The organism is Streptomyces sp. NPDC005551, from assembly GCF_042871785.1.
Classification (GTDB): domain Bacteria; phylum Actinomycetota; class Actinomycetes; order Streptomycetales; family Streptomycetaceae; genus Streptomyces.
Genome location: NZ_JBIAJE010000009.1, coordinates 1 through 57,446, shown reverse-complemented (window position 1 = coordinate 57,446; position 57,446 = coordinate 1). Strand labels below are relative to the sequence as shown.

Sequence of the window (57,446 nt, the reverse complement as noted above, 5' to 3'; positions counted from 1 at the left end):
GCAGCCCCCGAACCGCCACCAGCTGCGCTTCTCCGACGGCACGGCCGAGGCCTGGGCGGAACGCTGTGCGGTTCTCAAGGACCGGGAACACGCACGGATCGGAGCGGCGATCCACTCCGTACGGGCGGTGCCCGCCGCGCAGTTGACGACCGTGGCCCGCTGGGCGGGGGAGCGGCGGGCCCCGCTGCACGTGCACCTGTCCGAGCAGACGGCGGAGAACGACGCCTGCCGGGAAGTCCACGGCTGCACGCCCACCCGGCTGCTCGCCGACCACGGAGTCCTCGGCCCCCGCACGACCGGCGTCCACAGCACGCACCTCACGGACGAGGACATCGCCCTGCTCGGCGGCTCGGGAACCGGCACCTGCATGTGCCCGACGACCGAGCGGGACCTCGCCGACGGCATCGGCCCCGCCGTCGCCCTCCAGCAGGCCGGCTCGCCCCTGTCGCTCGGCTCCGACAGCCACGCCGTGATCGACCTGCTCGAAGAGGCCCGCGCCCTGGAGCTGAACGAACGGCTGCGCACCCGCACCCGCGGCCACTGGACGGCCGCCGCGCTGCTGCGGGCCGCCTCCGCGGACGGTCACGCGGCCCTCGGCTGGGACGAGGCGGGCACCCTGGAGGCCGGCGCGCTCGCCGACTTCACGACGATCGCGCTCGACTCGGTCAGAACCGCGGGACCGCTGCCGCGGCTCGGCGCCGAGACCGCCGTATTCGCGGGGACGGCGGCCGACGTACGCCACACGGTCGTGGCCGGCCGGCAGGTCGTGCGGGACGGGGCGCACACCCTCGTACCCGACGTGCCCGCGGCGCTCGCCACGGCCGTCGACGCCCTGCGCGCCTGACCCCCGCCACTTCCGCCGGCCGCCCGGCCACCGCAGCCGACACCGCGGCCACCGCCGCCGACCCGGCCGACAAGGCCCACGAGGACACCATGAGCAGCACGACCGTCATCACCGACATCGCCCGTCTGGTCACCAACGATCCCTCCCTCGGCGACGGATCCCCGCTCGGTCTGATCCAGGACGCGGCCGTCGTCATCGAAGGCGACCGCATCGCGTGGATCGGTGAGTCAAGACAAGCACCCGCCACTGACAATCGGGTCGGGGCCGGGGGCCGGGCGGTGATCCCGGGCTTCGTGGACTCCCACTCGCACCTCGTCTTCGCGGGCGACCGCACCGAGGAGTTCAACGCCCGCATGTCCGGCCGGGCGTACAGCGCGGGCGGCATCCGCACGACGGTCGCGGCGACCCGGGCCGCGAGCGACGAGGACCTGGAGCGCAACCTCACCCGGCACCTGCACGAGGCGCTCCGCCAGGGCACCACCACCTTCGAGACCAAGTCCGGCTACGGCCTCACCGTCGAGGACGAGTCCCGTGCCCTGCGCCTCGCCGCCCGCCACACCGACGAGGTCACCTACCTCGGCGCGCACATCGTCCCGCCGGACCACGCCGACGACCCCGCCGGGTACGTGGCCCTCGTCACCGGAGAGATGCTCGACGCCTGCGCGCCGCACGCCCGCTGGATCGACGTCTTCTGCGAGAAGGGCGCCTTCGACGGCGACCAGGCCCGCGCGATCCTCACCGCGGGCCGGGCGAAGGGCCTGCATCCCCGCATCCACGCCAACCAGCTGACGTACGGCCCCGGAGTCCAGCTCGCCGTGGAGCTCGACGCGGCGTCCGCGGACCACTGCACGCACCTCACGGACGACGACGTCGACGCCCTGGCCAACAGCGCGACCGTGGCCACGCTGCTGCCCGGCGCCGAGTTCTCCACCCGCGCGCAGTGGCCGGACGCCCGCCGTCTGCTGGACGCGGGAGCGACGGTCGCCCTGTCCACGGACTGCAATCCGGGCTCGTCCTTCACGTCCTCGGTGCCGTTCTGCATCGCCCTCGCCGTACGGGACATGGGGATGACCCCGGACGAGGCCCTCTGGTCGGCCACGGCGGGCGGCGCCAGGGCCCTGCGACGGGACGACGTCGGCCGCCTCGCGCCGGGCGCGTACGCCGACCTGGCGGTGCTCGACGCGCCGAGCCATGTCCACCTCGCCTACCGTCCGGGGGTCCCGCTGGTGTCGCAGGTGTGGCGGCGCGGAGTCCGCACGGTCTGACCCGGGGCCCGCCCCGGCGTGATTCTTGTCACGGCGGGCGGCGGGCGGCGGGCGGCGGGCGGCGGGCGGCGGGCGGCGGGCGGCGGACGGCGGGACGGCGGGACGGCAGACGACGTTCGGGAGAGGGCAGACGACGTCCGGGGGACGACACACGGCCGCGCCCGGCTCCCGTCGGCAGGGAGCCGGGCGCGGCCGACGACGTCGGGCACTCACTCCTCGACCGTCAGGCCCTTCCGCAGCCGGACCAGGGTCCGCGACAGCAGCCGGGAGACGTGCATCTGGGAGATACCGAGTTCCTCGCCGATCTCCGACTGGGTCAGGCCGGCGACGAAGCGCAGGGACAGGATCTTCCGGTCCCGGGAGGACAGTTCGGCGATCAGCGGCTTCAGGGACTCCACGTACTCGATGCCCTCGAGCCCGTGGTCCTCGTAGCCGAGGCGGTCCGCGAGCGCACCCTCGGAGTCGTCCTCCTCGGGCTGCGCGTCCAGCGAGCTGGCGGTGTAGGCGTTCGAGGCGGCCATGCCCTCGACGACCTCGTCCTTGGTGATGCCGAGGCGCTCGGCCAGCTCGCCCACCGTCGGGGCGCGATCGAGCTGCTGGGCGAGTTCGTCGCCCGCCTTGGCCAGGTCGAGGCGGAGTTCCTGGAGCCGGCGCGGAACGCGCACGGACCAGCTGGTGTCACGGAAGAACCGCTTGATCTCCCCGACGATGGTTGGCATCGCGAAAGTCGGGAACTCGACGCCACGACTCAGTTCGAAGCGGTCGATCGCCTTGATCAGGCCGATGGTGCCGACCTGGATGATGTCCTCCATCGGCTCACTGCGGGAGCGGAACCGTGAGGCGGCGAACTTGACCAGGGCGAGATTGAGTTCGACCAGGGTGTTGCGCACGTACGAGTACTCGTACGTGCCTTCCTCGAGGGACTCCAGCCGCTCGAAGAGGGTCTTGGACAGGGCCCGTGCGTCAACCGGCCCCACCTCTGCGTACGGAGGGATCTCCGGAAGGCCGGCGAGCCCGTCGGCCTCCGGCGGGGAGGCGGCGGAAGGCGAGCCCTCGGGACTGTCCGGGGGGAGTGTCGACGTCGCCGTCTGGGTATGCGAGGCGTCGAGCCGGGGTGACATGATGTCCTCCATCGTTCTCGGCATATGGCCGCCGATGCCTGTACGTGCACTGCGGTGTGCGGCGCCTCCAAAGCCGGCCGTGTCGATTGGGTGTCCCTCATAGCCCTACCCGGTTTCGGGACACCACCGCAAGTGCCTTTCCTTGCGAAATGTCCATTTTGGCGGGGTTGTTCGGGTGCCAAGGTGCGCGGGGAGGGCGTAGGGTTCGTGAGCATCGGTCAACAGCAACGACGGTCGGGAGAGAGACGGCATGGACCGCGGGACGGTCGGCAGCGCACAGTCGGGCCGGCTTCTTGTCGAAGTGCGGGAAGAGGGCACGAGCGCTGTCGTGACCCCGGCTGGCGAATTGGATCACCACACCGCCGATCTGTTGCGCGAGCCACTCGAGGAGTGCCTCGCCAAGGGCTTCGCCCGGCTGGTGGTGGACTGCTCACGCCTGGAGTTCTGCGACTCCACCGGGCTCAACGTGCTGCTCGGCGCTCGGCTGAAGGCCGAGGAGGCGGGCGGCGGGGTCCATCTGGCGGGCATGCTGCCGGTGGTGGCCAGGGTGTTCGAGATCACCGGGGCGGAGGCCGTCTTCACCGTCCACGAGACGCTGGACGCGGCACTGGCCGAGTAGGCGGGCCGTGCCCTCGCCCACCCCATGCCTCAGGGAGCCCCGTGTGACCGGCGCGTTGTCCGGGTCACACGTTCCTTGTCGAAATAAATGGGTGTTCCAACGGTTCACTCGGGCAGGAGACATCCTGAACGAGTCGGCACCGCACAGCTCGGCAGCTCAACCGGCGCCCGCGCCGTAGATCCAAATGTACTGAGTCTCGAATCATGAACTGGTGAATCGGTGAGGTGAAGCGCTGATGAGCACCACCCGGCCTTACCCGCCGGGCGACCGCGGCCCGGAGTCGGGCACAGGCGGCGCTTCCGGGGCGTCCGAACCGGGCGCGGCCGTGCCCTCCGCAGGCGGTGGGGCCCGCAGGCTGGATTTCGAGGGCGAGAGCGGCGTCGTGCCGCTCGCCCGCGATTTCGCACGTCAGGCGCTGTACGCCTGGGGCTGGCTGCCGGCCGACGGTGCCGAGTGGCGGGCCGCTGCCGAAGACGTCCTGCTGGTCGTCTCCGAGCTGGTGACCAACGCCTGCCTGCACGCCGAGGGGCCGGACCAGCTCCTGATCGCCTGTGACAACAAGGTGCTGCGCATCGAGGTCTCCGACCGTGGCGCGGGCCAGCCCGCCCCGCGTACGCCGCACCGCGCGGGACGTCCCGGCGGGCACGGCATGTTCATCGTGCAGCGGCTGTGTCTGGACTGGGGGGTCGTCCGGCACCCCGGCGTCGAGGGCAAGACCGTGTGGGCGGAGCTGGGCGCACCGGCGTAGGTCTCCGCTCGTCGCGAAGCCGCCCGCGAGAGCGGGTCCGCCGACCGACCCGTACGCGTCCGCCGTTCCCACCTCGCGTTACCCGCGGTTCGCGGTTCCCCTCCCGTACCGTTTCTCGCGCCTCGGATCTCCCTGGATCCGGGGCGCACTGTGTCTTCCCTCCGCAAGGTCCCGGGCGTACTTTGAGCGCCCAATCTGATGTGCCGTCAGTAAATCCGGCGACGAGGGGACTCGAGGTGTCCTACCGGACGTACCAGAAACGGACCGCCGCGCTCGCGTTCACCGCGGCCCTGGCCGGCTCGGCGGTGCTGATGGCCGCCCCCGCCGCCCAGGCCGACGTGGTGGACGTCAATTACCAGTGCAAGACGCCGATCGGTGACAAGAGCGCCGTCTCGCCCATCGACATCAAGAGCGTCAGGAGCGGCAGCGGCTACAAGCTGACGATGTCCTTCCGGAAGGGCGTCTCCTCCAGCCCCGTGGAGCTGGGCAAGGGCGCCATGAACCCCAGTGCCGTCATCAGGCTGGGCGGCGCCGACAGCGGCACGGTGGCGATGAAGGGCCCCGCCAACCCGGCCGCGATCCCCGCCAACACCCCCATCCGGATCACCGACCTGTCGGGCACGTACACCCCGAGGAAGACCGGCAAGGTCACCTTCACCGCGGGCGTGCTCACCATCGAGGCACTCGGTACGACCACGACGTGCACTCCGGGGAACAACCCCAGGCCCTCGCTGACCCTCGACGTCACGGCGGCGGGCGGCGGCGGGTCACCCACCGGCCAGAAGCAGACCGGCTCCGGCTCCGCCTCCGGGTCCGACGGCTCCGGGTCCGCCTCCGGGGCCGAGCTCCCGCAGACCGGCCCCGAGGACTCCGCCGTCGCCCTCGGCACGCTCGGCGGCACCGTCCTGCTCGCGGGCGCGGCCGGCACGCTGTGGCTGAGCCGCAGGCACCGGACGGCGGTGCGCCGCTGAGGCGGCGCCGGTGTCCTCGGCGCCGCCTTCGCCGTACGACGGCGCCGGCGGTACGGGCGGGACGGCGAGGCGTCCGCAGCAGGGCGCACACAGGCCGAGTCGACGGGAGCGGTCAGGTGAAGGTGCGGATGTGGACGCTGCTGACCGCCCTCGTGCTCGTCCTGACGCCCCTGCCCGGCCCGGTCGCGGCGGACCCGTCCGAACCGGTCGCGGTGGCGGCGGACCTGTCCGAACCGGTCGCGGTGGCGGCGGACCTGTCCGGCCCGGTCGCGGTCGCGGCGGACCGGCCGGTGGTCCGGCTGTCCAAGTCCCAGGCGGGGACGGGCGGTTCGATCACCGTCACCGGCAGCGGCTGGGGCGCGAGGCGGCTGCTGACGATTCTGATCTGCGGTCGCTCGGTGCCGTCCCGCGGCGTCGTCGGCGGCACCGACTCCTGTGCCAACGCGGACGGACGGGCCGTCACCACCGATGCCCGGGGCCGTTTCACACGGAAACTGCCCGTCGCCGAACCGCCCAGGCCCTGCCCGTGCGTGGTGCACGTCGCGACGGTCGCGGGCAGGAAGGCGGCGGCGGACGCCCTGTTCATGGTCGCGGGGCACTCGGTGGAGCCGCTGCCGAGAGAGGAGACCGGCGGGCGCCTCTCCGTGCTGACGGACACCCGGCTCGAAGGTTCCGGCACCCTGCTGACCTGGTTCGGCTCGCCGCCCGCGCGCCGGTTCGTGTTCACGGTCGGCAACACCGGCACGTCCGCGGTGCAGGACCCCGTCTTCCAAGTCGGCACCGCGCACGGCGTGTTCGCGCCGCGGTGGGAGGAGCAGCAGTGGCGCGGCACGATCGCGCCGGGCCGGAAGGCGCGCATCTCCCTGCCGGTGGAGCTCGCGGCCGGGGCGCACGGTGACTACACGGTCTCCCTGAAGTACGGCGGAAAGGTGCTGGCCGAGCAGCCCTGGGGCGTCGGCCGCCCCTGGGGCGTGACCCTGTTCTGGGTCCTGGTGTGCGTCGTCGTGCCGGGCGCCGTGTTCCGGGCGGGCATGGCCGTCGTGGACCGGGTCCGGCCGCGCGAGTCCTTGAGGCACGCCGGTCGGCCCGGCGGGCTGCGGCTGCCCCGGCCGGCCCCGCGCGCCCCGCGGTCGGCCCATGCCCGGCCGCGGTCCACGAAGGCTCCTTCGAAGCACACGAGCACCCCGGTCCTGCCGTGGTTCACACCGGACAGCGATCCGGGGACCTCCGCGGCCGGCCGGCTCTCCGCACCGCACAAGAACGGTCCGACGACTCCGACGAGGAGAGGGAACACGTGAGCCAGAGACGGAGAGCCGGCGTGGCCGGGGCCGCGCTGATGCTGGGCGGCGCGGGCATGCTGCTGGGCGTGGCCGCGGCCCCGGCCCAGGCCGCCGAGGTGACGTACGCGACCGAATGCGTTCCGCCCGCGATCTCGGGACTGCCCCCGGTCCAGGGCACCACGAGGGCGGAGATCACGGCACCGGCCGAGGCGAAGGTCGGCGACGAGGTGACGATCACCTGGAAGTTCGTCCAGGCCGCGTCGAAGAACCCGGACGTCCTCGACCTGGACAAGGACACGGTCAAGCCGACCGGCACGCTCAGGGCGGCGGGGGCGCAGACGGCGGCCGTCGCGATGGAGGGGCCGCGCAGCAACCCGCCGATCCCGAAGAACAGTGACATGAAGCTGCCGGACATGACCGGCAGACTGAAGCTGACCGCCGCGGGCGAGGTGACGCTGACGCCGGACGCGTATGCCATCAACGTCAGCAAGCCGCTGTCCACCGACACGAAGTGCTCGCCGAAGGAGACGGTGAAGTCCGCGGCCACCATCAAGGTGACGGCGGGCGGAGCGACTTCGGGCGGTACGACGGACGGCGGGCCCACGGCGACACCGCCCACGCCGACACCTCCCACGACGCCGTCGGCCACCGCGAGCGACCCCGGCGGCACCGGCGGCAGCGGCACGGGCGGTTCCACCGGAGGCGGCGGGCAGAGCGACTTCCCCGGCAAGGAGGTGTCCGTCTCCTACGCCTGCAAGACGCCCATCGGTGACAAGGACGCCACGTCGCCCGTGCAGATCGACGCGAAGAGGAACGGCGGGAGCTTCGGCCTCACCGTCCGGTTCGGGAAATCCGTGATGGACAGTCCGGCCGACATCCCCGCGGACTCGGTGACGCCGTCGATGGAGGTCGTCCTGGGCGGCGCGGACAAGGGCACCGTCCACGTCGAGGGCCCGGCCAACTCCGCGCCGATCAAGTCGGGCGCCCCGATCGAGATCCCCGACCTCACCGGTACGTACAAGCCGGGCGCGAGCGGGAAGTCGACGCTCTCGCCGGGCGTGCTGACCGTGCGGGCCCTCGGCACGACGACGACGTGCACGCCGGCCACGACGGCCGTCTCGCTGACCCTCGACACCACGGAGCAGGCGGGCGGCGCCTCGGGCGGCGACTCCTCCGGGTCCGGCGGCACGGCGTCCGGCGGTGCGGCGGCGGGCGGCACGGCGTCCGGCGGCCTCGCGGAGACGGGCGCCGGGAGCCACAGCGCCCTGAAGGCCCTGGGTCTGGTCGCGGGGACGGTGACCCTGCTCGGCGGGGCGTTCCTCACCTTCATGCCCCGCCACCGGACGCGCTGACCCGTCCCGGCACCGGACGCGCTGACCCGCCCCGCCACCTGTGACGAGGGGACCCGCACACGGCGAAGGGCCGCCGCACCTCAACGGTGCGGCGGCCCTTCGCCGTTCACGTCACAGCACGGACCGGGAGCCCGTCAGCGGACGTCGCCCATAAGCTGCTTGACCTTCTTGCGGTACATCCACACCGCGAATCCGGCGACCACGGCGAGCGTGGCCTCCAGGGTGACGATGCCCGTCTTGTTCAGGTCGACCCCGGCGATGGAGAGCAGGCTGGTCGTGGCGTCTCCCGCGGTGACGGCCAGGAACCAGACACCCATCATCTGCGAGGCGTACTTCGCGGGCGCCATCTTCGTCGTCAGGGAGAGGCCGACGGGGGAGACCGTCAGCTCACCGACGGTCTGCACGAAGTAGATCGCGACCAGCCACATCGCGGCCGCCTTGTGGCCGCCCTCGGCGATCGTCAGCGGGGCCAGGAAGAGGAAGAAGGACGCGCCGACCAGGATCAGGCCCGAGGCGAACTTCACCGCGGTGCTCGGCTCCTTGCCGCGCCGGTTCAGCGCCAGCCACAGCCAGGCGAACACCGGCGCCAGAGCCATGATCATGACGGGGTTGACCGACTGGTACCAGGAGACCGGGAACTCCCAGCCGAGGACGCTGTTCTCCGCCGACTTGTCCGCGAACAGCGACAGGGTCGAACCGCCCTGGTCGTAGATCATCCAGAAGACCGCCGCGGCGACGAAGAACCAGATGTACGCGGACATCTTCGACTGCTCGGCGCGGTCGAGTTCCTTGTCGCGCTTGATGCGGGCGATGACCATGACCGGGATCAGCAGACCGGCGAGCGTGATCGGGACCAGCAGCCAGTTCAGCGTGTAGTGACCGGTGAAGCCGACGACGGCGTAGAAGACCACGGCGACGCCCGCCCACAGTGCGGACTTGCGCAGCGTGGCCGCCTTCTCCTCGGCGGACAGCCGCGTCGGGACGACGTCGGAACGCTTGCTCAGGTGCCGGCCGCCGAGCAGGAACTGGGCCAGTCCCAGCGCCATGCCGAGCGCGGCGAGCGCGAAGCCCAGGTGCCAGTTGACGTTCTCACCGACAGTGCCGATGATCAGCGGCGCGGCGAAGGCACCGAGGTTGATGCCGACGTAGAAGAGGGTGAAGCCACCGTCACGGCGCGGGTCGTCCGGGCCGTCGTAGAGGTGGCCGACCATCGTGGAGATGTTGGCCTTCAGCAGACCGGAGCCGATCGCGACCAGCCCGAGCCCGGCGTAGAAGGTGCCGGAGGTCGGCAGGGCCAGGGTGAGGTGGCCGAGCATGATGATCGCGCCGGCCAGGGCGACGGTCTTGCGGGGGCCGAGCACGCGGTCGGCGAACCAGCCGCCCGGCAGGGCGAGCAGGTACACGAGGGACAGGTAGACCGAGTAGATCGCGGTCGCGGTCGCCGCGCTGAGGTGCAGGCCGCCCGGAGCGACGAGGTACAGCGGGAGCAGTGCCCTCATGCCGTAGTAGGAGAAACGCTCCCACATCTCGGTCATGAAGAGGGTGGCCAGTCCGCGGGGGTGGCCGAAGAAGGACTTCTCGGAACCGGGGGTGCCCGGAGTGACCGAGTCCTTCGTCAGGCTGGACGCCATGGTCGTTCCTTGCTGGTCGGGGCGTGCCGCACGGGGGGTCCCCCGGCCCGGCGGAGCCGGGGACCAGGGGGCGGGTGCGCGCCCGGTGGGGGGCGGCCGGCACCGGCGGGACTCGACCGTCCGCCCCTACGCCCAGGGGAGTCCGCTCCGGGTCACGAAGCGGTGGACGACGACCACCGGGATCCACGCCCCGACGCGCTTCGGTGCGCTCGGGGCCCGGCCACAGGTCATTCCTTTCAAGGCTGGCGAACACCAGCCCGCACACAAAAGAGACCTTCAGCATCCATCTCGCGCCAAAGGTCCCCGTGTGGTGCTACAGGCGTCTGGTCACCATACGACATGTGAATGCGGCATATGGAAGGACTTGAGACATGGATCACAGGTGAGAATGCAACCGCCGACGTCTATTCGAAGGTCTACGCAACAATCTCATCCCACAGCCGCAGGTGACGTAGGTCACGGCACTCCGTGGGCCCGCCTCGGGACGCCTGCCGCGACACGGCCGGAGGGCGCCGGGAAGCACGGCTGCCGATCACGCCCCGGCTCTCCTCCGGGGCGGACTACCATCAGGCCATGACCCGTGTACTGCTCGCCGAGGACGACGCGTCCATCTCGGAGCCGCTGGCCCGCGCCCTGCGCCGGGAGGGTTACGAGGTGGAGGTGCGCGAGGACGGCCCCACCGCGCTCGACGCCGGCATCCAGGGCGGCATCGATCTGGTCGTGCTGGACCTCGGACTGCCCGGCATGGACGGTCTGGAGGTGGCCAGGCGGCTGCGTGCCGAAGGCCACGCCATCCCGATCCTCATCCTGACCGCGCGTGCCGACGAGGTGGACACCGTCGTCGGCCTGGACGCGGGCGCCGACGACTACGTCACCAAGCCGTTCCGGCTGGCCGAACTGCTCGCCCGGGTCCGGGCCCTGCTGCGGCGCGGCTCCGCGGAGCCCCAGCAGCCGCCCGCCACCCACGGCGTGCGGATCGACGTCGAGTCGCACCGCGCCTGGATGGGCGACGAGGAACTGCAGCTCACCGCCAAGGAGTTCGACCTGCTGCGGGTCCTCGTCCGGGACGCGGGCCGGGTGGTCACCCGTGACCAGCTGATGCGCGAGGTGTGGGACACCACCTGGTGGTCCTCCACCAAGACCCTCGACATGCACATCTCCTGGCTGCGCAAGAAGCTCGGGGACGACGCGGCGAACCCCCGCTACATCGCGACGGTCCGGGGCGTGGGCTTCCGCTTCGAGAAGAGCTGACACCTCCCCTCGTCCGGACGCCGGAACCCAGCCCCCCGCTCCTTCCAGGTGACAGGTCATGCGCCGACGACTCATCCAGTCCACGCTCGCCGTCGTGCTCGTGGTGATCGCCGTCTTCGGCGTGTCCCTCGTCCTCGTCGAGACCCGGACGATCAGCAACAGCGCCCAGGAACGCGTCGACTCCGAGGCCCTGCGGCTCGCCAGCATCGTGGACAGCCGGATCCTCGGGGAGGAGCGGATCAGCGGTGCCATCCTCAGGGACCAGGTCGCCGAGGGCCGCTACGCCGTGATCCGCGTCCCCGGGCGGTCACCGATCGAGATCGGCACCGCGCCCACCGGCGACGTCATCCGCGGCGAGGCGACCGGCGAGCAGGGCGAGACGGTCACGGTCGAGGAACCGCGCTCCTCGGTGACCCGCGAGGTCGGCCGGACGCTCCTGATCATCGCGGCGGTCGCGCTGCTCGCCGTGATCGCCGCCGTCCTGCTCGCCGTGCGGCAGGCCAACCGGCTCGCCTCCCCGCTCACCGACCTCGCGGAGACCGCGGAACGGCTCGGTTCCGGCGACCCCCGCCCCCGCCACAAGCGCTACGGCGTCCCGGAGCTGGACCGGGTCGCCGACGTGCTGGACTCCTCCGCCGAGCGGATCGCCCGCATGCTCACCGCCGAGCGCAGGCTGGCCGCGGACGCCTCCCACCAGCTCCGCACTCCCCTGACGGCGCTGTCCATGCGGCTGGAGGAGATCACCCTCACCGACGACCCGGACACCGTGAAGGAAGAGGCGACGATCGCGCTGACCCAGGTCGAGCGGCTCACGGACGTCGTGGAACGGCTGCTCACCAACTCCCGCGACCCGCGCACCGGCTCCGCGGTCTCCTTCGACCTGGACGAGGTCATCCTCCAGCAGCTCGCCGAGTGGCGGCCCGCCTACCGCAGCGCGGGCCGCGCCATCGTCAGCTCCGGAAAACGGCACCTGCGGGCGGTGGGCACCCCGGGCGCGGTCGCCCAGGTCCTCGCCGCCCTCATCGAGAACTCCCTCATGCACGGCGGCGGCACCGTCGCCCTGCGCACCCGCGTCACCGGCAACCAGGCAGTCGTGGAGATCACGGACGAGGGGCCGGGTGTCCCCGCGGACCTCGGCGCCCGCATCTTCGAGCGCACGATCAGTGGCCGCAACTCCACGGGCATCGGCCTGGCGGTCGCCCGCGACCTGGCGGAGGCCGACGGCGGCCGGCTGGAGATGCTCCAGACCAACCCCCCGGTCTTCGGCCTCTTCCTGTCGCGTACGCCGCTGAGGCGTCCCGCGGACGGCGAGGAGGAGCCCACCGTCCGGTGACGGACGGCGGCCCGCGGCACAGGCCGGATCAGGGCACGCGCTGGGTGGGCCGCCCGGCCTGTTCCGGCCGGGGGCCGAGGAACGGCTCCGCGTCCGCCGCGGGCCCGCTGTCCGGCAGCGAGCGGAACACCATGGTGCGGTACGACCAGAAGCGGAACATCGTCGCGATGCCGATGCCGAGGACCTTGAAGACGTTGCGCTGCACCGGGCTGTCCCAGCCGAAGCCGTAGATCGCCGCGTAGAGCACGCCGTTCTCGATGACCAGGCCCACCATGCTGAAGGCCAGGAAGAGCGACAGCTCCTTCGTCCTGGCGCTCTTGTCGCGGTCGCGGTACGTGAAGTAACGGAACCCCACGTAGTTGCAGCCGATGGCGACGACCGTGGCGATCACGTTCGCCCGCACGGCCTGCAGGTCCGTGGTGTGCCACAGCAGGTTGGACACGGCGAAGTTGACCACGGTGCCCAGGGCGCCCACGGCCCCGAACTTCGCGACCTCGCGGAGGAGCCGGTCGAACCGCTCGCGCACCGCACTGCGGGGCGCGCGCACGTCCGTGGAACCACTGCCCATCGTGTCGCCATCCCCCGTCGGTCGGATGCGTAGGTCGGTTGCGTCAACCAAGCCATGCTAACCAGCGGCCCCCCGCGACGCCCGCGTACGGGCGGACACGCCTGTGAAGACGGGCGTCGAGGGCCGCCGGAGCGCGATCGGGAGGGACGGAATCCGGCCGCCCCCGCGTGGCCGATACTCTTGGAGGGTGACGTTCCCGGTAGTCGGCATGGTCGGCGGGGGGCAGCTCGCTCGTATGACACACGAGGCGGGCATCCCGCTCGGCATCAGGTTCAAGCTCCTCAGTGACACCCCGCAGGATTCAGCGGCGCAGGTGGTCGGCGATGTCGTCGTAGGCGACTATCGCGACCTCGACACGCTGCGTGACTTCGCGCGGGGCTGCGACGTGATCACCTTCGATCACGAACATGTACCCACAGAGCATCTGCGGGCCCTGGAGGCGGACGGCATCCCCGTCCGGCCGGGCCCCGACGCGCTCGTGCACGCCCAGGACAAGGGCGTGATGCGCGCGAAGCTCGACGAGATCGGTGTGCCGTGCCCCCGGCACCGGATCGTGCGCGACGTCGACGACGTCGCCGCGTTCGCGGCCGAGGGCGACGGATTCCCCGTGATCCTCAAGACCGTCCGCGGCGGCTACGACGGCAAGGGGGTCTGGTTCGTCCGCTCCGCGGAGGAGGCCGGCGCCCCCTTCCAGGCCGGCGTGCCGGTCCTCGCCGAGGAGAAGGTCGACTTCGTCCGCGAGCTCGCCGCCAACGTGGTCCGCTCACCGCACGGGCAGGCGGTCGCCTACCCCGTCGTCGAGTCCCAGCAGGTCGACGGCGTCTGCGACACGGTGATCGCGCCCGCGCCCGGCATCCCGGAGCCGCTGGCCCTGGAGGCCGAGGAACTGGCCCTGCGCATCGCCCAGCAGCTCGGCGTCGTCGGACACCTCGCAGTGGAACTCTTCGAGACCCGCGACGGCCGCATCCTCGTCAACGAGCTGGCGATGCGCCCGCACAACTCGGGCCACTGGACCCAGGACGGCGCGATCACCTCCCAGTTCGCCAACCACGTCCGCGCGGTCCTCGACCTGCCGCTCGGCGACCCGCGCCCCCGCGCCCCGTGGACCGTCATGGTGAACGTCCTCGGCGGCGACTACCCCGACATGTACTCCGCGTACCTGCACTGCATGGCCCGCGACCCCAAGCTCAAGATCCACATGTACGGCAAGGACGTGAAGCCCGGACGCAAGGTCGGCCACGTCAACACCTACGGCGACGACCTGGACGACGTCCTCGATCGCGCCCGGCACGCAGCCGGATATCTGAGAGGCACGATCACCGAATGAGCACGTCCGCGCAGTCGCCCGTCGTCGGCATCGTCATGGGGTCCGACTCCGACTGGCCCGTCATGGAGGCCGCCGCCCAGGCCCTCGACGAGTTCGAGATCCCCTACGAGGTGGACGTCGTCTCCGCGCACCGGATGCCGCGCGAGATGATCGCGTACGGGGAGCACGCCGCCGAGCGCGGCCTCAAGGCGGTCATCGCGGGCGCGGGCGGCGCCGCCCACCTGCCCGGCATGCTCGCCTCCGTCACCCCGCTGCCCGTCATCGGCGTGCCCGTGCCGCTCAAGTACCTCGACGGCATGGACTCGCTGCTGTCCATCGTGCAGATGCCGGCCGGCGTGCCCGTCGCGACCGTCTCCGTGGGCGGCGCGCGCAACGCCGGCCTGCTGGCCGCCCGCATGCTCGCCGCGCACGACGAGGAACTCCTCGTCCGGATGCGGGAGTTCCAGCAGGAGCTCAACGACCAGGCCACCGAGAAGGGCAAGCGGCTGCGCACCAAGGTCGAGGGCGCGGGCAGCGGCTTCGGCTTCGGGAAGTGACGCCCGTGTCCGCCCCGGACCTCGCGCGCGAACTGCTCGCCGACTTCCCCGTGGTCGACGGGCACAACGACCTCCCCTGGGCGCTGCGCGAACAGGTCCGCTACGACCTCGGCGCCCGTGACCTCGCCGCCGACCAGAGCGCCCACCTGCACACCGACCTGGCGCGGCTGCGCGCGGGCGGCGTCGGCGCGCAGTACTGGTCGGTGTACGTGCGCTCGGACCTGCCGGGCGCGCTGACGGCGACGCTCGAACAGATCGACTGCGTACGGCAGCTGATCGCCCGTCACCCGCGGGACCTGCGCGCCGCGCTGACCGCCGCGGACATGGAGGCGGCGCGCGCGGAGGGCCGTATCGCCTCGCTGATGGGCGCCGAGGGCGGGCACTCGATCGACAACTCCCTCGCCGCGCTGCGGGGGTTGTACGCGCTGGGCGTCCGCTACATGACGCTCACGCACAACGACAACATCGCGTGGGCGGACTCGGCGACGGACGAGCCGGCCGTGGGCGGCCTGTCGGCCTTCGGCCGCGAGGTCGTCCGGGAGATGAACCGCGAGGGCATGCTCGTGGACCTCTCGCACGTGGCGGCCACGACGATGCGGGACGCGCTCGACACCAGCGCCGCGCCCGTGATCTTCTCCCACTCCTCCGCGCGGGCGGTGTGCGACCACCCGCGCAACATCCCGGACGACGTCCTGGAGCGGCTGCCCGCCAACGGGGGAGTGGCGATGGTGACGTTCGTGCCCAAGTTCGTCCTCCAGGCGGCCGTCGACTGGACGGCCGCGGCGGACGACAACATGCGTGCGCACGGCTTCCACCACCTCGACACCACCCCCGAGGCGATGAAGGTCCACCGCGCCTTCGAGGAGACGGCCCCGCGGCCCGTCGCGACCGTCTCCACCGTCGCCGACCACCTGGACCACATGCGCGAGGTCGCCGGCGTCGACCACCTCGGCATCGGTGGCGACTACGACGGCACGGCGTTCACCCCGCAGGGCCTCGACGACGTCTCCGGTTACCCGAACCTCGTCGCGGAACTGCTGGACCGCGGCTGGTCCCGCGCCGACCTCGCCAAGCTGACCTGGCAGAACGCGGTCCGCGTGCTGGGCGCGGCCGAGGACGTGGCCCGCGACCTCCAGGCGAGCCGCGGGCCGTCGAACGCCACCCTGGAGCAGCTGGACGGCTGAGCGCCGCGACGGGCGGGGCACGGCGGGGGACGTACCCCGCCGTGCCCCGCCCGCCGTACCCCGCCCGTCACGTCCCGCCGTACCCCCGAACGCCCCGTCCACCAGGAAGCCCACCGGCCCCCGTGCGACGGTGTCCGTACTGCGATCACGCTGACGTACGGAGCCGGCCATGGCAGACCTCCAGGACGACCTGCACTTCACCGCCGAGGTGGGCGGACTCGACCGGACCGCCGCACGCCCCGGGACCGGAACCGGACCGGAGCTCCGCACGGAGGAGGCCGCCGCCTCCTGTGAAACGCTGGAACGCGCCCACGCCCTGCTCACCGAACACCCCGTCGCCGACGGCTACACCGGCTTGCCCTGGGCGCTGCGCCACCTGCACTGGTACGACCTGGAGCTGGGGGAGAGCGCCCTCGACACCGACGTGCCGCGGCTGCGCGCGGGACACGTGGGCGCGCTGTTCTGGTCGCTGCACCTGCCGGAGGGGCTCGCCGGGGACCGGGCCGTCGGGGCGACCCTGGACCAGCTGGACCTGGTGAAGACGGTCGTCCAGGGCCACCCGGAGGGCCTGCGGCTCGCGTACAGCGCGGGCCAGATCACCGACGCCCGCCTCTGCGGCCGCATCGCCGTGCTGCTCGGCCCCGCCGGAGCCCCCGCCATCGGCGACTCCCTGGGCATTCTGCGTGCGCTGCGCGCGCTGGGGCTGCGCTTCCTCACCCTCTCCGGCACGTCATGGGCCGGCGAGACGGGCCTGACCCGGTTCGGCGAGGAGGTGGTCCGCGAGATGAACCGGCTCGGCGTGCTCCCCGACCTCTCCGGCGCCTCCGACGCCACCGTCCGCCGCACCCTCGCCGTCTCCAAGGCCCCGCTGGTCTTCGTGCGGTCGGCGGCCCGCGCGCTGCGCCCCCACCCGGCGAACCTGCCCGACGACGTGCTCGCCGAGCTGGGCGCCGCCCACGGGCTGTGCCTGGTGCCGCTGACGGCCGAGCAGACGGGCCCCTCCGTCGGGGACGTCGCCGACCACCTCGACCACGTGCGCGCGGTCGCGGGTCCCGAGTGCGTCGGCCTCTCCGGGACCTACGACTCGGGAGCCGCGCACCCGCGGGATCTCGCCGACACCTCGTGCTATCCGCGGCTGATCGCGGAACTGCTGGACCGGGGCTGGCCCGAGTCCGACGTGGCCCTGCTCACCTGGGGCAATGTCCAGCGCGTACTGCGCAACGCGGACTTCACGGCCCGCGCCGCACAGGCGCGGCGCGAGCCGTCCACCGTGAAGATCTCCGACCTGGACAGCTGAGCGCCGCCCGCGCGGGTCCGGTCACGTGGGGCCGATCCGGCAGAGGCAGAACGGATGCCCCGCCGGATCGGCGTACACCCGGAAGTCGCGCTCGCCCCCGCCGTCGTCCACGTCGAGGGGACGGGCGCCCAGCGCGAGGACCCTCTCCTCGGCCGCCTCCAGCGCCTCCTGCGTGCTGCCCGCGTCGAAGTCCAGGTGCAGCTGCTGCGAGTTGCCGTCCGCCCGCGGCCAGTCCGGCGGCGTGTGGCCCGGCGCCCGCTGGAAGGCGATCCGATGACCGCCGGGCGCCTCCAGCGTGGCCCAGGTGTCGTCCTCCTGGCTGATCTCGCCGCCCAGGACACCGGCGTAGAACTCGGCGAGGGCGCGCGGTTCGGGGCAGTCGAGCACGACGGACCGCATGCGTGCGGCGGGTGCCATGACATCCTCCTCGGTCAGTGGGCGCACAGGCAGAACGGGTGCCCAGCGGGGTCGGCGTACACGCGGAAGCCGCGCGAGCGGTCCTCGGTGTCCAGCGGCTTCGCGCCGAGCGCCAGCACGCCCTGCTCGGCCGCGTCCAGGTCGCCGACGGTCAGGTCCAGGTGGAACTGCTGGGAGTCCTCGGCGGCGGGCCACTTCGGCGGTACGTACCCGGGAGCGGCCTGGAACGCCAGCGACGGTCCGCCGGGCACCGACAGGTCCACCCAGTCGCCCTCGCCCTCGACCGTGCCGCCGAGCACCTCGGCGTAGAACCCGGCGAGGGCACGCGGGTCGGGACAGTCCAGGACGACGGCACCGAGTTCGGCGAGAGCCATGCTTCCTCCTACGTCACCTGCGGAATCTGGTTACCGGTAAAAGCGAGTAACCAGTAACGGTCACTGCATGCTCCCGCACGAGAGGTAACGTCGCAACCATGAATGACCGCGCGCCCGCACCCGGCGCCCTGGCCCTGGTCCAGGCGCTGGTGAACACGCTGGACATCGAGTCGGGCGCCGACCTGCTGGACACGGCCGAGGGACGGAAGCCGTTCGGGCTCGCGGCGCCGGACGTGCCGGCGGCCCGCGAACTGCGCGAGTCGCTGCGCGCGGTGTGCCTGGCCCACGCCGGTCATCCGCCGCACCGTGACGTGACCCCGCTCGGCCGGCTGCTGGCGCGGGCGCCCCTGGTGGTGAGCGTGGACGGCCACGACGGCGCCGCGACGCTCACCGCGGCCGAACCGGCACCGCTCCTCTCGCAGGTGGCCGCGGCGATCGCCCAGGCGCTCGTCGACGGCACCTGGCCGCGCCTGAAGGCCTGCGAGGCCCCTGCCTGCCACTGGGCGTACTACGACCGCAGCCCGGCCTGCCGGGGCCGCTGGTGCACGATGTCGGTCTGCGGCGCCCGCGCGAAGATGCGCCGCTACCGCGCGAAGTAGCGGCTTGTGGCCACGCCCGGCCGCGCGGCGGTGGAGAATACGGGAGGACGCCGGTCCGGCCGACTGAGCCTCGGCCGGACCGGCGTCCTCCGTGAGAGGTCCGAGGGCGTGTCTACGCGGTCGGGCGGCCCATCGCCCGGTACGTCCAGCCCGCCCGGCGCCACAGCTCGGGGTCGAGGGCGTTGCGGCCGTCGAGGACCACCCGGGCGGTGACCGCCTCGCCCAGTACCGCCGGGTCCAGCTCGCGGAACTCCTGCCACTCCGTCAGGTGCAGGACGACATCGGCGCCGCGCACCGCCTCGACCGCGGAGTCGGCGTAACCGAGCGTCGGGAAGAGCCGGCGGGCGTTGGCCATGCCCTTCGGGTCGTACACGGTGACCTGGCCGCCCTGGAGGTGGATCTGCCCGGCGACGTTCAGCGCGGGCGAGTCCCGTACGTCGTCGGAGTCGGGCTTGAAGGTCGCGCCGAGCACGCCGACCCGCTTGCCGAGGAAGGACCCCCCGCCGAGCGCCTCCCGCGCCAGCTCCACCATCTGGCCGCGCTGGCGCATGTTGATGGAGTCGATCTCGCGCAGGAAGGTCAGCGCCTGGTCGGCCCCCAGCTCACCGGCGCGGGCCATGAAGGCGCGGATGTCCTTCGGCAGACACCCGCCGCCGAAGCCGATCCCGGCCCGCAGGAACTTCTTCCCGATCCGGTCGTCGTGCCCGATGGCCTCGGCCAGCTTGGCGACATCGCCGTCGGCGGCCTCGCAGACCTCGGCCATGGCGTTGATGAAGGAGATCTTGGTGGCGAGGAAGGAGTTCGCCGAGGTCTTCACCAGCTCGGCGGTCGGGAAGTCGGTCACCACGAACGGCGAACCCTCGGCCACGGGCGTCGTGTAGACCTCGCGCAGCAGCTTCTCGGCGCGCTCGCTGCGGACGCCGACCACGATCCGGTCCGGGTGCAGGGTGTCCTGCACGGCGAAGCCCTCACGCAGGAACTCGGGGTTCCAGGCCAGTTCGGCGTCCTCGCCGGCCGGGGCCAGCTCCGCCAGCCGGGCCGCCAGCCGGTCCGCGGAGCCCACCGGAACGGTCGACTTGCCGACGACCAGCGCGGGGCCGTGCAGATGCGGGGCCAGCGAATCGAAGGCGGCGTCGACGTACGACATGTCGCAGGCGTACTCGCCGTGCTTCTGCGGGGTGTTCACGCAGACGAAGTGCACGTCGCCGAACGCGGCGACCTCGGCCCAGTCCATCGTGAAGCGCAGCCGCCCGCTCGATCCCTCGATGCCCGCGACGTGCCGGTGCAGCAGTTCCTCGAGACCGGGCTCGTACATCGGGACCTCGCCCCGCTGGAGCATCTCGATCTTCTCGGGCACCACGTCGAGACCCAGGACCTCGTAGCCGAGCTCCGCCATGGCCGCGGCGTGCGTGGCGCCGAGATAGCCGGTGCCGATCACGGTGATCTTGAGGGCCATGCGGTGCTCCCGTGCTTCCAGGCGGACTTCGTTCGGCAGTGCGGGCCCGAGCATAGTCGGGGCGTGACGAGGCCCCTCACCGGGCAACTTCCCCCTGTCGCCAACCTCACGTATCACTCGGGCGGGCAGACCCCTAAAATTCGGGTTACTTAACGGTAATTAGCATCCTTGGAGCGTGAGAGACCTTGGCCGGATCGGCTGATTTCGACCTGTACCGCCCGTCCGAGGAGCACGACATGCTCCGGGACGCGATCCGTGCGCTGGCCGAGGCGAAGATCGCGCCGTACGCCGCCGCGGTCGACGAGGAAGCCCGATTCCCCCAGGAGGCCCTCGACGCGCTGACCGCCAACGACCTCCACGCGGTGCACGTGCCCGAGGAGTACGGCGGCGCCGGAGCGGACGCGCTCGCCACCGTCATCGTGATCGAGGAGGTGGCGCGGGTGTGCGCCAGCTCCTCGCTGATCCCGGCGGTGAACAAGCTGGGCTCCCTCCCGGTCATCCTCTCCGGCTCCGAGGACCTGAAGAAGCGGTACATGACCCCGCTCGCCAAGGGCGACGGCATGTTCTCGTACTGCCTCTCCGAGCCGGACGCCGGTTCGGACGCCGCGGGCATGAAGACCAAGGCCGTCCGCGACGGCGACCACTACGTCCTCAACGGCGTGAAGCGCTGGATCACCAACGCGGGCGTCTCCGAGTACTACACGGTCATGGCGGTGACCGACCCCGCCAAGCGCTCGAAGGGCATCAGCGCCTTCGTCGTGGAGAAGTCCGACGAGGGCGTCTCCTTCGGGGCCCCGGAGCGGAAGCTCGGCATCAAGGGCTCCCCGACCCGCGAGGTCTACCTCGACAACGTGCGCATCCCCGCGGATCGCATGATCGGCGAGGAGGGCACCGGCTTCGCCACCGCGATGAAGACCCTGGACCACACCCGCATCACCATCGCCGCACAGGCCCTCGGCATCGCCCAGGGCGCCCTCGACTACGCCAAGGGCTACGTCCAGGAGCGCAAGCAGTTCGGCAAGCCGATCGCCGACTTCCAGGGCATCCAGTTCATGCTCGCCGACATGGCCATGAAGATCGAGGCCGCCCGCCAGCTCACGTACGCGGCCGCCGCCAAGTCCGAGCGCGGCGACAAGGACCTGACCTTCCAGGGCGCCGCCGCCAAGTGCTTCGCCTCCGACGTCGCCATGGAGGTCACCACGGACGCCGTCCAGCTGCTCGGCGGCTACGGCTACACCCGCGACTACCCGGTCGAGCGCATGATGCGCGACGCGAAGATCACGCAGATCTACGAGGGCACGAACCAGGTCCAGCGCATCGTGATGGCGCGCAACCTGCCGTAACCCCGTCCCGCACCCGAAGGGCCCCGCCGGTCGTACCGGCGGGGCCCTTCCTGTGGAGTGGGGCGGGGCTCACTTGCCCGAGACCGTCACCTTCTCGTCGTTCTTCAGCTCGTTCACCAGGGTCTTGACCTTGGCCTTGTCCCAGACGAGGTTGCCGCCCGTGGAGCCCGAGATCGGCATGTTCATGGACGTGCCGTCCCCACCGCTGACGCTCTTCATGGCCCAGAACATGTCGCCGAGGTCGAACAGGCCCATGTCCTTGTCGACGATCAGGGTGTCCAGGCCCGAACTCATCGTCGGGTAGAGCTTGAAGGGGTTCAGGATCGTGCTCGGGGTGGCGACCTGGTTGGCCAGCGCCGAGAGGAACTTCTGCTGGTTCTTCGTACGGTCCAGGTCGCTGCCGGCGAGCGCGTACCGGGTGCGGACGAAGGCCAGGGCCTGCTGGCCGTCGAGCGTCTGCTTGCCCGCCTCGAAGTCGGCGCCGGACTTGGTGTCCTTCATGCCGCCCTTGGGGATCTCGATCTCCACGCCGCCGACCGAGTCGACGATGCCCGCGAAGCCCGCGAAGCCGATCTCCACGTAGTGGTCGATGTGCAGGCCGGTGTTGAACTCGACCGTGCGCACCAGCAGTTCCGGCCCGTCCTCGGCGTAGGCCGCGTTCAGCTTCACGTGCCGGCCCGTGCCCTGGTACGTCTTGCCGGACTCGGATCCCGTGAAGGTCGGGATCTCGACGTCGGAGTCGCGGGGCAGCGAGACCAGCGTGGAGCCGCCGCCACCGGTGTGCAGGATCATCATCGAGTCCGTGCGCTTGCCCTCCGCGGACCCGGTGTGCAGCTTCTTCTTCTCCTCGCTGGACATCCCGGCGCGGCTGTCGGAGCCGACGATCAGGTAGTTCGTGCCCTCGCCCGCCTCCGGCCGGTCGATCACCTTGGAGAGGTCGACCTCCCGGTTGAGCTTGGAGTCGGCCCAGAAGTACGTGCCGACGGACACCACGACCAGCAGCGTGACCAGCGTCAGCGCGGTCCACTTGATCCGCCGCCGCCAGTCCGGCGCGGAGCGCGGACCCCGGCTCCCGCCGCCGCCCGGGCCGCGGCCGCTCGGCGCCCCGTAGACATGGCCCGTGTTGTAGCCGCTGTCGTAGTCCGGCCCGTCGTCGTGCCCCTGTCCGTCGACGTACGTGGGCTGCTGCGGCACCCCGCCGTACGGCGGCGCGGACCGGCCGGGGCCGGGCGTCGCCGGACGCCGGACCTGGCGCATCACGCGCGCGCTCTCGGGCTGGGCGCTCGCGCTGCCGCCGCCGTACCGGTTGCTGCGGTTGTCGTCGGACCGCCCGTCGGGCCAATCGTTCATGCGGACCAGTGTGCAGTGCCGGACCAGGTGCCTTACAAGGTTCGGAGGAAAATAGGACCAGGGCTGTTGCCAAGCTGACACAAATCGGACCGGCTTAAGGTGGAGGCCATGACAGACCAGGTCCTCGCTCCGGAATCCGACGCTCCGGACGGCATCCCGGGAAAGCCGACATCGGCGTCCCGGACGACACTCAGCCACATCATGACCCACGCCGACACCAACCTGCTGGGCACGGTGCACGGCGGGGTGATCATGAAACTGGTCGACGACGCCGCCGGCGCGGTGGCCGGACGGCACTCCGGCGGGCCCGCCGTCACCGCCTCCATGGACGAGATGGCCTTCCTGGAGCCGGTCCGGGTGGGTGACCTCGTCCACGTGAAGGCCCAGGTGAACTGGACCGGCCGGACCTCCATGGAGGTCGGCGTGCGTGTCCTGGCCGAGCGCTGGAACGAGTCCACCCCGGCCACCCAGGTCGGCTCGGCCTACCTCGTCTTCGCGGCCGTCGACGCCGACGGCAAGCCGCGTCGCGTGCCGCCCGTGCTGCCGGAGACCGAGCGCGACGAGCGCCGTTGCCAGGAGGCGCAGATCCGGCGCACGCACCGGCTCGCCCGGCGCCGCGCGATCATGGACCTGCGGGAGAAGCGCTCGGCCGAGGGCCTGGACGACTGAGCCGCCCGCCGGTCCGGGTCGGGGCACCGCGCCCCGTGACTCCTGGCGTCGCCCGCCACGGCCGCACCGCGGGTCGGAGCGCCGCGCCCCATGACTCCCCGGCGCAGGCCGTTGCTACGGGCACACCACCTGATCGCCGGTCACCACACCGAACTCCCCCTGGTAGGGATCCGCGGCCTTCACCCGCCGTACGCCCCGGTAGTCCGCCCCCGCGATCACCTTCAGCGTCGGACCCTGGTCCCGCACCGCCCGCAGCTCGCAGCCGGGCAGGGCGGCCGCCAGGGACCTCGCCGAGCGGTCCCAGCGCGGGTCGTAGGCGACGACGGTGCGCTTCAGGGTCCGGTCGGCCGCGTTCGAGGGCAGCCGGGTGGTGAGGAACCCGGTGCGGGCGAGGGCGCCGTCGACGCGTCTGCCGAGCCCCTCCTTCGGCGTCGCGTTCTCCACCTGGACCCGGATCTGCTGCGGCGCCACATCGACCCGCAGGGCCTTGTGCCCGGCCTTGTGCCGGGCCAGGGGCTCGTCGTCGCGAAGCGCGCGGAAGAGCCTGGCCGCCTTGGCCCCGTCCCACTTCAGGGTGGAGCCGATGCCCTTGACGGGGTAGGCCATCTCGGCGATCGGCACGGTGGTGAACTCGGAGGAGGACGGCGAGAAGTTCCGCATCGCCCGCCCCAGGTCCAGCAGTTCGTCCGTGCCGAACGCCTTGTCCGCGCGCACCGAACCGAGCACGGCGTGCGTGACGTCACGGAACCTCATCGGGTTCAGCAGTACCCCGGACGACGTGGCCTTCTCGATCAGCGCGGCCAGGAAGCGCTGCTGGCGCTGCATCCGGCCGAGGTCGGAGGCGCTGTCGATGTGCCGGGAGCGCACGTACTGCAGTGCCTGCCCGCCCCGCAGCGTGTGCGAGCCGGCCGTCAGGTCGAGCCCGGTGTACGCGTCCTTCATGGGCTGCGCGGTGCAGATCTCCACGCCGCCGAGCACGTCCACCGTCTTCATGAAGCTGGTGAAGTCGACCTCCAGATAATGGTCGATCTTGACGTGGGTCATGTTCTCGACGGTGCGCACGGTCAGCTGCGGGCCGCCCTCCGCGTAGGCCGCGTTCAGTTTGACCGGGTGGGGTTCGTGCCGCCTGCCGGTGATCTGGTCGGTGTGCGCGGGCGTCTCGGCGTACGAGTCGCGCGGCAGGCTGACGATGCTGGCCCGCTCCCGGTCCTCCGAGATGTGCACGATCATGACCGTGTCCGTGCAGTGGCAGGGGGCACCGCCCAGGTGGTACTCGGTCTTCTCCTCGGGGGTGATCCGGTCCCGGCCGTCGGTGCCGACGAGCAGCACGTTCATGCCGTTGCCGCCCTCGGGGCGGTTCTTCATGTCCTTGAAGGGGTCGACCCGGGCGATGTCCGCGTCGAGGTTGGTGACCACCGCGTGCCCGATGCCGGCCGAGGCCAGGACGACCACGGAGAGCGTGGTCACCGTCCGCATGGCCCAGCGGCGCTTCTCGCGCGGTACGGCGGGCCGCTGGGAACGCGGCGGCTCCGGTGGGCGGGGCTTCGGTGCTGCGGGGGAGCGGGGCGGCGTGGGCGGCGTGGGCAAGGGGGGCCTCCGCGAGGGCCGGGCGTGGGAATCCGTGAGCACCGTAGGCCCATACGATCTGCGGCCCGGGTCCGCGCCCGTGCGGCGCGCACCGGTGTCCCCCATTCGCGGTAACGTGACGTCCGATGAGCGAGAAGTCTGACGTGCCGCCCCCCGCCGTTTCTGTGATCATGCCCGTCCTCAACGAGGAGCGGCATCTGCGCGGGGCCGTCCAAGCGATCCTGGCGCAGGAGTACGACGGCGAGATGGAGGTGGTGATCGCCCTCGGCCCGTCCTCGGACCGCACGGACGAGATCGCCGCCGAGCTCGTACGCGACGACCCGCGTGTCCACACGGTGCCGAACCCCACCGGCCGCACCCCCGCCGCGCTGAACGCCGCGATCAAGGCGTCCCGGCATCCCGTGGTGGTGCGGGTCGACGGACACGGCATCCTGTCGCCGAACTACATCGCGACCGCCGTCCGCCTGCTGGCGGAGACGGGCGCGCAGAACGTCGGCGGGATCATGCACGCCGAGGGCGAGAACGACTGGGAGCACGCGGTCGCCGCGGCCATGACGTCGAAGATCGGCGTCGGCAACGCGGCGTTCCACACCGGCGGTGAGGCCGGCTCCGCCGAGACGGTCTACCTCGGTGTCTTCCGGCGCGAGGCCCTGGAGCAGCAGGGCGGTTACAACGAGGAGTTCATACGGGCCCAGGACTGGGAGCTGAACTTCCGGATCCGGGAGGCGGGCGGCCTCATCTGGTTCTCGCCCGAGCTCAGGGTGTCGTACCGCCCGCGCCCCTCCGTGCGGGCCCTCGCCAAGCAGTACAAGGACTACGGGCGCTGGCGCCATGTCGTCGCCCGCTACCACGAGGGCTCCATCAACCTGCGTTATCTCGCGCCGCCGACAGCGGTGTGCGCGATCGCCGCGGGCGTGGTGGTCGGCCTCGCGGTGACGCCCTGGGGCCTGCTGGTTCCCGGCGGCTACCTCGCGGCGATCGCGCTCGGTTCGGTGCCGGCGGGCAAGGGGCTGCCGCCGAAGGCCCGGCTGCAGATCCCGGTCGCCCTCGCGACGATGCACATGTCCTGGGGGTGGGGATTCCTCACCAGCCCGAAGGCGCTGGCGAAGAAGGTCATCGCCTCGCGCCGTCCGGCGGTACTGAGCCCGAACTGACCCTGTCCGTCCGTGACCTGGCCCCTCCCCCCGGCGGCAACGCCGGGGGGAGGGGCCAGGTTCCGTTCTAGGACCAGGTGAAGTTCGGGTTCACCTTCATGCAGGCTCCGGCGTCGGCGCCGTTGAGGGCGTCCGCCGTGTCCGGGGTCTTGTTGTCACCGGCCTTGGCCTTGTACGCCGTGCCCTCGCGCCAGTCGGCGCCGACGACGAGCGTGACGCCCGAGACGTCCGTGGACCTCTCCACCGCGCTGAAGGGGACCTTCAGGGCCTTGGCGACCCGCTGGGCGTCGCCCTCCAGGTCGGCACTGGGGTAGCGGATCACCGTCTCGTCCTCGGCGGTCGCCGTGGTGGTGTCCGCCGTCGTCCTGGCGAAGCCCTTGCCGACGAGCAACTGGCTCACGGTGCTGGCCCGTCCGGGGACCGGGCCGAGCGTGGACGTGCGGGTGCCGTTCTGCACGGTGACGCCGATCCGGTCGTCGGCGGCGGCCGGGTCCGAGGAGGCCTTGTCCCCGGCGGACTTCGCGTCCTTGCCGTCGAGGGCGATGTCCTCGCGCACGAGACGGAACAGCTTGGTGGCGTCGTCCGTGGGCTCGACGCGCGCACCCACGTACCGGTTGGGCATCGTGGTCATCGTGATGCGCTCCGGGGAGACCTTCTTCAGCTCGTTGCCGAGGTCGTAGAGCTTCTTCACGGTGCCGAGGCCCTCGTCGACGGTCAGCGCCCGGGTGGCCGTCTCGGCGAGCTTGCGCAGCTTGTTCGGGTTGCTGACGGTGGCGTTCTCACGCAGCTGGCGGACCATCGAGTTCATGTACTGGTGCTGGGCCTTGGCCCGTGCCAGGTCACTGCCGTCCTCGAAGCCGTAGCGGGTGCGCAGCCACTGCAGGGCCTGCTCGCCCTTGATCGACGTGGTGCCCTTCTTCAGCTTCAGACCGGAGCCATGGCCCTGGCTGTCCTTGGAGTAGATGTTGGCCTTCACGCAGACCGGCACCCCGCCGATCGCGTCCGCCATCGACACCACACCCGCGAAGTCGATCTTCATGAAGTGGTCGATGTGGATCTTGGTGAGTTTCTCCCAGGTGGCCACGGTGCAGCCCGGGCCGCCACGGCCGAGCGACTGGTTGGTCATCACCCGTCCGACGGTCGCCCGGTACACGTGCTGGTCGTCCGGGTCCGTGCACGTGGGTATCTCGACCAGGGTGTCGCGCGGCATGCTGACCACCGACATGTTCGTGCGGTCGGCCGAGAGGTGCAGCAGCATCTGGACGTCGGCGAGCGGGGTGCCGCCGAACGTCTCCCTGGCGCCGCCGAGCTTCTGGTTCTCCTTGGTGTCCCGCGCGTCCGAGCCGATCAGGAGGATGTTCAGCGGGGTCTGCCCGGCCGCGTTCGGCTTGGGCGCGGCGGCCCTGTCCTTGGCGTCGCCGATGTTCAGGTCGTCCTTCTGGATGTTGCCGTTCAGGTGCTGGTAGTAGAGATAGCCGGCACCCGCGGTGCCGAGTATCAGTACCGCCAGAACCATCGCCGACCAGCGCAGCGCACGGCGTCTGCGGCGCGGCCCGCGGTTCTCGCCGCCGGGCCGCCGGCCGCCGCGTCCCCGCGTCCCGGGGGACGGCCCGTCGCCGTCCTTCCTGGCGCGTCCGGACTCCTCCCGGGCCGGCCCGCCGGGCTCCCGGACCGGGTCACCGTTCTCGTCGTTCTCGTCGTTCAGACCCTCGTCCCAGGCTTCACCCGCGTGCCGGACACGTGACCGTGCCCCCTCCCCACGCACACCGCTCTGCGCCATACCCCTGCCTCCCCACCCTGCACCTGACGAACGGGCCCGTCCCGCGTCCGGTTGGACGCGCGGGCGCCCCTATTGGTTGGACGCGTGACGGACCCGTCAGGTCATCAACTGGCGCACACTTGCTTGTCCGCCGTGGACTTGTCGACGTCCAGGTCCACCGACGAACCCGTCAGCGGCACACCCGCCCCCTTGAAGTCCTCGCCGAGGGTCAGCACCATCGAGGGCAGCCCCTGGGAGTTCTCCTCGCTCTTGCCGGGCTTCAGCGCGGAAGCGGACAACCCCATCAGATCGGCCAGCTTGCGCGCCTGGTCCGCCTGGTCCGGAGAGTACTCCAGGGTGGTCTTGCTCAGCGTTTCGTCCGCGTTTCCGAGCTGGCTGGACTTGAGCACGCCCTCATCATTCTGCAACCAGCTGAGAGTGCGCTGTGCGGAGCCGGGTTCGGCGCCTCCGTTGTAGATGTCGACGCGGATTTCGGAGGCGGCGGAGCGGGAGCCCTTGAGGCGGGCGGCCACGGCGGCCTTCTCCTTCTTCTCCTTCTTCTTCACGTCGGTCAGCGACACGTCGTTCTTCATCGCCTCGAACAGCGGCTTGGCCTTGGTGTCGTTGACGACGACGGTCGCCTTCACCGTCTCGGCGGGGTTGTCGAGCACCGGCAGCGTGGTGAAGGTGATGTTCTTCGGCGGCACCTTCTTGAGCTCCAGGGCCATGTCCTTGAGCGTGCTGACCTTGCCGATGCCGGTGTCCACGGTCAGCGCCTCGGTGGCGGCCTCGGCCAGTTTGTAGAGCTTCTTGGGGTTGGTCAGGGTGTTGCCGGAGGACATCTTGCGCATCAGCGAACCGAGGAACTGCTGCTGCACCTTGATGCGGTCGAGGTCGCCCTGGTTGCCGAAGCTGTGCCGGGTGCGCACGAAGGCCAGGGCCTGCTCGCCCGCGACCGTCGATTTGCCCTTGGGCAGTTTGAGGTGCGATTCCTTGTCGTCGACGGGGTGGGCCACGCACACCTCGACGCCGCCGACCGCGGAGGTCAGCGTCTTGACCGCGTTGAAGTCGGCCATCATGAAGTGGTTCGGCTTGATGCCCGTGAGCGCCTTGACGGTGAGCATGGTGCAGCCTGCGTTGCGGCCGCCCTGCCCGAGGCTGGTGTTGAAGCGGACGCTCTGCGAGCCCGGGACGACCTTCTCGGAACCGTCGTCCTGGATCGTCGGGCACTTCGGGACGTCGGTGATCAGGTCGCGCGGGATGCTCAGCGCCGTCGCGTTGGAGCGGTCCTTGGCGACGTGCAGCAGGATCGTGGTGTCCGCGTGCCCGACGCTGTCCTTGTCGCCGTAGCCGCCGTTGCCCTCGCCGGTGCGCTTGTCGGTGCCGATGATCAGCAGGTTGAAGGCCTCGTCCTTGCTGAAGCCCTCGCTGCCGGCACTGCCGACATCGGTCGTGTTGACGTTTCCCTCGAGATGCTTGAGGTACATGTAACCCGCGGCACTGACGCCTACCAGCACGAAGGCCATCGAGCCGCCGGTCCACAGCAGTATCTTCTTCGCCTTCGACTGCTTCGGCTTCTTGCCCGGCCGCGAGCGGCGCCGGCCCGGGGGCTGCGGCGGCTCGGCGGGCGTGCCACGGCGTCGGCGCGGGCCGGGCAGTGTGTCGGGGGCGAGGGTGTCACGCTCGGCGCCGCTCTTCCCCCGAGCGGGCGCGCTGCGCGTACGGGTCCCGCCACCGGTGCCGGTCCTGCGCGGTCTTGGCACTCCCGGTTGCGCTGCGGAAGGAGTCAGTCGCAGTTCGTATTCGCCGGTGTCCGGGTTGAGTACCCACTGGTCTGCGGGGTCGATGTCGTCCGCCCGCCCACGGCCTTGCGCGTCCACGGTTGTCTGAATCCTCCGTCGGGGCCACGCGGCGCCTTTGTCCCCCCTCTAAAGGCGCTCGGGTCTCGGTCAAGCAGTGCGCGACCCCAGGACAGTCCTCGTGGCCGGGTGCACCGGATCGCTCACACTATCCGCCCAGTTCAGCGTCGGGCGACGGCGGTGACAAATTCCACTTCCCTACAACTGGGCAATCCGCCCCATTTCTTGGGACTGGTGTTCCCCGTCTTGGTGTGTGCTTTACCCGCAGCCGTCCTCAGCGGCCGTGTTGCCGCGGAACGTGGGTGCCGGGTCGGGGGTTTCCACGGGGCTGTCGGGCCGTCTGCCACCGGACTTCCCGTCGCCGCCCGGCTCCGCAGCGTAGCCACGCGACGCACTCGCCGGGTTGGGAGGGGAGTCGTACGGCCCTTCGCCACCCCGCCCGTACGGGTCCTCCTCGGGGCGCGGGGGCGCACCCCGGCTCCGCCCGGCGGAGTCCTCCGGAAGTTCTTTCGAGACCTCCACCGGCGCGTCCGCGCGCAGCCGTGCGAAGAGCAGGTCCGCCGCGGGCTCCACGAGCTGGTCCCGGTTCGCGTTGTAGGCGTACGACGTCCTGGGGACCGTCAGGAACCGCACCCGTTCCGTCGGGATGTCGCGCATGCCGCGCACCAGTTGGTACAGCCCGCGCAGGCTCGCCAGCGCCGGATCGGTGGTGAGCGAGGAGGTCGCCGCGTCGAGCAGCGGATACAGCTTCGTGGGGTTGAGCAGGACGTCGTTGCTCTGCACCTTCTTGACGAGCGCGCCGAGGAACCGCTGCTGGCGGTCCATCCGCTCGGTGTCGCTGCCGTCGCCGATGCTCTTGCGCGCGCGTACGTAGCCGAGCGCCTGCTCGCCGTCGAGCGTCACCCTGCCGGCGGGCAGCCGCAGTTTGGCGGCCCTGTCGTCGATGGGTTCCTTCAGGCACACCCGGACGCCGTCGATCGCGTCGACCATCTCCTTGAAGCCGCTGAAGTCCACGACCACGTGGTGGTCGACCCGGATGTCGGTCAGCTTCTCGACGGTCCGGATCGTGCAGGCCGAACCACCCGCCTGGAAGGCGTAGTTGAACATCGCGAAGACCGCTTCGGTGCGGGTGCCGTCGGGGCGCCGGCAGCCGGGCACGTCCACCATCAGGTCCCGCGGCAGCGAGACGGCCGTCGCGCTGTGCCGGTCGGCGGCCAGGTGGAGCAGGATGGTGGTGTCGGAGCGCTCGGTGCCCGAGTCCCGCCCGTACTTGCGGTTGCCGTCGCCGGAGCGTGAGTCCGACCCGATCACCAGGATGTTCTGCGCCTCGCGCACGAGCGAGGTGGGCCGCTCCCTCTCGTACCGGGCGAGCTCGGCGGCGGCGTCGTTGTCCGAGGTGATGTTCGAGTTCAGCTTCTCGTACACCGCCCAGCCGGTCACCGCGGCGCAGGCCGTCACCGCGGCGACCCCGGTCGCGGTGTGGCGCAGCCAGCGCCTGCGGCGCCGTACGAGACCCGCACCGGTGGGAGACGCCCCCGCGCCCGGGCCCAGCGTGTCCGCCCGCACGGGCGTGTCGTCGCCCGGAGGTCCGGAGGGCGGGCCCGCGGTGTCGGTCACGTCGGCATCCACCCCTCCTGGCGTACGAGCGTCCCGTGCTCCTACGACCATGGCCCGAACGGGGGCGTGGGGCCCACGGACGGTGAGCCGAACGGGGGAGGGCCGCGACGGCTGCGGGCCGCGGGCACCGTCGCCGGACAACCCGGAAGCCCTGGGCCGGACCGTCGCGCCGCTTCCGGGAGACGCACTCCCGGGAGTGACGCGTTCCAGGGACTGACGCACTCCCGGAAGTGACGTGTCCCCGGTCGGCTACCGTGCCGTCGCCGTCACCTGCTCGCTCTCGATCCGCCGGGCCAGGGCGTCCTCGCCGAGCCGGTCGAGGTTGCGGCACAGCACCACGGACCCGCCGACCGCCAGCGGCGCGTACAGCCCGGCGCAGATCCCCTCCCAGGTTTCGTACGGCAGCGCCGACAGCAGCCGGGAGCCGGGCCCCGTCAGGCCCAACCCCGGAGCTGCGGCACGGGCCCGCTCGACGACCTCCGCGCCGGTGTACTCGGACCCGGCGACGATCAGCGCCGGCTCCTCGGGGTCCACCGGGGCGTACGGCTGGAAGCGGTCGCCCTGGCTCGGCACCTCGACGGCGTAGTCGGCGTACCCGGCCGGCGGGGTGGGGAAGCGGCGGCCCAGCGGGGCGAGCGAGAGGGCGATCCGCTCGCCCCGGCAGGCGAGCCCCTCCTCGAAGCGGCCGGGACCCGCGACGACGTGGTCCGCCGCGGCCGGGTCGCCCCCGACGTCCGCGAGCACGCCCGCGGAGGAGCACGCGAGGAGCCACGCCGCCGTCTGCCAGTGCGCGGGCAGCAGCAGGGCGACCCGGTCGCCCGGTTCGGCGGCGAGCTCGCCCTGGAGCAGATTGGCGGTCTTGGCCACCCAATTGGCGAAGGTGGCCACGGACAGTTCCACGCGTTCGCCCGTGGCGTCGTCGTAGAAGGTCACCAGGGGGCGTGCGGGGTCCGCGGCGAGCGCGGATCGCAGCAGGTCGGCAGGGGTGCGGTCGGTGGCGGTCACGCGGGCCAGGGTACGCGGGGGCGGCGGGAAGGACGGAGCCGACGGGTCGCCGGTTCGGACGAGTGGGCCCGACGGGCCGTCAATTCCGCAATGGACAGATATGTATGACTATGTCCACGATCATTCGCATGCGTGGATTTCTTGCTTCCTCGATCGGTGTCACGTGTGCGGCGGCCCTCACCCTTCCGGGGGCCCTGCCCGCCTCGGCCTCGACTGCTCAGGACCTGGCCCCCGCGGCCTCCCGTGCGGCCCTGCCGGGCAGCACCCAATCCCTCCCCCTCGCCCCGCTCCCCGCCGACCGCGCCGCCGGAACCGCCACGCCCCGACAGGGGCTCCAGCGCCGGGACGTACGGCCCTTCTCGCTGGTCGGCGTCATCTGGGACGACCCGGACACCGAGCTGTTCGGCCGGGTCCAGGTCCGTACCCGGGCCGTCGGCAGCGGCCGCTGGTCCGGCTGGCAGGACGTCGAGACGCACAACCACGAGCACGCGGCCGACCCCGACACCGCCGAGCGCGCCTCGGGCCGGGTGCGCGGGGCGACGGCACCCCTGTGGGTGGGCAACTCCAACGGCGTCGAGGTGCGGGTGCAGGCCGAGGCGGACGAACGCGCCGGCGCCTTCGACGACTCGCCCTTCCCCCGTGGCCTGCACCTCGAACTCGTCGACCCCGGCGCGGAGCCCCCGGACCGCGGACCCGTGGACGCCCCGCGCGCCGGTGCCACCGAGTTCCCCGCGCTGTCCCGCAAGCGGACGGTCGCGGAGTTCCTGAGCGGCCGGGCGGATCGGGAGAGCGTCCGGGCGATGCCGGCGGGCGGGCGGAGCGGACAGCGCGCCGCCGGGAACGAGCGGCGCGTCCAGCCGTACATCGGCCCGCGTCCGCGCATCGTCACGCGCCGGGGCTGGGGCGCCGACGAGGGGCTGCGCGAGCGCGGCTTCGTGTACACGAACAAGGTCAAGGCGGCCTTCGTGCACCACACGGCGTCGGGCAACAACTACCGCTGCGCACAGGCACCTTCGGTCATCCGCAGCATCTACCGCTACCACGTCCGGAGCAGCGGCTGGCGGGACATCGGCTACAACTTCCTCGTCGACAAGTGCGGAAACATCTACGAGGGCCGCGCCGGGGGCGTGGCGAAGCCCGTCATGGGCGCCCACACACTCGGGTTCAACAGCAACAGCATGGGGATCGCCGTCCTCGGCAGCTTCGGCTCCACCAAGCCCTCCGCGGCCTCGGTCAAGGCCGTCGCCAAGCTCACCGCATGGAAGCTGGGCCTGTTCGGGGCCAATCCGCGCGGCAAGACATACCTGAAGTCCGGCGGTGGCAATCTCTACCGAAAAGGCCAGAACGTACGACTGAACGTGATCTCGGGCCATCGGGACGGTTTCGCCACCGAGTGTCCCGGACGCCGTCTCTACACCAAGCTCGGCACGGCCCGCTCCACGGCGGCCCGCTACCAGGGCCGATGAGGGCCGGCGCCCCGGTACGGCGAGGGTGCGGCCGTCGGATCGCCCGTCCAACGGGTCTGCATACACTGGCCGGCCGCAACACAGTTCGGCCGGCCCCAGCAGGAAGCGAAGACGACAGGTGACAGAAGCGATCCTCCTGGTCGGCGGCAGAGGCACCCGGCTGCGCCCGCTCACGGTGCACACCCCCAAGCCGATGGTCCCGGCGGCCGGGGTCCCTTTCCTCACGCACCAGCTGGCGCGGGCGAGGGCGGCGGGGGTGGAGCACGTCGTCCTGGCGACCTCGTACCTGGCCGAGGTCTTCGAGCCCTACTTCGGTGACGGCTCGGCGCTCGGCCTCCACCTCGAGTACGTCACGGAGGCGGAGCCCCTCGGCACCGGCGGTGCTCTGCGCAATGTCGCCTCGCGACTGCACTCCGGCCCGGACGACCCGGTCCTGATCTTCAACGGCGACATCCTCACCGGCCTGGACATCCCGGCCCTGGTCCGCACGCACGAGACCTCGGGTGCGGACGTCTCCCTGCATCTCACCCGCGTCGAGGACCCACGGGCGTACGGCCTGGTGCCGACGGACGCGACCGGCCGGGTGACGGCCTTCCTGGAGAAGCCGCAGAGCCCCGAGGAGATCGTCACCGACCAGATCAACGCGGGGGCGTACGTCTTCCGCCGCTCGGTCATCGACACCATCCCGGCGGGCCGCCCCGTCTCGGTGGAGCGCGAGACGTTCCCGGACCTGCTCGCGACCGGCGTTCATCTGCAGGGCATGGTGGACTCGACCTACTGGCTGGACCTCGGCACCCCGCAGGCCTTCGTACGCGGCTCCGCCGACCTCGTCCTCGGCCGCGCCCCCTCCCCGGCGGTCCCCGGCCGCTGCGGCGACCGCCTGGTCCTGCCCACCGCGTCCGTCGCCCCGGACGCCAAGCTGACCGGCGGCACGGTCGTCGGCGAGGGCGCGGTGGTCGGCGAGGGCGCCCGGATCACGGGCAGCACGGTCCTGGACGGCGCCGTGGTGGAGCCGGGCGCCGTCATCACGGACTCCCTGATCGGCGCCCGGTCCCGGATCGGCCGGCGCTCGATCCTGACCGGCACGGTCGTCGGCGACGGCGCGACGGTCGGCGCCGACAACGAACTCCGCGACGGTGTGCGCGTGTGGTGCGACGCCCGCATCCCGGCCGGCGCGGTCCGCTTCTCGTCGGACCAGTGACCCCGTCTACAGCCGGCCGATGTCCCACACGGGCATCTTGGGCACCCGTCGCGGCGGGGTGCGGCCCGCCAGCAGGATGAACCGGGCCGCACGATGCCGCTGGCCCGCGTACGGCTCCAGCAGCGACAGCATCACGGAGTCGTCCGCGTCACGGTCGCCCGCCAGCGCGTACCCCACGATGCGCGGCAGGTGAAGGTCCCCGACCGTCACCGAGTCCGCCGCCCCGTGGCTGCGCTGCACCACCTCCGCGGAGGTCCACGGCCCGATCCCGGACACCAGCTCCAGCCGGGCCTGCGCCCGCACCGGGTCCAGCCGCACGGCCTCCTCCAGCCGCGCGGCCACGCGTACCGCGCGCAGGATCGTCGACGCCCGCTTGTCGTCGACGCCGGCCCGGTGCCACTCCCAGGACGGGATCAGCGCCCAGGTCCGCGGGTCCGGCATGACGTGCATCCGTCCGGCCGCGGGGCCGGGCGCGGGCTCCCCGAACTTCCGCACGAGCAGCCGCCACGCCCGGTAGGCCTCATCCGCGGTGACCTTCTGCTCCAGGATCGAGGGGATCAGGGACTCCAGCACCAGCCCCGTGCGGGTCAGCCGCAGGCCCGGCCGCCGGTGCCGCGCCACCGCCACCAGGCGGTGGCGCGGTGCGAAGGCGTCCGGGTCGTCCGCGGCACCGAGCAGCTCGGGCAGCTGCTCCAGCAGCCACTGCGCCCCCGGCCCCCACGCCTCGGCCTCGGCGGCCCCGCCCCGCAGCGCGACACGCAGGGTCCCGGGGCCGGCGGGCGTACGGGTGGCGCGCCACACGGACCCGTCCGGCGTCGTACGGAAGGTCGGGTCACCCGGCCCCCGGCGCAGCGGTCCGAGCACCAGACCGAGGTCGAGCGGCCCCGGCGGCGTCCAGGTCCGCCCGTGGCCGGGCTCGGGCGCGGGCCGCGGCACACCAGCGGGCACGACGGTGTGCCCGCCGCGCACGGTGGTACGCGTCGGCCCGGGAGAGAAACGTCCGGCCACGGGTGAGGTCCTAGGGGTTCGGGATGCCCTACGAGAGTAGGCGGTCCGACGGCCCGCGGACACCGGCCGCGGTGGTCCCGGGCCCGGCGGCGGCCGTACCGGGGTCAGCGCACCTCGATGAACGCCGCGGCGTCCCGCTCCGGGCGGGCCCTCGGCTCCTCGGCGGCGTGTCCGACGGCCACCGCGCCCATCGGGTCCCACCCCCCGGGCAGCTCCAGCACCTCGCGCACGACGTCGCGGCAGAACATGGTCGAGGACACCCACGCGGAGCCGAGCCGCTCCCCGGCCAGCGCGACCAGGAAGTTCTGCACGCCGGCACCCGCGGCGACGACGAACATCTCCCGCTCGGCGCCGTCCCGCCGCGGATCGCCGTACGTGTGGGAACCGTCCATGACCAGACACGGCACGACCAGGTACGGCGCCCTGCGCAGCACGTCCCCGCGCCGCACCCGCCGGGCGATGGACTCCGCCGTCTTCCCGTCCCGCCGCAGATCCGCGATCCACGCGTCCCGCATCGCGTCGAGCAGCCGCGTCCTCGACCCCTCGGACTCCAGCAGCACGAACCGCCAGGGAGTGGTGTGATGCGGCGCCGGAGCGGTCACCGCCGCGGCCACCGCACGCCGGACCGCGCCCGGGTCCACGGGCTCGTCGGTGAAGGCCCGCACGGTACGCCGCTGGGTCACCGCCTCCCGTACGGCCTCGGAGGTGCCGAGCCGGAACATGTCGTCGCGCGCGCCCCGCACCAGGGCCCGGGCCCCCTCGCCGTCGTCCTCGGCCACCGTGTGCGCCAGCCCGCGCACGACGGCGACGGGCAGCCCGGCGGCCTTGCCCTTGACCAGGTCGCCCGCGGCGGCCAGCTCGTCGGCGGTGGCGACGACGGTCGCGCTCAGCGGATTGCCGTGGGCGTCGGTGCCCCCGCGCAGATCGTCGAGCACCCGTACGCCCGCGGCCCCGATGGCGACGTCGGTGAGCCCGGTGCGCCACGGCCGCCCGAAGGTGTCGGTGACGACCACGCCGACGTCGATCCCGAGCGCGTCCCGCAGCCCGTCGCGCAGGGCGCGGGCGGACGCGTCGGCGTCCTCGGGCAGCAGCAGCACGGTCCCGGCGGGCGTGTTCGAGGCGTCGACCCCGGCGGCGGCCATCACGAGCCCCTGCCGGTTCTCGACGATGCGCAGGGCCCCGCGCCGCGCCACCACGCGGACGGTCTCGGCGTCGATGGCCGCCTCGCGGTCGGCCGCCTCGACGATCCGCCCCTCGGCCTTGGAGACGATCTTCGAGGTGACGAGGAGCACGTCGCCGTCGAGGAGGGAGGGCTCGGCCGCGGCGACGAGCTTGGCGAGGTCGTCGCCCGGCTGGACCTCGGGAAGCCCGGCCACGGCCCACACCCGGTAACCGGGTGCCGTGGCGGGCGCGGTCCCGCCGGCGGGCAGCCCCCCGCTCAAGCGCCCCGCACCTCCTCCGCCAGCGTCAGCGCCTCGCGTGCCATCCGCGCCGCGGCCTCGAGATCGGACATCAGCAGCGGTACGGCACGGCAGCGGATGCCCGCGGCCTCGACCCGCTCCACGGCGGAAGCGTCCACCGTGTCGACGAGCCACCCGTCGAGGAGACCCGATCCGTAGTGCTCGGCGACCGCCGCGGCCGTCGACTCGACGCCCACCGCGGCCAGCACCTTGTCGGCCATGCCCCGCACGGGCGCGTCCCCGACGATGGGGGACAAGCCGACCACGGGGACGCCCGCGTCGGCGATCGCCTCGCGGATACCGGGCACGGCGAGGATCGTGCCGACGGACACCACGGGGTTGGAGGGCGGGAAGAGCACGACGTCGGCCTCGGCGACGGCTTCGAGGACGCCGGGCGCGGGCTTCGCCTGCTCCGCCCCGACCGGCACCACGGCCAGCGCCTCGACGGAGGCCCGCAGCCGCACCCAGTACTCCTGGAAGTGGATCGCCTTGCGCTCGCCGTCGACCTCGACGGCGACATGCGTCTCCACGCGGTCGTCGGACATGGGGATCAGGCGGACGCCCGGTTGCCACCGGTCGCACAGCGCCTCGGTGACCGCGCTGAGCGAATAGCCCGCCCCCATCATCTGGGTCCGCACGATGTGCGTGGCGAAGTCACGGTCGCCGAGCCCGAACCACTCGGGCCCGACCCCGTACGCGGCGAGTTCCTCCTTGAGGTGGAAGGTCTCGTCGGCGCGCCCCCAGCCCTGCTCCTCGTTGATGCCGCCGCCGAGCGTGTACATCACCGTGTCGAGGTCCGGGCAGACCTTCAGCCCGAAGAGGTGGATGTCGTCCCCGGTGTTGCCGATGACCGTGATGTCCGCGTCCGGCGCGGCCCGCTTCAGACCGCGCAGGAACCGGGCACCACCGATGCCGCCTGCCAGAACCACAATGCGCATGAGGTTCAGTCTTGCAGGCGCGTGCGACAACGTGTCAGGCGGTTACGGCATCCTCCGGGTCGTGCGCGGCCCGCCCGGCGCACTGAACGGCGTGCATCGGCATCTCGGTCAGGCCCGGGTAGTAGATGTGCAGGCTGACGGCGGGTTCGAGCGTGGCGTTGACGACCTCGTGGACGTAGCCGGGAGCGAAGACCCGCTGCGCGCCCGCGCCCAAGGCGCGCGCGCCCCGCTCGGTGCGCTCGGTCAGTGCGCCCTCCAGGACCGTCAGGACGCCCGACGAAGGGCCGTGGTCGTGCAGCCCGCTGCCCTGGCCCGGCACCCAGGACAGGAGCCACACCTCGTAGCCGGGGCCCGTCCGCAGCCGGTGGTACCAGCGGGTCGTGGCGTCGTACCGGACGAGGTGCGCCCACTGGGAGCGGTCCCCGGCGATGGTCCGGGCGAGGCCGGCGAACTCGGCCACGGTGGCGGGGTGCTCGCGCGGCGGCTGGAGCAGATGCGGGACTTCGAGGATGTCGCCGGCGATCTGGAGGTCGCTGTCACTGTTCATGGGTGCGGTGGTTCCTCGGCGGGAGAGTGCTGGGGTGTCGCAGACGGTTTCCGTCCGGATCACGGACGGGAGGGGGTGCCCCGGTGGGGCGGACAGTCGCCTCGGTGCGGCGAGGCAGCCGGAGCGCGGTAGGGCTCAACAGCTGGGACAGCAACAGCTGCAGCGAGCGCGGGCAGCACCGTGGGACCCGGCGGTGCGGGTCGAGGTGAGTGCCGAGTTCGCGAGCATGCCCACTAGGACACCGGCTCACACCAGGACTGTCAACTTCGTGTCCGCCATGTGGGAGATGTTTCACCTCATCCGGTCCATCCGAGAGGCGAAAGGTTTGTTCACCCGCATCCCCGGACACATGGCGCACAGCCGGAAGCACAAACCTCGCCGCGGACCCGTGATCCAACTGTGATCAAGTTCGCTTCGGTGTTCGTGCCGGAACGGGATCGAACTCCTGGACGTCATCCCCCGTGGGGGCCGAGGCCGGGTGTGGGTCCGCGCTGCGTGTCACGTTTATGCCGATTTGAACACTTTCCGCATAGCCTTGGTTCCGCAGAGTGAATAAGGGGCCCAATAGCAGATCTCGGCTTGACTGGCCCGGATCGGCACACTTGTAATTTCACTCGTGTCGTTCAGCCGAAATCGGTGACGACAGCAGCACGGGGACGCGAAAGACGGACGAGGGGCGCACATGACCGAGCTGGTGGAGCAACTGCTGGTCGACGACGCGGAAGAGGAACTCGGCTGGCAGGAGCGGGCGCTGTGTGCCCAGACCGACCCCGAGTCCTTCTTTCCCGAGAAGGGCGGCTCCACCCGCGAGGCCAAGAAGGTCTGCCTCGCCTGCGAGGTCCGCTCCGAATGCCTTGAGTACGCGCTCGCCAACGACGAGAGATTCGGCATCTGGGGCGGCCTGTCCGAACGGGAGCGCAGACGGCTGAAGAAGGCCGCGGTCTGACCGAACCCCGTCGAGTCCTCCGTACGCATACGTCACGACCGGCCCGTCGCACGTGGGTTGTCCACAGGCGGCGGGCCGCTGTGCTGCTCAGCCGTTAGTGTGGGCCCTCGTCCGAGACGTCCCGCTGTCCCCGCCGGACACAGACGTCCACCGCAGTCCAGCGAACCGGGGCCCGTACCTCGATGTCCGTGCACAGTCACCCGGCAGGCCAGTACGGCGCTGCCACCGCGCCGTCCGACCCGGCCCGCCCGCCCGAGTTCCCGCGTCACGTGGTCACCGCGGTGCTCGTCTCCCACGACGGCGCCCGCTGGCTGCCCGAGGCGCTCGCCGGGCTGCTCGGCCAGGAACGCCCCGTGCAGAACGCGGTGGCGGCCGACACCGGCAGCGCGGACGACTCCGCCCAGCTCCTCACCGACGCGCTCGGCGCCGACCGGGTGCTGCACCTCGCCCGGCGCACCGGCTTCGGCCAGGCCGTCGAGGAGGCGTCCAGGACCGCGGGCGTGCTCACCCCGGACGACCTTCCCTACCTGAAGCGCCCCACCGGCTGGGACCCCGTCAGCCGCACCTGGCGCGACGACGCGTACGACCTGCCCGAGTTCCCGCACGGCGAACCCCGTCAGTGGCTGTGGCTGCTGCACGACGACAGCGCCCCCGAGCCGGACGCCCTCGCCCAGCTCCTGCGCGTCGTGGAGAACGAGCTGGAGCTCGGCAGGGACGTGGCCGTCGTCGGCCCCAAGCTCCGCGGCTGGTACGACCGCAGGCAGCTCCTGGAGGTCGGCGTCACCATCGCCCACTCGGGCCGCCGCTGGACCGGCCTGGACCGCCGCGAGCAGGACCAGGGCCAGCACGACCACGTACGGCCGGTGCTGTCCGTGTCCACCGCCGGCATGCTGATCCGGCGTGACGTCTTCGAGGAGCTCGGCGGATTCGACCGCCGGCTGCCCCTCATGCGCGACGACGTCGACCTGTGCTGGCGCGCCCAGGCCGCCGGACACCGCGTCCTCGTCGCCCCCGAGGCCGTCGTCCGGCACGCGGAGGCCGCCTCCCGCGAGCGCCGCACCGTCGACTGCGTGGGCCGCACCTCCGCGTCCCCGCACAAGGTCGACAAGGCGGGCGCCGCCTACACCCTCCTCGTCAACGCCCGTACCGCACAGCTGCCCTGGATCCTCTTCCGGCTCGTGCTCGGCACCCTGGTGCGCACCGTCGCGTATCTGGTCGGCAAGGTCCCCGGCCAGGCCGTCGACGAGATCCGCGGTCTCCTGGGCACCCTGCTGCGGCCGGAGCGGATCATCGCGGGCCGACGCAGACGAGGCACCGCGCAGGCCGACAAGGGCGAACTGCGGGCGCTGTTCCCGCCACCCGGCGCCACCGTGCGGGCCACCGTCGAACAGGCCGCCGGCAGTCTCGTCGGCCGCTCCGACGCCGAGGCGGCCCCGGGCGCCGGACGGCACGGCGGCGCGGTCGAGTCCGGACCGGGCGGCGACGACGCCGACTTCCTGGAGGTCGAGCAGTTCGCCCGGCTCAAGCGGGCCGCGCGCAAGCCCGGCCCGATGCTCTTCGTGGTCCTGCTGTTCGTCTCGCTCATCGCCTGCCGTGAGCTGTTCGGCGGTGGCGCGCTGGCGGGCGGCGCACTGCTGCCCGCCCCGGCCGACTCCTCCGCGCTGTGGTCGCGCTATCTCGACGGCTGGCACACCGTGGGCACCGGCGGCACACAGGCCGCGCCGCCCTATCTCGCCCTCGTCGCCCTCCTCGCGAGTGTGCTGCTCGGCTCCACAGGCCTCGCGGTCACCGTGCTCCTCGTCGGCTCCGTGCCCCTGGCCGGCTTCGCGGCGTACTTCGCCTCGCGGCCCCTGGTCGCCTCGCGGCTGCTGCGCGCCTGGGCGTCCGTCGCCTACGCCTTCCTGCCCGCCGCCACCGGCGCGCTCGCCGGCGGCCGCATCGGCACCGCCGTCCTCGCGGTCCTGCTGCCGCTCATCGCACGCGCGGGCATCGCGGCAAGCGGCCTCGCCCACCCCTCCGGCGGGCGCGGCGGCTGGCGGGCCACCTGGGCGTACGCCCTGCTGCTGACCCTCACCACCGCCTTCACGCCGATCGTGTGGCCCATCGCGCTGGTCCTCGGCCTCGCCCTCCTCGTGGTGCGCCGCGGGGAGATCACCGCCTACGGACCGCGTTTCCTGGCCCAGCTCGGCACGCCACTGCTGGTGCTCGCCCCCTGGTCGCTGTCGCTGTTCCCGTCCGGCTTCTTCCGGGAGGCCGGCCTGGAGTACGGCGCGAGCGCCGCCTCCCCGCTCGATCTGCTCGGCGGGAGCCCCGGCGGCCCCGGCACGGTCAGCGGACTCGTGCTGACCGGCATCGTGCTGGCCGCGCTGGCCGCCCTGCTGCGCTCCGAGCGGCAGCGGGCGGCCCGGTCCGCCTGGGCCGTCGCCCTGGTCGCCCTCGTCTTCGCCGTGCTGTCGAACGGCTCGGCCTGGGCCGGACCCGCCACCCTCGTGTACGGCATCGCCCTCCTCGGCGCCGCCGCGATCGGCGCCGACGGGGCACGTGCGCGGGTGGCCGAGCAGAGCTTCGGCTGGCGCCAGCCGGTGGCCGCGCTCATCGCGTTCACCGCGGCGGCCGGCCCGCTGCTCGTCGCCGCCGGCTGGATGATCCGCGGCGCCGACGGACCCGTGGAGCGCCGCGTCCCGGTGCAGGTGCCGGCGTTCGTCGCCGAGGAGAGCGGCACCCGCGACCAGGCCCGCACCCTCGTGCTCGACAGCGACAGCGCCGCCCGCGTGGGCTACGCACTGGTCCGCGGCTCCGGTGCCCGCCTCGGCGACGGTGAACTCGCCGCCGCGGACGGCGAGAACGGCAAGCTCGGCAAGGTCGTCGCCAACCTGGTGGCCGGTTCCGGCGCCGACCAGGCCGACGAACTCGGCGGCTTCGCCGTGCGCTACGTCCTCGTCCGCAAGGGCGCGCCCCGCGAGGTCGGCCGCGTCCTGGACGCGACGCCCGGCCTCAGCAGGCTCAGCCAGCGGGACGGCAGCGCGCTGTGGCGGGTGGACCGCCAGGTCTCCCGCGTGGCCGTCGTGCCGAAATCCGGCGAACCGCAGGCCGTCGCCGCCGGCCCCGTAGACGTGCACACGACCCTCCCCGCGGGTGCGGCGGGCCGCGTCCTGCGCCTCGCGGACACGGCCGACGCGGGCTGGACGGCCACCCTGGACGGGAAGCCGCTCACCCCCACCACGGTCGACGGCTGGGCCCAGGGCTTCGAACTGCCCGCCACCGGCGGCAGGCTGGACGTCACCTTCGACGCGCCCGTCGGGCACACCGCGTGGCTGTGGGCGCAGGGTGCGCTCGCCGTCGTCCTCGTGGTGCTCGCCCTGCCCGGCCGGCGCCGGGACGTCGACGACGACCTCCCCGAGGAGGAACTCGTCGTGCCCGCCCAGGAGATCACCGGCGAGGGCCGCCGTGCCCGCCGGCTGCGCGCCCAGGCCGAGGCCGGCGCGGAGCAGCCCGGTCAGGACGACTCCGCCGTCCCGGCTCAGGCTCAGGCCTCGCAGGAGACGCCGACCCCGCAGGAGACGCCGGCCGCCGTGCCGCAGCAGCAGACGTACGGCGAGTGGGACGACGCGGGCTACGCGGGCGCGGAGTACGGCAGTTACGGCGGTGAGCGGTACCAGGGCACCCCGCAGCAGTACCCGGCGGACACGTACGAGCAGCCGTACCGGGCCGACCCCTACCGGAGCGGCCAGTACGACCCGTACGCGTACGGCGGCTCGGCGGGCTACGACCAGGCGTACCACCAGGGCTACGACCCCGGTTACGACCCGGCGCAGCAGCCCCCGACGCCGCCGCAGCCGCCCCACGGCACCGACAGTGAGCGCCCCGACGGGAGCCAGCAGTGAAGCGCACCACCCTGTCCCTGATCGCGGGCACCACCGCCCTCGCCGCCGTCACCGGTTTCGCCGCGCTCACCGCGCCCGACGCCTCGGGCGGTGACACCGCGAAGGCGGCCGCCCGGCTGCCCGTCGAGCGCACCAGCCTGCTCTGCCCGCAGCCCAGCACCTCCGACCTCGCCGAGACCGCGTACACGTCCTTCACGCCCGTGTCCAAGGGCACCGGCAGCGGCGGCCGGGCCGAACTCCGCCCGGCGGCCGGGAAGTCCGGGGACGGCGCCGGGGGCGACGAGAAGAAGGAGAAGCGGGAGGCCGAGCCCGTCCTGTCGCCGAAGGAGCCCGGCAAGCCGGTCACCGCCGACGCCTCCGGTGCCGACGGGTCCGCCCTCGTCGGCACCGCGGAGGGCGCGTTCGCGCCGGGGTGGGCCGTCCAGCAGACCACCGAGGTCGCCGCGGGCATCGGCCGCGGACTGCTCGGCGCCGACTGCACCGCCCCGGACACCGAGTTCTGGTTCCCGGGTGCCGGTACCGGCGACGACCGCACCGACTACGTGCATCTGACGAACCCGGACGACTCGGCAGCGGTCGTCGACATCGAGCTGTACGGCAAGGACGGCGCCCTCAAGTCCACGGTGGGGGAGGGCATCACGGTCCAGCCGCACGCCGGCGAGGCGATCCTGCTGTCCACCCTCGCCGACGCGCCGCAGACCGATCTGACCGTGCACGTGACCGTCCGCAGCGGCCGAGTCGCCGCGGCCGTCCAGGCCCTGGACGACAAGCTCGGCGGGGACTGGCTCCCGGCCGCCGCGGACCCGGCGGCCGGTCTCGTCCTGCCGGGCATCCCCAAGGACGCCACGTCCGTGCGGCTCATCGCCTTCACCCCCGGCGACACCGACGCCGACCTGAAGGTGCGGCTGGCCTCGCCGTCCGGTTCGATCACCCCCGCCGGGCACGAGACGCTGCACGTCAAGGCCGGCATGACGGCCGCCGTCGACCTCGGCGACGTCACGCGCGGGGAAGCGGGCTCCCTGGTGCTGACGGCCGGCGGCGACCCGGTGCCGGTGGTCGCCGCCCTTCGGGTGGTGCGCGGCAAGGGCGACAAGCGGGAGACCGCGTTCATCCCCGCCACCGCCCCGGTCGCCGCGCGCGCGACGGTCGCCGACAACCGGGCCAAGGGCACCACGCTCGCCCTGGCCGCCCCGGGCCGCACGGCAGAGGTCAAGGTCACCGCGTCCGCGGGCAGCGAGGGCGGCAAGGCGGTGACGAAGACGTTCACGATCAAGGGCGGCACCACGCAGAACGTGGCCGCGCCCGTCCCGAGCGGCCTCAGGGGCAGGTACGCGCTGACGGTGGAGCCGCTCTCCGGCGGCCCGGTCTACGCCTCCCGGACGCTGGAGGCCCCGGTCGAGGGGGTGCCGGCGTTCACCGTGCAGACTCTTCCGGACGACCGCGGGACGGTCGCCGTGCCCCGGGCCGAGCAGGATCTGTCGGTGCTGCAGAAGCAGTGAGCGCCCCGGGCGGCGGCGGGGGCGGTCAGTCCTCGCCGTACCGGGGATCCACGGTCTCCGGCGTCAGCCCGAGGATCTCCGCCACCTGCTCCACGACGATCTCGTGGACCAGGGCCGCGCGCTCGTCGCGGCTCTTGGAGCGGATCTCGACCGGCCGCCGGTAGACGACGACGCGGGCGTGCCGGCCCTCGTGCGCCGGGATCGTCCCGCCGAGGGGGACCGCCTCGTCGTTCCAGCTCTCGCCGGGCGCGTCGAGACGCGGCACCTCCAGGACCATGAAGTCGATCTCGGCGAGCTGCGGCCAGCGTCGCTCCAGGCGCTCCACGGAGTCCTGCACCAGATCCGCGAACACCTCGGCGCGGCTCGCGGCGAGGGGCACCTGGGGCGGCGCGACGGGGCCGCGCATGCCCCGGCCGTGACGGTCGCGGCGGCGGGGCCCGGGCGCGGCGGCGCGGGGCGGTACGGGGTTGTCCATCACTGACGAAGCGTAGTCCCCGCCGTGGCCGCGCGCCGGGCTCCACGCGCTGTCCGAAGACGGCGCGGCATGTCGCGGGATGACCATTCCAGCCAAGCTTGGGCTCGATTCCGTATCGTTCCGTGACCGTCGGCCTCGTGGCAATTGGCGTGGTTTGCACCGGGTGATGACCGGATCCTCTTCGGGCCCACCGCGCGCCGGACGGTGTACTCCCAGGTCAGACAGGGGTGTTCAGGGATCGAAGTGAGCCGTCTCACAGCACGACACGGTGGGCCGCCCCGGGGGAGAGTCGTCGCGGCCCGCTCAAGAGTGCGGTACCGTCCAACGTCGTGAGCCCTGTACGTCGCTGTTCGCGCACCGCTTGCGGCCGTCCCGCCGTCGCGACGCTGACGTACGTCTACGCCGACTCGACCGCGGTCCTCGGCCCGCTCGCCACCTACGCCGAACCCCACTGCTACGACTTGTGCGCGGAGCACTCCGCACGCCTCACCGCGCCCCGCGGCTGGGAGGTCGTCCGGCTGTCCGACGGGTCGGCCCCCTCCCGCCCCAGCGGCGACGACCTCGAGGCGCTCGCCAACGCGGTCCGCGAGGCCGCCCGCCCGCAGCAGCGCACGGCGGAGGCCGGCGGCGGCCCGCGCACCGCGGACCCGATGGAGGTCGCCCGCCGCGGCCACCTGCGGGTGCTGCGCTCACCCGACAACTGAGGCCGCGCCGACCGCTCTTCACGGTCCGTGGACCCGTCCCGGGACCCTCCGCCGCATGTCAGGCCATCCGCCCGGTCACGCGGCGGCGGAGCACGGCGACTGCCTCGGGCCTCAGGTCAGCGGACATGCGCCCGCTCGGCCCTTCACAGCGAATGAGCGGTTCGGGCGGGTAGTTTGAGGCCACTGCTCGAATTCCAGGAGGGTTGCCCGTGGCTGCTGATCTGTCGCAGATCGTGAAGGCGTACGACATCCGCGGAGTCGTCCCCGACCAGTGGGACGAGCCGCTGGCCGAGCTGTTCGGGGCGGCCTTCGCCCGGGTGACCGGCGCGGACGCGATCGTGATCGGTCACGACATGAGGCCCTCGTCGCCCGGTCTCTCGCGCGCCTTCGCGCGCGGTGCCGCGGCGCTCGGCGTCGACGTCACCGAGATCGGCCTGTGCTCGACCGACCAGCTCTACTACGCGTCGGGCGCCTTCGACCTGCCCGGCGCCATGTTCACGGCCTCGCACAATCCCGCCCGGTACAACGGCATCAAGATGTGCCGGGCGGGCGCGGCCCCCGTCGGGCAGGACACGGGCCTCGGCGAGATCCGGGCGCTCGTCGAGTCCTGGACCGGCTCCGGCGCCCCCGCCTCGGACGCCGCACCGGGGACGATCACCCGGCGCGACACGCTGGAGGACTACGCGGCGCATCTCCGCGGCCTCGTCGACCTGACCTCCGTCCGCCCGCTGAAGGTCGTCGTCGACGCGGGCAACGGCATGGGCGGGCACACCGTCCCCACCGTGTTCGCCGGCCTCCCGCTGGACCTCGTCCCGATGTACTTCGAGCTGGACGGCACGTTCCCGAACCACGAGGCCAACCCGCTCGACGCGAAGAACATCGTCGACCTCCAGCAGCGCGTCCGCGAGGAGGGCGCCGACCTCGGGCTCGCATTCGACGGCGACGCCGACCGCTGCTTCGTGGTCGACGAGCACGGCGACCCCGTCCCGCCGTCCGCGATCACCGCCCTGGTCGCCTCCCGCGAGCTGGCCAAGCACCCCGGCGGCACGGTCATCCACAACCTGATCACCTCCTGGTCGGTGCCCGAGGTCGTCCGGGAGAACGGCGGCAAGCCGGTCCGCACCCGCGTCGGCCACTCCTTCATCAAGGAGCAGATGGCCAAGACCGGCGCGATCTTCGGCGGCGAGCACTCCGCGCACTACTACTTCCGCGACTTCTGGAACGCGGACACGGGCATGCTGGCCGCGCTGCACGTCCTCGCCGCGCTCGGCGGTCAGGACGGCCCGCTCTCCGGCCTCGTCGCGCAGTACGACCGCTACGCCGGGTCCGGCGAGATCAACTCCACCGTCGACGACCAGACGGCGCGGCTCGCCGCGATCAGGACCGCGTACGAGGGCAGCGAAGGCGTCACCCTCGACGAACTCGACGGCCTCACGGTCACCGCGGCCGACTGGTGGTTCAACGTCCGCCCGTCCAACACGGAGCCGCTTCTGCGCCTGAACGCGGAGGCACGCGACGAGCCGACGATGGCGAAGGTGCGGGACGAGGTCCTGGAGATCATCAGGGGCTGACCCGCAGGCGCCCCCCGGTCCTCCTTCGGGCCGGTGCGGCCGACGGGTTCCGTCGCCGGCACCGGCATCCGGCACCGGCATCCGGCACCGGCATCCGGCACCGGCATCCGGCACCGGCATCCGGCACCGGCATCCGGCACCGACATCCGGCACCGGCAGACGGCAGCCGGATGCCGTTCCGGCCGGGCGCGACGGGGTTTGGGTCCACGCCCCGCCCCGTCGCCCGCGGCGGTACCCTGACCAGGCCGCATCCACCTGTTCGGAAGGACACCCCATGCCGCTCGAAGCCGGCCTCCTGGAGATCCTCGCCTGCCCGGCCTGCCACGCCCCGCTCACGGAGCAGGAGAGCGAGCTGGTCTGCACCGGCCAGGACTGCGGCCTCGCCTACCCCGTCCGGGACGGCATCCCCGTACTCCTCGTCGACGAGGCCCGCCGCCCCGCTTGAACGACGGACCGGTGACACACCGGTGATCGGAGCTGCCGTCCCATGTTCGACGAATCGCTGCTCGACGACCCCGAAACGCTGGCCCGCGTCGACCGGCGCGAACTGCTCCGCGGCGCGGCCGACGCCGGCGCCCGCGTCCGCACCGCCGTCCGGCACGCCACCGAGGCGGGGATCCCGGACCTGAAACCGGAGGGCCGGCCACGGGGCGTCCTGATCGCGGGCCCCGGCATGGCCGCCACCGGTGTCGCCGAGCTGCTCGGCACCCTCGCCGGCGCGAGCTGCCCCGTCACCCGGCTCACACCCGTCGGCGTCGCCCCCGCCGCGGGCGCACTGCGCTGGGAGCTCCCAGGCTGGGCAGGCTCCGTCGACCTGCTCCTGATCGCCACGCCCGACGGCTCGGAGCCCGGCCTCTCGCTCCTGGCCGAACAGGCCTACCGCCGGGGCTGCACCGTCGCCGCCGTCGCCCCGCCCAGATCGGCGCTGACCGAGTCGGTGGACGGCACACACGGCCTGTTCGTACCGATGGCGACCGCCCCGTACGAACCGAACGAACCGCTGACGGCCTCCGCCCCCGGCGTCCTGTGGGCGCTGCTCACTCCGCTTCTCGCCCTCCTGGACCGCACCGGCCTGCTCTCCGCCCCGCCCGAGGCGCTGCACAAGGTCGCCGACCGGCTCGACCGCGTGGCCGAGCGCTGCGGCCCGGCCACCGCGACGTACAGCAACCCCGCCAAGACGCTCGCCAGTGAACTGTCCGACGCGCTCCCGGTGATCTGGACGGAAGGCATCTCCGCGGGCCCCGCGGGCCGCCGGTTCACGGCCGCGCTCGCCGAACTCGCGGGCCGCCCCGCGCTCACCGCCGAACTGCCCGAGGCTCTCGCCTCCCACAGCGTCCTGCTCGCCGGGGCGCTCGCCGCCGGTGCCGACCCCGAGGACTTCTTCCGTGACCGGGTCGAGGAGCAACAGGCCCTGCACGCGCGCGTGGTGCTGCTCCGCGACCGGCCCACCGGCGGCCTCAGCGCGGCCCCGGCCGCCCGCGAACTGGCTCTCGGCCACGACACCGCGATCAGCGAGCTCGAACCGGAGGAGGGAAGCGAGCTGGAGACCCTCGCGGAACTGATCGCCATCACGGATTTCGCCGCGGTTTACCTCGCGCTCGCTTCGAGGGCCTGATCTTGACCACGCCGCGGTGCCCGGGTGACCGGGCGTGCTCCGACGGCACGGGTCCGGCCGTCCGCCCCCAGGCGACCCGCCCGCACATGAAGACCCGCGCCTGACGGCCGGCGCCCGCTGAGCAGCGTACGTACGGAGAAGACACGCGATGGACCGCCTCGACAACACCGTCCGCCCCTACGCCTGGGGTTCGACCACCGCCATTCCACGACTGCTCGGCGTGGAGCCGACCGGGGAACCGCAGGCGGAGATGTGGATGGGGGCCCACCCGGGCGCCCCCTCCCGCACCCCGCGCGGCCCCCTCGACCAGGTCGTCGAGGCGGCCCCCGAGCAGGAACTGGGACCCGCGGCCGTCGCCAAGTTCGGTCCCCGTCTGCCGTTCCTGCTGAAGATCCTCGCCGCCGGCGCCCCCCTGTCCCTCCAGGTGCACCCCGACCTCGCGCAGGCGAGGGCCGGTTACCAGGACGAGGAGACCCGCGGCATCCCGATCGACGCGGGCCACCGCAACTACAAGGACGCCAACCACAAGCCCGAACTGATCTGCGCCCTCACGGAGTTCGACGGGCTGTGCGGCTTCCGTGCCCCCGACGCGGCCGCCCGACTGCTCGCCGCCCTGGAAGTGGACTCCCTCAAGCCGTACGTGGACCTCCTGCACGCCCACCCCGAGGAGGCCGCCCTCCGCGAGGTGCTGACGGCTCTGCTCACCGCCGACCGCGAGGAGATGGCCCACACCGTCACCGAGGCCGCGGCCGCCTGCGCCCGCCTCGGCGGCGACCACGCCCCGTACGCCGACATCGCCCACCACTACCCGGGCGACCCCGGCGTCATCGCCGCCATGCTCCTCAACCACGTCCGGCTGCAGCCCGGCGAGGCCCTGTTCCTCGGCGCCGGCGTCCCGCACGCCTACCTCGACGGACTCGGCGTCGAGATCATGGCCAACTCGGACAACGTGCTGCGCTGCGGACTCACCCCCAAGCACGTCGACGTCCCGGAACTCCTGCGCATCGTCCGCTTCGAGGCGAGCGAGCCCGGCGTTCTGCGCCCGGAGGCCTCCCCGGACGGCGAGGAGGTCTACGCGACCCCCATCGACGAGTTCCGCCTCTCGCGGTACGTGCTGCCCGAGAACACCGCCCCGCACGACCTCACCCGCGCGACCCCGCAGATCCTGCTGTGCACGGCCGGTTCGGTGCGGGCCGGCGGGTTCACGCTGTCACCGGGCGAGTCCGTGTTCGTACCGGCGGGCGAAGCGGCCGAGGTGTCCGGGCCGGGCACGGTCTTCCGGGCGACCGTCGTCGCCTGATCGCGTTCGGGTGACGGTCTGACGGGCACTAGTCGGAGCGGGCTGCAACAATGGCCCATCGCAAAGGGCGGGCAAAGGCCCGGTGACTGGCAGAGGGCGAAGGGACACCCCGGACACATGAGCGCGTCAGGCGGCACCAAGGCGATCGTGGCGGCACTCGGCGCCAACCTCGCGATCGCGGCATCGAAGTTCGTGGCGTTCCTCTTCAGCGGGTCGTCCTCGATGCTCGCCGAGTCCGTGCACTCGCTCGCCGACTCGGGCAACCAGGCCCTGCTCCTGGTCGGCGGCAAGAAGGCCCAGCGCGAGGCGACCCCCCAGCACCCGTTCGGCTACGGGCGCGAGCGCTACATCTACGCCTTCCTCGTCTCCATCGTCCTCTTCTCGGTCGGCGGCATGTTCGCGCTCTACGAGGGCTACGAGAAGATCAGGCACCCGCACGAGCTCGAGAACTGGTACTGGCCCGTGGGCGTCCTGGTCTTCGCGATCATCGCCGAGGGCTTCTCCTTCCGCACCGCCATCAAGGAGTCCAACCCGCACCGCGGAAACGACTCGTGGAAGCAGTTCATCCGCCACGCCAAGGCGCCCGAGCTGCCGGTCGTCCTGCTGGAGGACTTCGGCGCGCTGGTCGGTCTGGTCCTGGCGCTCGGCGGCGTCGGCCTGGCCCTCGCCACCGGCAATGGCGTCTGGGACGGCGTCGGCACGCTCTGCATCGGCATCCTGCTCATCCTGATCGCGCTCGTGCTCGCGGCCGAGACCAAGTCCCTGCTGCTCGGCGAGGCCGCGGGTCTGGACACGGTCAAGAAGATCGAGACGGCCCTCGTCGACAGCAGCACGGTCACCGGCATCATCCACATGCGCACGCTCCACCTCGGCCCCGAGGAACTCCTGGTCGCCGCGAAGATCGCCGTCGAGCACGACGAGACGGCCGGAGAGGTGGCCTCCGCCATCAACGCCGCCGAGGCCCGCATCCGCGAGGCGGTCCCGATCGCCCGCGTCATCTACCTGGAGCCGGACATCTACAGTGAGACCGAGGCCGTCAAGGGCCCGGACCGCGAGGCGACGCCCGGCGGACCGGCCCAGGTCACCGAGCACTGACACCGCGACGGACGGCGCCCGCCCCGATTGAATCCGGGGCGGGCGCCGTCCGTTCCGCTTCCCGCCGGGACCAGCGCCTTCCGCTCCTGATCGCCGTGGCCGGGCGGCCGGCACCGCCGCCGGGACGGGCGCCGTCCGCCGCCGCTTCGCCGGGTGCGGACCGGCCGCGGACGGAGGCGGACTGGGGCCGCCGGGCCCACCGGTGTAGCTTGGTGACCGAGCCAGACGTCGCTGCTGATGGCGGTCGGGCGGCCCCACGAGGGCCGGCCGAGGGAGAGAGGGCCTCCGACGGACTGCGCTGCGCGCACCGCGGCATGCCCGTGACCCCTTGGGCAGGCGTGTGCCCGACGCCGCGCAGACCAGCCGTACCCACCTCGACCCAACCTCCGAGGAGCAGCTCCTTATGACCACTGTCGACAACCGACAGGACTTCAAGGTCGCCGATCTCTCCCTGGCCGCATTCGGCCGCAAGGAGATCACCCTCGCCGAGCACGAGATGCCCGGCCTGATGTCGATCCGCAAGGAGTACGCCGAGACGCAGCCCCTGGCGGGCGCCCGTGTCACCGGCTCCCTGCACATGACGGTGCAGACCGCCGTCCTCATCGAGACCCTGGTCGCCCTGGGCGCCGAGGTCCGCTGGGCCTCCTGCAACATCTTCTCCACCCAGGACCACGCCGCCGCCGCCATCGCGGTCGGCCCGAACGGCACGCCCGAGAACCCGCAGGGCGTCCCGGTCTTCGCCTGGAAGGGCGAGACCCTGGAGGAGTACTGGTGGTGCACGGAGCAGGCCCTGACCTGGCCGAACACCCCCAGCGGCGGCCCGAACATGATCCTGGACGACGGCGGTGACGCCACCCTCCTCGTCCACAAGGGCGTCGAGTACGAGAAGGCCGGCAAGGTCCCCTCGCTCGACACCGCCGAGTCCGAGGAGCACCACGCCGTCCTCGAGCTGCTGCACCGCACCATCACCGACGGCTCGCAGAAGTGGACCCAGCTCGCCTCGGAGATCCGCGGCGTGACCGAGGAGACCACGACCGGCGTGCACCGCCTGTACGAGATGCACCGCGACGGCACCCTGCTGTTCCCGGCGATCAACGTGAACGACGCCGTGACCAAGTCGAAGTTCGACAACAAGTACGGCTGCCGCCACTCCCTGATCGACGGCATCAACCGCGCCACCGACGTCCTCATCGGCGGCAAGACCGCCGTCGTGTGTGGCTACGGCGACGTGGGCAAGGGCTGCGCGGAGTCCCTGCGCGGCCAGGGCGCCCGCGTGATCATCACCGAGATCGACCCGATCTGCGCCCTGCAGGCGGCGATGGACGGCTACCAGGTCACCACCCTCGACGACGTCGTCGAGCAGGCCGACATCTTCATCACCACCACGGGCAACAAGGACATCATCATGGCCGCCGACATGGCCAAGATGAAGCACCAGGCGATCGTGGGCAACATCGGCCACTTCGACAACGAGATCGACATGGCCGGCCTCGCCCGCATCCCCGGCATCGTCAAGGACGAGGTCAAGCCGCAGGTCCACACCTGGACCTTCCCCGACGGCAAGGTGCTCATCGTCCTGTCCGAGGGCCGCCTGCTGAACCTGGGCAACGCGACCGGTCACCCGTCGTTCGTCATGTCCAACTCCTTCGCGGACCAGACGCTGGCCCAGATCGAGCTGTTCACCAAGCCCGACGAGTACCCGACCGACGTCTACGTGCTCCCCAAGCACCTCGACGAGAAGGTCGCCCGTCTCCACCTCGACGCGCTCGGCGTGAAGCTCACCAAGCTCCGCCCCGAGCAGGCCGCGTACATCGGTGTCGAGGTCGACGGCCCGTTCAAGTCGGACCACTACCGCTACTGAGCCCACGCCTCAGTACCTGGTGAGCGCGTCCGCGCACTGACGCGCCGACCAGCAGCAGGTCCCAGGCAGGCCCCCCGCACCCCGGTGCCGGGGGCCTGTCCGTTGCCGGACCGAACCCGGAGGATCCAGGACCCCCATGCCCCGCGGCCGCTATTCGCTCCACGACCCGCACGATCACACCCCCCTCGCCGAAGAACACTTCCACTGCGCGCCCGGCCCCTCCGGCTGGCGCTACGTCTCCCAGCTCACCACCCCCTCCGGCGACCACGCCGGCTCCGTCGACCTCACCCTCGACGACCTCGGCCGCCCCATCCGGCTCGAACTGCACGCCGCGAGCTGGCAGGTCCGCGGTGCCGCGCTCGACGGCGTCACCTGGGTGCGCACCGACCCCGCAGGCACAGGGGCCACCGAAGGCAATGTCCCCGCCCACGCCTTCACCGGGACGTCCCCGGCGTTCCTCGTCGCCACCGCTCGTCTGCTGCGCCTCACCCCCGGTGCCTCCGCGACGCGCGTACGCCTCGTCGCCTTCACCGACCCGGTCCTGGCCCCCCGCACCCTCGACCAGTCCTGGGCCTTGATCTCGAGAGAAGCACACGCCACTGACAACGGCCCGCTGACCGTGGACACCTACCAGGTCACCGCCCTGGACACCGGCGAGCAGAGCGCCGTTCACCTCGCCGGCGACGTGGTCCTGGCCGCGCCCGGCATCGAGCTGGAACACCTGGAGACACCCCCGTCGTCGTTCGCCTGACGCGGCGCGGCGCGGGGGAGGGAGTGCGGGACGGACCTCGGTCCTGGGGGAGTGCCGGAGGTCCGCCGGGCTGCGACGGTCAGGCGGGCGGGGCGAAGCCGGTGGCGGGCCGGCCGGACTCCCTGCCCTGGCGCTCGGAGGGGCCCTGGCTCCCGTTCGGCTGCTCGGCGCCTGCCCAGGGCTGCCCCGGCCGGTCGGCGGGTGGCACGGGCTGCCCCGGCTGTTCGATGGACGGTACGGGTTGTCCCGGCCGGTCGGCGGGCCATATGGACCGGCCGGGCTGTTCGACAGGGGGGAAGGCCGGGCCCGGGCCGCCCGCCATCATCGGACCCGCCACTGCCGGATAGGACCCCGACGCCGGATAGGCCCCCGGCACGGCCGCACCGGCGCTCACACCCGGCCTCCCGCCCATGGCGCCGCCCCCGCCGAACAACCGGCGGACCTCCCGCGCCTGCCGCTCGTGCACCACCGCCGCCAGATAGGCGGCCGGGGGAACCCCCTGCGGCACCGCGGTACCCGTGCACGAGGCGAGATCCCCGGCGAGCCGCTGCGCCATCGCCCAGCCGACCTGCGGGTCCAGCTGCCGCATCCGCGTCAGGTACTGACGGACGGTGAGCCACAACCCGTCGGGGACGGCGGAGAGGTCCAGCCCGGAGAACCGGCCCACCAGCCAGGGCGGCGGCGGGGGCACGAAGCCCGCCCGCCCGGCAGGCACCCGCTCCCGTACGACCAGCGTCCCGGCGAACACGTCACCGAGCCGCCGCCCCCGCGCCGACACGAGTGAGGCGATGCACGCGACGACCCCGAACGTCAGCAGGATCTCGACGACACCGACCGCACCCCGTACCAGCGCGTGCCGGAACCGGATCGGCCCCCCGTCGTCGCGCACCACCCGCAGCCCGCACGCCAGCTTCCCGAGCGAACGTCCGTGGCTGAGCGTCTCCACCGCGATGGGCCCGCCCACCAGCACCAGAAGGAAGGAGCCGATCGACACCGCCATCTGCGCCGCCTCGTCCAGACTCGCGGTGGAGATCACCAGGACGACGGTCACCAGGACGTAGACGACCATGGCCACGACCAGGTCGAGCAACACCGCCAGGCCTCGGCTCGGGAGTTTCGCGGGGCGCAACTCCAGCGCCACCGCCTCGCCCGTCACCAGCTCACTCACACGCGCCGTCCTTCCCTGACCTGCCCCGAGAACCGCCAGTCTGCCAAGCTGAGGGCGCATCGCGCCGCGGTACGACAAGCTGACACGCAGTACGAGAGGACGAGGAGCAGCAGAACCGATGGACCTCGACGTCTTCGTGTCCACCCACCGCGCCGAGTGGGACCGCCTCGAAGCGCTGCTCGGCCGTCAGCGCCGCCTGAACGGCGCCGAGGCCGACGAGCTCGTCACCCTCTACCAACGCACCGCCACCCACCTCTCCCTGATTCAGTCCAGCGCACCGGACCCTCAGCTGACCGGACGCCTGAGCCAGTTGGTGGCACGCGCGCGCAGTGTGGTGACCGGCACCCGCCGCGCCTCCTGGCGCGACGTCACCCGTTTCCTGACCCACGGCTTTCCCGCCGCCGTCTACCGCTCCCGGCACTGGTGGGTCCCGACGGCGCTGCTCTCCACGGCGGTCGCAGCCCTCCTGGGGTGGTGGATCGGTACGCACCCCGAGGTCCAGTCCTCGATCGCGGCCCCCGGCGAGCTGCGCGAGCTCACCCGTCCCGGTGGAGAGTACGAGACCTACTACTCCAGCCACCCGGCGGCATCCTTCGCCGCCCAGGTCTGGACGAACAACGCCCAGGCCGCCGCGATGTGCCTGGTCCTCGGTGTCTTCCTGGGACTCCCCGTCCTGTGGATCCTCTTCCAGAACATGCTCAACCTGGGGGTCGGCATCGGTCTGATGTCGTCGGCCGGGCGCTTCGACACGTTCCTCGGCCTGATCCTTCCGCACGGCCTGCTGGAGCTGACCGCCGTCTTCGTCGCCGCCGGCACGGGACTGCGTCTCGGCTGGACCCTGATCGACCCGGGCCCGCGGTCCCGCCGTACCGCCCTGGCCGAGGAGGGCCGGGCGGCCCTGGGCATGGCCGTAGGACTCGCCCTGGTGCTCTTCGTCTCCGGCGCCATCGAAGGCTTCGTCACCCCGTCCGGCCTGCCGACCTGGGCCCGAATAAGCATCGGCGTCGTCGCTGAGCTGGCGTTCCTCGCGTACGTCTATGTCCTGGGCGGCCGCGCGGCACGCTCCGGCGAGACCGGTGACGTCGAGGCCGCCGACCGCAGCGCCACCGTCCCGACCGCCGCCTGATGTGCGTTCGCCGCCGCTGAGCTGCTAGTCTCCTCTTCGCCCCAGGGGACCTGTTGACACGGGACCTGTGGGGAGGTAGATTCGAACAGTTGCCTAGAACTGGACAAGTCCGGTGGCAGCGGTTAGTTTCTATCTGCTTCCGGAGACAATCGATTTCCGGGAAGCCACTCCCGATGACTCAGAAATGACGCCGGTAAGTCCGGCCCAAAACTTCTGATAAAGTCGGAACCGCCGGAAAGGGAAACGCGAAAGCGGGAACCTGGAAAGCACCGAGGAAATCGGCACCGGAAACGGTCTGATAGAGTCGGAAACGCA

49 protein-coding genes (1 of these 49 running past the window's edge) are annotated in these 57,446 nt (G+C 72.3%); 31 read left to right on the top strand and 18 right to left on the bottom strand.

The window, feature by feature from the left end:
• Both ACFYP4_RS25420 and hutI read left to right on the top strand, forming a co-directional pair.
• Positions 1-844: the 3' portion of a formimidoylglutamate deiminase gene (locus ACFYP4_RS25420; RefSeq protein ID WP_388788304.1), read on the top strand. Its footprint begins 491 nt before the window's first position; 844 of the gene's 1,335 nt are visible here — the last part of the coding sequence; its start codon lies off the left edge, out of view; the stop codon is at positions 842-844.
• A gap of 89 nt (positions 845-933) precedes the next feature.
• Complete coding sequence (gene hutI, locus ACFYP4_RS25415; protein ID WP_358855399.1) at positions 934-2,109, top strand: imidazolonepropionase; 1,176 nt, start codon at positions 934-936, stop codon at positions 2,107-2,109.
• Positions 2,110-2,318: 209 nt separating this feature from the next.
• Here the strand turns inward: hutI and ACFYP4_RS25410 are convergent, their stop codons facing one another.
• Positions 2,319-3,242, bottom strand: a complete 924-nt coding sequence (locus ACFYP4_RS25410; RefSeq protein WP_358855794.1) for an RNA polymerase sigma factor SigF — start codon at positions 3,240-3,242, stop codon at positions 2,319-2,321.
• Between the two features lie 238 nt (positions 3,243-3,480).
• Here ACFYP4_RS25410 and ACFYP4_RS25405 point away from each other — a divergent pair, with 238 nt between their 5' ends.
• The 5 genes from ACFYP4_RS25405 to ACFYP4_RS25385 all read left to right on the top strand — a co-directional run bounded on the left by ACFYP4_RS25405 (position 3,481) and on the right by ACFYP4_RS25385 (position 8,200).
• Positions 3,481-3,849 (top strand): STAS domain-containing protein, encoded by a 369-nt coding sequence (locus tag ACFYP4_RS25405; protein WP_358855793.1) that lies wholly within the window; start codon positions 3,481-3,483, stop codon positions 3,847-3,849.
• A 235-nt stretch (positions 3,850-4,084) separates the two neighbouring features.
• Positions 4,085-4,597: an ATP-binding protein gene (locus tag ACFYP4_RS25400; RefSeq protein ID WP_358855792.1), complete on the top strand. Its 513-nt coding sequence runs from the start codon at positions 4,085-4,087 to the stop codon at positions 4,595-4,597.
• 236 nt (positions 4,598-4,833) lie between these two features.
• Positions 4,834-5,568, top strand: a complete 735-nt coding sequence (locus ACFYP4_RS25395) for an LPXTG cell wall anchor domain-containing protein (protein ID WP_358855791.1) — start codon at positions 4,834-4,836, stop codon at positions 5,566-5,568.
• Between the two features lie 161 nt (positions 5,569-5,729).
• Entirely contained in the window at positions 5,730-6,866 is a 1,137-nt protein-coding gene (locus ACFYP4_RS25390; protein ID WP_388788786.1) for a hypothetical protein, read from the top strand.
• A 38-nt stretch (positions 6,867-6,904) separates the two neighbouring features.
• The gene (locus ACFYP4_RS25385) at positions 6,905-8,200 is read left to right on the top strand and encodes a hypothetical protein (RefSeq protein ID WP_388788784.1); all 1,296 of its coding nucleotides are present in this window, start codon (positions 6,905-6,907) and stop codon (positions 8,198-8,200) included.
• 134 nt (positions 8,201-8,334) lie between these two features.
• Here ACFYP4_RS25385 and ACFYP4_RS25380 read toward each other — a convergent pair whose 3' ends face one another.
• Positions 8,335-9,831: an oligopeptide:H+ symporter gene (locus ACFYP4_RS25380; protein WP_388788299.1), complete on the bottom strand. Its 1,497-nt coding sequence runs from the start codon at positions 9,829-9,831 to the stop codon at positions 8,335-8,337.
• 573 nt (positions 9,832-10,404) lie between these two features.
• Between ACFYP4_RS25380 and ACFYP4_RS25375 the strand changes: the two genes are divergently transcribed.
• Together ACFYP4_RS25375 and ACFYP4_RS25370 are read left to right on the top strand one after the other, a co-directional pair.
• Positions 10,405-11,082: a response regulator transcription factor gene (locus ACFYP4_RS25375; protein WP_358855789.1), complete on the top strand. Its 678-nt coding sequence runs from the start codon at positions 10,405-10,407 to the stop codon at positions 11,080-11,082.
• Between the two features lie 58 nt (positions 11,083-11,140).
• Complete coding sequence (locus ACFYP4_RS25370; RefSeq protein WP_358855788.1) at positions 11,141-12,415, top strand: ATP-binding protein; 1,275 nt, start codon at positions 11,141-11,143, stop codon at positions 12,413-12,415.
• A gap of 28 nt (positions 12,416-12,443) precedes the next feature.
• Here the strand turns inward: ACFYP4_RS25370 and ACFYP4_RS25365 are convergent, their stop codons facing one another.
• Positions 12,444-12,983, bottom strand: a complete 540-nt coding sequence (locus ACFYP4_RS25365) for a GtrA family protein (protein WP_388788295.1) — start codon at positions 12,981-12,983, stop codon at positions 12,444-12,446.
• 187 nt (positions 12,984-13,170) lie between these two features.
• Here ACFYP4_RS25365 and ACFYP4_RS25360 point away from each other — a divergent pair, with 187 nt between their 5' ends.
• From ACFYP4_RS25360 to ACFYP4_RS25345, 4 genes are all read left to right on the top strand, one after another.
• A complete protein-coding gene (locus tag ACFYP4_RS25360; RefSeq protein ID WP_358855786.1) occupies positions 13,171-14,310 on the top strand; it encodes a 5-(carboxyamino)imidazole ribonucleotide synthase in 1,140 nt (379 codons plus the stop codon).
• Complete coding sequence (gene purE / locus ACFYP4_RS25355; protein WP_358855785.1) at positions 14,307-14,846, top strand: 5-(carboxyamino)imidazole ribonucleotide mutase; 540 nt, start codon at positions 14,307-14,309, stop codon at positions 14,844-14,846. Before ACFYP4_RS25360 ends, purE begins: the two co-directional genes overlap by 4 nt.
• 5 nt (positions 14,847-14,851) lie before the next feature.
• Positions 14,852-16,030, top strand: coding sequence for a dipeptidase (locus ACFYP4_RS25350; protein ID WP_358855784.1), 1,179 nt, complete (start codon positions 14,852-14,854; stop codon positions 16,028-16,030).
• Positions 16,031-16,199: 169 nt separating this feature from the next.
• Positions 16,200-17,327 carry a dipeptidase gene (locus tag ACFYP4_RS25345; protein WP_358854418.1) on the top strand — a complete coding sequence of 376 codons (1,128 nt, stop codon included), beginning with the start codon at positions 16,200-16,202 and terminating at the stop codon, positions 17,325-17,327.
• A gap of 21 nt (positions 17,328-17,348) precedes the next feature.
• On the opposite strand, the gene ACFYP4_RS25340 is transcribed toward ACFYP4_RS25345, so the two are convergent.
• Together ACFYP4_RS25340 and ACFYP4_RS25335 are read right to left on the bottom strand one after the other, a co-directional pair.
• Positions 17,349-17,744: a VOC family protein gene (locus tag ACFYP4_RS25340; RefSeq protein ID WP_358854417.1), complete on the bottom strand. Its 396-nt coding sequence runs from the start codon at positions 17,742-17,744 to the stop codon at positions 17,349-17,351.
• 14 nt (positions 17,745-17,758) lie between these two features.
• Positions 17,759-18,118, bottom strand: coding sequence for a VOC family protein (locus ACFYP4_RS25335; protein WP_358854416.1), 360 nt, complete (start codon positions 18,116-18,118; stop codon positions 17,759-17,761).
• 98 nt (positions 18,119-18,216) lie between these two features.
• On the opposite strand from ACFYP4_RS25335, the gene ACFYP4_RS25330 reads away from it, so the two are divergent.
• Positions 18,217-18,717: a CGNR zinc finger domain-containing protein gene (locus ACFYP4_RS25330; RefSeq protein ID WP_388788289.1), complete on the top strand. Its 501-nt coding sequence runs from the start codon at positions 18,217-18,219 to the stop codon at positions 18,715-18,717.
• A gap of 112 nt (positions 18,718-18,829) precedes the next feature.
• Here the strand turns inward: ACFYP4_RS25330 and ACFYP4_RS25325 are convergent, their stop codons facing one another.
• A complete protein-coding gene (locus tag ACFYP4_RS25325; protein ID WP_388788286.1) occupies positions 18,830-20,173 on the bottom strand; it encodes a UDP-glucose dehydrogenase family protein in 1,344 nt (447 codons plus the stop codon).
• 185 nt (positions 20,174-20,358) lie between these two features.
• Between ACFYP4_RS25325 and ACFYP4_RS25320 the strand changes: the two genes are divergently transcribed.
• Positions 20,359-21,516: an acyl-CoA dehydrogenase gene (locus ACFYP4_RS25320; RefSeq protein WP_358854413.1), complete on the top strand. Its 1,158-nt coding sequence runs from the start codon at positions 20,359-20,361 to the stop codon at positions 21,514-21,516.
• A 69-nt stretch (positions 21,517-21,585) separates the two neighbouring features.
• Here the strand turns inward: ACFYP4_RS25320 and ACFYP4_RS25315 are convergent, their stop codons facing one another.
• A complete protein-coding gene (locus tag ACFYP4_RS25315; protein WP_358854412.1) occupies positions 21,586-22,866 on the bottom strand; it encodes an LCP family protein in 1,281 nt (426 codons plus the stop codon).
• A gap of 108 nt (positions 22,867-22,974) precedes the next feature.
• Between ACFYP4_RS25315 and ACFYP4_RS25310 the strand changes: the two genes are divergently transcribed.
• Positions 22,975-23,535 carry an acyl-CoA thioesterase gene (locus tag ACFYP4_RS25310; protein ID WP_358854411.1) on the top strand — a complete coding sequence of 187 codons (561 nt, stop codon included), beginning with the start codon at positions 22,975-22,977 and terminating at the stop codon, positions 23,533-23,535.
• A gap of 114 nt (positions 23,536-23,649) precedes the next feature.
• Here ACFYP4_RS25310 and ACFYP4_RS25305 read toward each other — a convergent pair whose 3' ends face one another.
• Positions 23,650-25,011: an LCP family protein gene (locus ACFYP4_RS25305; RefSeq protein WP_388788282.1), complete on the bottom strand. Its 1,362-nt coding sequence runs from the start codon at positions 25,009-25,011 to the stop codon at positions 23,650-23,652.
• Between the two features lie 236 nt (positions 25,012-25,247).
• Here ACFYP4_RS25305 and ACFYP4_RS25300 point away from each other — a divergent pair, with 236 nt between their 5' ends.
• Positions 25,248-26,276 carry a glycosyltransferase family 2 protein gene (locus tag ACFYP4_RS25300; protein ID WP_358854409.1) on the top strand — a complete coding sequence of 343 codons (1,029 nt, stop codon included), beginning with the start codon at positions 25,248-25,250 and terminating at the stop codon, positions 26,274-26,276.
• Positions 26,277-26,343: 67 nt separating this feature from the next.
• Here ACFYP4_RS25300 and ACFYP4_RS25295 read toward each other — a convergent pair whose 3' ends face one another.
• From ACFYP4_RS25295 to ACFYP4_RS25280, 4 genes are all read right to left on the bottom strand, one after another.
• Positions 26,344-28,056: an LCP family protein gene (locus ACFYP4_RS25295; RefSeq protein ID WP_388788277.1), complete on the bottom strand. Its 1,713-nt coding sequence runs from the start codon at positions 28,054-28,056 to the stop codon at positions 26,344-26,346.
• A 104-nt stretch (positions 28,057-28,160) separates the two neighbouring features.
• Positions 28,161-29,915, bottom strand: a complete 1,755-nt coding sequence (locus ACFYP4_RS25290; protein WP_358854407.1) for an LCP family protein — start codon at positions 29,913-29,915, stop codon at positions 28,161-28,163.
• 237 nt (positions 29,916-30,152) lie between these two features.
• The gene (locus ACFYP4_RS25285; RefSeq protein WP_388788274.1) at positions 30,153-31,511 is read right to left on the bottom strand and encodes an LCP family protein; all 1,359 of its coding nucleotides are present in this window, start codon (positions 31,509-31,511) and stop codon (positions 30,153-30,155) included.
• Between the two features lie 249 nt (positions 31,512-31,760).
• Positions 31,761-32,516, bottom strand: coding sequence for a TIGR03089 family protein (locus ACFYP4_RS25280; protein ID WP_388788271.1), 756 nt, complete (start codon positions 32,514-32,516; stop codon positions 31,761-31,763).
• Positions 32,517-32,644: 128 nt separating this feature from the next.
• Between ACFYP4_RS25280 and ACFYP4_RS25275 the strand changes: the two genes are divergently transcribed.
• Both ACFYP4_RS25275 and ACFYP4_RS25270 read left to right on the top strand, forming a co-directional pair.
• Positions 32,645-33,982 (top strand): peptidoglycan recognition protein, encoded by a 1,338-nt coding sequence (locus ACFYP4_RS25275; RefSeq protein WP_388788268.1) that lies wholly within the window; start codon positions 32,645-32,647, stop codon positions 33,980-33,982.
• A 118-nt stretch (positions 33,983-34,100) separates the two neighbouring features.
• Positions 34,101-35,183 carry an NDP-sugar synthase gene (locus ACFYP4_RS25270; RefSeq protein ID WP_358854403.1) on the top strand — a complete coding sequence of 361 codons (1,083 nt, stop codon included), beginning with the start codon at positions 34,101-34,103 and terminating at the stop codon, positions 35,181-35,183.
• A gap of 6 nt (positions 35,184-35,189) precedes the next feature.
• Here the strand turns inward: ACFYP4_RS25270 and ACFYP4_RS25265 are convergent, their stop codons facing one another.
• The 4 genes from ACFYP4_RS25265 to ACFYP4_RS25250 form a co-directional block, all read right to left on the bottom strand.
• Positions 35,190-36,191, bottom strand: coding sequence for a DNA-3-methyladenine glycosylase 2 family protein (locus tag ACFYP4_RS25265; RefSeq protein ID WP_358854402.1), 1,002 nt, complete (start codon positions 36,189-36,191; stop codon positions 35,190-35,192).
• A gap of 104 nt (positions 36,192-36,295) precedes the next feature.
• A complete protein-coding gene (locus tag ACFYP4_RS25260; protein ID WP_358854401.1) occupies positions 36,296-37,633 on the bottom strand; it encodes a coenzyme F420-0:L-glutamate ligase in 1,338 nt (445 codons plus the stop codon).
• Positions 37,630-38,589 (bottom strand): 2-phospho-L-lactate transferase, encoded by a 960-nt coding sequence (cofD, locus tag ACFYP4_RS25255; RefSeq protein WP_358854400.1) that lies wholly within the window; start codon positions 38,587-38,589, stop codon positions 37,630-37,632. Before cofD ends, ACFYP4_RS25260 begins: the two co-directional genes overlap by 4 nt.
• Before the next feature lie 34 nt (positions 38,590-38,623).
• Complete coding sequence (locus ACFYP4_RS25250) at positions 38,624-39,136, bottom strand: cysteine dioxygenase family protein (protein WP_358854399.1); 513 nt, start codon at positions 39,134-39,136, stop codon at positions 38,624-38,626.
• A 682-nt stretch (positions 39,137-39,818) separates the two neighbouring features.
• On the opposite strand from ACFYP4_RS25250, the gene ACFYP4_RS25245 reads away from it, so the two are divergent.
• The 3 genes from ACFYP4_RS25245 (at position 39,819) to ACFYP4_RS25235 (ending at position 45,465) form a co-directional block, all read left to right on the top strand.
• On the top strand, positions 39,819-40,082 hold the full coding sequence (locus ACFYP4_RS25245; RefSeq protein WP_350903911.1) for a WhiB family transcriptional regulator: 264 nt from the start codon (positions 39,819-39,821) through the stop codon (positions 40,080-40,082).
• A gap of 182 nt (positions 40,083-40,264) precedes the next feature.
• Positions 40,265-43,966, top strand: a complete 3,702-nt coding sequence (locus ACFYP4_RS25240) for a glycosyltransferase family 2 protein (protein WP_388788261.1) — start codon at positions 40,265-40,267, stop codon at positions 43,964-43,966.
• Positions 43,963-45,465 (top strand): DUF5719 family protein, encoded by a 1,503-nt coding sequence (locus ACFYP4_RS25235; RefSeq protein ID WP_388788258.1) that lies wholly within the window; start codon positions 43,963-43,965, stop codon positions 45,463-45,465. Before ACFYP4_RS25240 ends, ACFYP4_RS25235 begins: the two co-directional genes overlap by 4 nt.
• Positions 45,466-45,490: 25 nt before the next feature.
• Here ACFYP4_RS25235 and ACFYP4_RS25230 read toward each other — a convergent pair whose 3' ends face one another.
• Complete coding sequence (locus ACFYP4_RS25230; RefSeq protein WP_358854419.1) at positions 45,491-45,940, bottom strand: metallopeptidase family protein; 450 nt, start codon at positions 45,938-45,940, stop codon at positions 45,491-45,493.
• A 329-nt stretch (positions 45,941-46,269) separates the two neighbouring features.
• Between ACFYP4_RS25230 and ACFYP4_RS25225 the strand changes: the two genes are divergently transcribed.
• The 8 genes from ACFYP4_RS25225 to ACFYP4_RS25190 all read left to right on the top strand — a co-directional run bounded on the left by ACFYP4_RS25225 (position 46,270) and on the right by ACFYP4_RS25190 (position 54,837).
• Positions 46,270-46,644, top strand: coding sequence for a DUF3499 domain-containing protein (locus ACFYP4_RS25225; protein WP_388788255.1), 375 nt, complete (start codon positions 46,270-46,272; stop codon positions 46,642-46,644).
• A 209-nt stretch (positions 46,645-46,853) separates the two neighbouring features.
• Positions 46,854-48,215, top strand: coding sequence for a phosphomannomutase/phosphoglucomutase (locus ACFYP4_RS25220; protein WP_388788252.1), 1,362 nt, complete (start codon positions 46,854-46,856; stop codon positions 48,213-48,215).
• 274 nt (positions 48,216-48,489) lie between these two features.
• Complete coding sequence (locus tag ACFYP4_RS25215) at positions 48,490-48,660, top strand: Trm112 family protein (RefSeq protein WP_121402559.1); 171 nt, start codon at positions 48,490-48,492, stop codon at positions 48,658-48,660.
• 42 nt (positions 48,661-48,702) lie between these two features.
• The gene (locus ACFYP4_RS25210; protein ID WP_358854394.1) at positions 48,703-49,830 is read left to right on the top strand and encodes an SIS domain-containing protein; all 1,128 of its coding nucleotides are present in this window, start codon (positions 48,703-48,705) and stop codon (positions 49,828-49,830) included.
• A gap of 148 nt (positions 49,831-49,978) precedes the next feature.
• Complete coding sequence (manA, locus tag ACFYP4_RS25205) at positions 49,979-51,130, top strand: mannose-6-phosphate isomerase, class I (RefSeq protein ID WP_388788248.1); 1,152 nt, start codon at positions 49,979-49,981, stop codon at positions 51,128-51,130.
• A 117-nt stretch (positions 51,131-51,247) separates the two neighbouring features.
• On the top strand, positions 51,248-52,225 hold the full coding sequence (locus ACFYP4_RS25200; protein ID WP_358854392.1) for a cation diffusion facilitator family transporter: 978 nt from the start codon (positions 51,248-51,250) through the stop codon (positions 52,223-52,225).
• Between the two features lie 403 nt (positions 52,226-52,628).
• A complete protein-coding gene (ahcY, locus tag ACFYP4_RS25195) occupies positions 52,629-54,086 on the top strand; it encodes an adenosylhomocysteinase (RefSeq protein ID WP_358854391.1) in 1,458 nt (485 codons plus the stop codon).
• A 136-nt stretch (positions 54,087-54,222) separates the two neighbouring features.
• Positions 54,223-54,837, top strand: coding sequence for a hypothetical protein (locus ACFYP4_RS25190; RefSeq protein ID WP_388788244.1), 615 nt, complete (start codon positions 54,223-54,225; stop codon positions 54,835-54,837).
• A 79-nt stretch (positions 54,838-54,916) separates the two neighbouring features.
• Here the strand turns inward: ACFYP4_RS25190 and ACFYP4_RS25185 are convergent, their stop codons facing one another.
• Positions 54,917-56,005 (bottom strand): RDD family protein, encoded by a 1,089-nt coding sequence (locus tag ACFYP4_RS25185; RefSeq protein ID WP_388788241.1) that lies wholly within the window; start codon positions 56,003-56,005, stop codon positions 54,917-54,919.
• Between the two features lie 118 nt (positions 56,006-56,123).
• Here ACFYP4_RS25185 and ACFYP4_RS25180 point away from each other — a divergent pair, with 118 nt between their 5' ends.
• Positions 56,124-57,131 (top strand): stage II sporulation protein M, encoded by a 1,008-nt coding sequence (locus ACFYP4_RS25180; protein ID WP_358854388.1) that lies wholly within the window; start codon positions 56,124-56,126, stop codon positions 57,129-57,131.
• Positions 57,132-57,446 lie beyond the last annotated feature (315 nt).

Bases quoted from the DNA above. Each gene is read 5' to 3' on its own strand.
- hutI (WP_358855399.1), top strand. From the start codon at position 934: ATGAGCAGCACGACCGTCATCACCGACATCGCCCGTCTGGTCACCAAC.
- ACFYP4_RS25410 (WP_358855794.1), bottom strand. From the start codon at position 3,242: ATGGAGGACATCATGTCACCCCGGCTCGACGCCTCGCATACCCAGACG.
- ACFYP4_RS25405 (WP_358855793.1), top strand. From the start codon at position 3,481: ATGGACCGCGGGACGGTCGGCAGCGCACAGTCGGGCCGGCTTCTTGTC.
- ACFYP4_RS25400 (WP_358855792.1), top strand. From the start codon at position 4,085: ATGAGCACCACCCGGCCTTACCCGCCGGGCGACCGCGGCCCGGAGTCG.
- ACFYP4_RS25385 (WP_388788784.1), top strand. From the start codon at position 6,905: ATGCTGGGCGGCGCGGGCATGCTGCTGGGCGTGGCCGCGGCCCCGGCC.
- ACFYP4_RS25380 (WP_388788299.1), bottom strand. From the start codon at position 9,831: ATGGCGTCCAGCCTGACGAAGGACTCGGTCACTCCGGGCACCCCCGGT.
- ACFYP4_RS25375 (WP_358855789.1), top strand. From the start codon at position 10,405: ATGACCCGTGTACTGCTCGCCGAGGACGACGCGTCCATCTCGGAGCCG.
- ACFYP4_RS25370 (WP_358855788.1), top strand. From the start codon at position 11,141: ATGCGCCGACGACTCATCCAGTCCACGCTCGCCGTCGTGCTCGTGGTG.
- ACFYP4_RS25365 (WP_388788295.1), bottom strand. From the start codon at position 12,983: ATGGGCAGTGGTTCCACGGACGTGCGCGCGCCCCGCAGTGCGGTGCGC.
- purE (WP_358855785.1), top strand. From the start codon at position 14,307: ATGAGCACGTCCGCGCAGTCGCCCGTCGTCGGCATCGTCATGGGGTCC.
- ACFYP4_RS25345 (WP_358854418.1), top strand. From the start codon at position 16,200: ATGGCAGACCTCCAGGACGACCTGCACTTCACCGCCGAGGTGGGCGGA.
- ACFYP4_RS25340 (WP_358854417.1), bottom strand. From the start codon at position 17,744: ATGGCACCCGCCGCACGCATGCGGTCCGTCGTGCTCGACTGCCCCGAA.
- ACFYP4_RS25335 (WP_358854416.1), bottom strand. From the start codon at position 18,118: ATGGCTCTCGCCGAACTCGGTGCCGTCGTCCTGGACTGTCCCGACCCG.
- ACFYP4_RS25330 (WP_388788289.1), top strand. From the start codon at position 18,217: ATGAATGACCGCGCGCCCGCACCCGGCGCCCTGGCCCTGGTCCAGGCG.
- ACFYP4_RS25325 (WP_388788286.1), bottom strand. From the start codon at position 20,173: ATGGCCCTCAAGATCACCGTGATCGGCACCGGCTATCTCGGCGCCACG.
- ACFYP4_RS25315 (WP_358854412.1), bottom strand. From the start codon at position 22,866: ATGAACGATTGGCCCGACGGGCGGTCCGACGACAACCGCAGCAACCGG.
- ACFYP4_RS25310 (WP_358854411.1), top strand. From the start codon at position 22,975: ATGACAGACCAGGTCCTCGCTCCGGAATCCGACGCTCCGGACGGCATC.
- ACFYP4_RS25305 (WP_388788282.1), bottom strand. From the start codon at position 25,011: ATGCGGACGGTGACCACGCTCTCCGTGGTCGTCCTGGCCTCGGCCGGC.
- ACFYP4_RS25300 (WP_358854409.1), top strand. From the start codon at position 25,248: ATGAGCGAGAAGTCTGACGTGCCGCCCCCCGCCGTTTCTGTGATCATG.
- ACFYP4_RS25295 (WP_388788277.1), bottom strand. From the start codon at position 28,056: ATGGCGCAGAGCGGTGTGCGTGGGGAGGGGGCACGGTCACGTGTCCGG.
- ACFYP4_RS25275 (WP_388788268.1), top strand. From the start codon at position 32,645: ATGCGTGGATTTCTTGCTTCCTCGATCGGTGTCACGTGTGCGGCGGCC.
- cofD (WP_358854400.1), bottom strand. From the start codon at position 38,589: ATGCGCATTGTGGTTCTGGCAGGCGGCATCGGTGGTGCCCGGTTCCTG.
- ACFYP4_RS25250 (WP_358854399.1), bottom strand. From the start codon at position 39,136: ATGAACAGTGACAGCGACCTCCAGATCGCCGGCGACATCCTCGAAGTC.
- ACFYP4_RS25245 (WP_350903911.1), top strand. From the start codon at position 39,819: ATGACCGAGCTGGTGGAGCAACTGCTGGTCGACGACGCGGAAGAGGAA.
- ACFYP4_RS25240 (WP_388788261.1), top strand. From the start codon at position 40,265: ATGTCCGTGCACAGTCACCCGGCAGGCCAGTACGGCGCTGCCACCGCG.
- ACFYP4_RS25230 (WP_358854419.1), bottom strand. From the start codon at position 45,940: ATGGACAACCCCGTACCGCCCCGCGCCGCCGCGCCCGGGCCCCGCCGC.
- ACFYP4_RS25215 (WP_121402559.1), top strand. From the start codon at position 48,490: ATGCCGCTCGAAGCCGGCCTCCTGGAGATCCTCGCCTGCCCGGCCTGC.
- ACFYP4_RS25210 (WP_358854394.1), top strand. From the start codon at position 48,703: ATGTTCGACGAATCGCTGCTCGACGACCCCGAAACGCTGGCCCGCGTC.
- manA (WP_388788248.1), top strand. From the start codon at position 49,979: ATGGACCGCCTCGACAACACCGTCCGCCCCTACGCCTGGGGTTCGACC.
- ACFYP4_RS25200 (WP_358854392.1), top strand. From the start codon at position 51,248: ATGAGCGCGTCAGGCGGCACCAAGGCGATCGTGGCGGCACTCGGCGCC.
- ahcY (WP_358854391.1), top strand. From the start codon at position 52,629: ATGACCACTGTCGACAACCGACAGGACTTCAAGGTCGCCGATCTCTCC.
- ACFYP4_RS25190 (WP_388788244.1), top strand. From the start codon at position 54,223: ATGCCCCGCGGCCGCTATTCGCTCCACGACCCGCACGATCACACCCCC.
- ACFYP4_RS25180 (WP_358854388.1), top strand. From the start codon at position 56,124: ATGGACCTCGACGTCTTCGTGTCCACCCACCGCGCCGAGTGGGACCGC.